Below are 52,357 nucleotides of genomic sequence, written 5' to 3'. Positions count from 1 at the left end.
GAGTAGTCTGTTGGCCCGGGATCCTGGCCCCGAACTCGACGTCGGCGGCCAGGGCGGGAATATCGCCTCCAATTTGGCTCGGCCGCGTCCCAGACAGAGCCCATAGAATAGAACTTCGTTTTAATATTCGTACATCTGAAGGAACTGAGTTCTCTCGATACCGTTAATCAGCAGGTCGTTTATTCCAATGACCTCCACAGAGAGGAATCCCCCAGATGAACTTCAAGATGCTCACGATGGGCGCGATGGCGCTTGCGATGATGACTGGCTCGGCGCTTGCCGCTGGCAATACATCCGCGCTCGACGATCCGGCGAAGATGTCGCCCTTCTTCACCGATGCCGACATGAAGACCATGAAGTCAGAGGCGGAATTCAAGACCGTTTGGATGGCCATGAAGGAAGAAGACCGCGCCGGCATGACGAAGGAATGTGGCGACGAGGCCATTGCCAAGTTGCATGACAACTTCTGCAAGATGACCAAGCAGCTCGGCGGCGCGAACTGACACACCGCGATTTGGGCGCATGCCCGGATAGAACAGCTTGATAAAGGCGGGCCAAATGCCCGCCTTTTTTCAGCGGCGATGTGAGACATCACATCACCGTGCCCGCGGATTCACTTCGCGACAATGGCCGAGCGAATGTGTAATGTCCTTGTTTGGGGTGGCAGAACGCCGCTCATTTGGCTTTGTGCCCATGTTTCAACCCATTGCGAATATCGAGGACGCGCAGACGCTGGCGCAGGCGATCGTCAACACGATCACCGAGCCGTTTCTCGTCCTCGACGAGCAGTTTCGCGTTCTGGCGGCCAGCCGCTCCTTCTACAAGACATTTGAAGTCGACCCCGCGCAGACCCAGGGCTCGCTGCTCTACGCGCTCGGCGACGGTCAGTGGGATATTCCAGCACTTCGCTTGCTGCTGGAAGACGATCATTCCCGAGAAGACCGCCATGGACGGCTTCGAGGTCGAGCATGATTTCCCGCGCATCGGCCGCCGCACCATGCTGCTCAACGCCCGCAAGGTGCTTTACGACCACAGTCCGGCCATCACCATCCTTCTCGCCTTCAACGATATAACCGCCCGTCGGGTCATCGAGCGGGAAAAGGAAGAATTGCTCAGCCGCACCGAGGATCTGCTTCGGCAGAAGGACGTCCTGCTGCGCGAGATGGAGCATCGGGTCGCCAACAGCCTGCAGATCATCGCCAGCATCCTGTTGCTGAAGGCACGCTCGGTCACATCGGAAGAGACGCGCCAGCACCTCAAGGACGCCCATCAACGCGTTCTGTCGGTGGCGGAGGTGCAACGCCATCTCCACACCTCGGCCGGTGTCGACGAGATCGATGTCGGCTCCTACCTGCCGAAACTGTGCAGTAGCCTCGCCTCGTCGATGGTCGGCGAAGCTCAGCCGATCACGGTCACCGTGACGGCCGAAGGCGGCAGGATGGATTCGCAAAGGGCAGTCAGCTTGGGACTGATCGTCACCGAACTCGTCCTCAATGCCATCAAATATGCCTTCCCAAAGGAGAAGGCCGACGCTCGCATCCAGGTCAGCTACGAGACCGCGGGCAGCGACTGGAAACTGACGGTTTCGGATAATGGCGTCGGCAAGATCGCCAACGACGTACCGGCTACCGGGCTTGGAACGGCCATCGTCGAGGCGCTCGTCAAACAGCTGGAGGCCAAGGTGGACATCATCAGCGACGCTGACGGCACCAGCGTGTCGGTGACCCGGGCGACATTCACCTCGCGGGTGCCGCGAGCGGCGTAAAAGCCGCTACCACGATGCCTGCCTTCCGGATATCGCCTCGATCCTGATCTGATAGAAGAGATGGCTGCCCGAAACCGCTGGCGCAGCGCTTGGCTTCAGGGCTCCCGGTTCCCACCAGTTCGGATGCTTTGCAAGAAGCGACCAGGCAAATTTGCGCTCGCTGTCGATCGTGGCAGTCATCCTTTCGGCTCCGGCAGCGCTATCATCCAGGTCCGGCCCTTTCGGCAATTCCTCGAAGAGGCCGTCCACGACGACGCTCCTCCAGCCGTGCGGACCACCGACATCATCGACCTGCAGGCAGACGCGGGGGTTGGCCTGCATCCACTCGACCTTCCTGCCGGGAAGCGAGAAACTGAAAATGGCGTTGTCGCCGAAGGCAAAATGGATCGGCACCACATAGGGTCTGAGGTCGCGCACACAGGCCAGGCGGCCAAGGCGTTGGGTCTTCAGCAGGGCGACGCAGTCCAGCCGCGTCATCTCCTTGACGTTCATCGCGGTCCTTCTTTCTGTTTCAGGCAGCGCGATCGATGCGGCGGATGACCTTGACGGCCTCTGCTTCAGCCACACCAATCAGCGCATCGATTCCCTGGATGGTCTCGATATGGCCGCGAGCCGCCACCATCCGCCGCAGGACGTGAAGATCATCGCGAATTTCGCAGAGTGTCGTCCGGAGCGTCACGGGCATTGGGCAGCCTTCCGTAACTCAACTGTCTCGACGCAAGGCGGTTCCCTCGACCACAACGCAAAAGCCCGCCACGGGCGAAACCGGAGCGGGCCTTGGAGGAGGACAAGGGGTGGGACCCTTTCCTCTTGTTTCCACGGGGGGTGTGGACCGCGGCCATCTTACAAAAGTTTCGAAACAAGCCGCATCACAAGCCAGCTTGCAAACATCACAATCCGGTGCAGGCCGGCATCGGCACGGTCACGAGATTGCGATTGCCCGGCGACGATCGAGCGGCACGGCTAAATGCGCCCGAGCACGACAAGCACGATGATGATGAGCAGCACGAGCCCCAGGCCGCCGCCGCCATAGTAGCCGGTTCCGTAGAACGGACCACCGCCGAAGCCGCTGAAACCTCCAAGCAGCGCAATGACAAGAAGAATGATGAGTATGGTTCCAAGGCTCATGGTTTTCCCGCTCCTGTAGACGCTGACGCGCCGATTTGAACATCGTCGTACGCGATGTTTCGATGACGTGAACGTTCGAGCGGCCTTACCGTTCCGCGAGATTGCCGCGCCGGCGCATGCATGAAGAAGATTCGCCGACAAAATGAAAAAGGCCCACCACCTTGCGACGGCAGGCCCCTGGCGTTTTCCAGCCTTAGCGGCGCCTTGTTGTCAGACGATCCCGTAGAACAGCCTGTAATGGACGCGCTGCATATAGTCCCGGTATTCCGGCGTGGCGGCAAGCAGCGCCTCTTCGCGCAGGATGCGATGCACCTGGAAGAACGTGATGACGGCGTAGACGGCGAGATTGTAGAAGGAAAAGGCCGACAGTAGATACAGGACATGGCCGATCAGATAACCGGCATAGATCGGGTGTCGTACAAGGCGGTAGGCACCGCCGGTCATCACGCCGCGATTGCCCGGCAAGATGGCGAACGAACGCCCCAGCGATATCTTTCCCCAGATCACGAAACTCAACGCCAGGGCTTGCAGCGGCGCCGCGACATAGACCGGGATGATGGCAGCGCCTGGCTCCAGGGTGATGAAGCCGACACCGAAGCTGGCGATGATGGAGACAATCACCGTGAGCGGGTTCCAGTCGCGAACCTGCGGCCGCCGCGACAGAAGCAGCCAGGTGAAGGTAAGAATCTCGGAAGTCGCCACCAGCGCCACATTGAGACGGGTCGGGTCGAGGATAAGGTGATATAGGCCGCGATAGACAAACAGCCCCGCGAAAGCCAGCGCGCAGGCGCGAAAGAAGCCTTCCCGCAAGTCGACCAGGATTTCGCGCTTTCGGGCTGCGGACAAAATTCCATCGTCGTTGACGTGCGAAAGGGCTTCACTTTTTGATATGAGCAACGCAAGCATCCCAATGATCCCTCAGGGCGACCATTGCATGCAACCATTGCCGGGCAGTTAACCGGCAAGGTCGAAACCTCGCTAAATCGCCTCTGCGTCGAGCATGCGATCGGGTTTAGTCACTTTGGGGGCAGGTCTACAATTTATGCTTGCATTTTGGAACAAATAAGGAACAATACGAGGATTACCGCCAAGGCGGACAAGGGTTTCGGGGGGAGGACCAGCGATATATGGCGAGCTGGAAAGGTGTGGGGCTGGCTGCCGCCGCGATTGGATTGAGTGCGCTGATGAAAACTTCGCCCGGCTGGCCGCTGTCGGCTGGGCTTGCCGTCTTTCTCGCTCTGAACGCACCAGCTCTCGCGGCAGAGAAGGACTATGCCGGCTGCATCGGCAAAGACATCGAGCCGGACCAGCGCATCGCGGCCTGCACGCCGATCGCGGAGGACAAGGGGGAATTCTACGACAACCGCATGATCGCCTATTTCAACCGCGGCATCGCGTGGAATGACAAGCGCGACTATGACCGCGCAATCGCCGACTACGACCAGGCCGTCAGCCTCGACCCTAACGAGCCGGCGGCCTACTACAACAGAGGTACAGCGTGGTTCAACAAGGGCGATAGCGACCGCGCCATCATCGACTTCGATCAGGCAATCAACATCAATCCGCAATATACCAAAAGCTATCTCAATCGCGGAACGGCATGGTTCAAGAAGGGTGACGATAAACGCGCCATCGCCGATTTCGACAAGGCGATCAGCCTCGACCCGAGCGCCGCCGACGCCTTTTACAAGCGTGGCCTGGCACTGTTCCGCACAGACAAGGGCGACCGCGCCGTGCTCGATTTCAACCAGGCAATCGTACTCGATCCGAAATTTGCCAAGGCTTACACGGCTCGCGGCTATGCCTGGGCGCAAAAAGGCGACGATCAGCGCGCCATGACCGACTACAACACGGCGCTCGGCCTCGATCCGAAAAACAGCGAGGCCTACCTCGATCGGGGCCTTGTCTGGATGAACCGCGGCGACAATGAACGGGCCATCGACGATTTCCAGCAAGCCATCATCGCCAACCCGAACAACGGCAAGGCACACAACAACCTCGGTTTTATCTGGTCTCGAAAAGGCGACCTGGAGAGGAGCACGGCAGAATATGACGAGGCGATCCGCCTCGATCCGAAGGACGCCGCGCCTCACCTCAACCGCGGTATCAACCTGGCGGCCAAAGGCGACAGTGATGGCGCCATTGCCGATTTCGACCGGGCGATCGAAATCGACCCACGTTTCGCCAACGCCTATTTTGCCCGCGGCACGGTGTGGGCCGACAGAAACGACCATGGCCGGGCAATCGCCGACTATGACAAGGCGATCAGCCTTGATCCCAAAAGCGGCGCTTACTTCAATCGGGCCTTGGCCAAGACGATCGAAGGAGACCTCGTCGGCGCAGCCGCTGATTGCCGAAAAGCCATCGAGCTTGATCCGAAAAAAACCGGCGCATGCAGCACGCAGGCGACGGGCGCAGAATCCCCGGCTGCGCCCAAGGCGGCCAAGCCGGCCGAACCTGTCGTCTTTCCCGAACAGGATAATTCCGGCGTCGTAGCTTCGAGCATCCAGCGCGGGCTGGATCTGCAGATTCGAGGCAACGTCGGCGACGCCATCAGCGAATTCAGCCGGGCAATCGAGCGGGATCCCTACAACGCCGAAGCTTATTATGACCGCGCACTCGCCAAGGCGTCGCAGGGAAACTATGAGAGCGCCGCCGACGACTGCCGGCGCGCGATCGAACTTGATCCAAAACGCGCCGGCACCTGCCGTGAACAGGCACCCGGCGAGGACTTGTAACAGGTTTGGGGAGGGTTGCCTTGTCGCTGCAGGGCGAGCCGGGGCGAACATGTCAAAACCGCCCTGCTCTATTGGATCGCCAGCAACTGGGCTACCACCCGAGTTCCTGGTCTTCCCCTCAGGGGCAGATTGGTCACCTACCCCAGATAGGTATTGCTGAAATACCCCCCGAAATCCGGGCGTGATTTGGTCGGATTGCCGTCGGCATCGCGCAGAATGCCGGACGCGAAGAGGTAGTCGCCGATCGCGTCCATTCGCGCCGGATCCATGGTGCCGATGGCGCCGTTTTGGCTGCGCAGGTAATGGCCGTCGATCAGTGCCTTCAGCGAAGCCTCGATCAGTGCCGGATTGGTCAGCGCGTCCTTGTTGGCGGCGATCAGAATTGCGGCAGCCGCATCGGGATGGTCGACGGCGAACTGGTAGCCGCGCCGCGTCGCCTGGACGAAGGCGGCCGCAGGTTTGGGGTTTGCCTGGAGATAGGCTTCGCTCGAAGAGATCAGTGTCGTGTGCTCGTCAGGCACGCCATGGTCGGCATAGATGAAGCTGCGCTGCCTGACGCCCTTCAACTCGGCTTCGACACCTTCCCAGGTCGAGACCTCCAGCGTGAAATCGACCGAACCGTTGGCCAGCGCCTCATAGGCCGAAGTGCCGAGCGTCACCGTCTCGAATTTGCCCTTGCCACCATCGTGGCGGATGATGGTGCCGATCAGCGCGTTTTCCCAGGCACTGCCGAAGCCGCCATAGGTCAGGCCGTCAAGGTCTCTCGGGCTTTTGATCTCGCTGCGCGACGCGTTGAACACCAGCCGGCCGGTTTCGGATTGCACCACGGCATAGACCCCCTTCAGGTCAGCTCCGGCGGCTTTCTGGGTGAACAGGCTGATGGTGCCGTTGATGCCGAAATCGGCGACGCGGTTGGCAACGAGCGTGCCGGCCCCAGTATCGCTGTAGGGCAGGATGTCGACCTCGAGTCCGGCTTCGGAATAGAAGCCTTTGTCGCGGGCGACGAACAGCCCGATGTGGTTGGTGTTGACCGTCCAGTCTAGTGCGACGGTGACCTTTTGTACCGCCGATTGCGTTTGAGCCCGGCCCGCTCCGGCAATGAGTGGAACACCCGTGGCAAGGGTCAGCAACAAGGCTTGCCGGCGCGTCAAGTCAGTCATGATCGTATCCTTTGGATGGGTGTGGGTTGGGTCCGGGATTGAGGATGATGTCGAGAATCTCGGCTTCAAGCGTGCTTGCCTGCAGCGCGGCCACTCCGGTGGGATCGCGCGGCCGCGGCAGCGGCACCTTGATTTCGCGGACGATGCGGGCCGGGCGTGCCGACAACACATAGATTCGGTCGGACAGGAACACGGCTTCGCGCACATCGTGGGTGATCAGCAGCGCCGTCCAGCGGTGATGCCGCCACATCTGTTCCAGCCAGCGCTGCATGGCGGTGCGGGTCAGTGCGTCGAGCGCGCCGAACGGTTCGTCGAGCAACAGCATGTCGCGCTCCTGCACCACGGTGCGCAAAAGCGCCGCGCGCTGGCGCATGCCGCCCGACAGCTGCGCCGGAAAATGCCGCTCGAAGCCGGCAAGCCCGAATTCGGCAAACAGCGGCGCGACGCGCGCCCGCGCCGCCTTGCGCCTGACGCCTTGCACTTCGAGCCCGAGCGTCGTGTTGTCGAGGATGCGTCGCCACGGCATCAGCGCGTCACGCTGCGGCATGAATGCGAAATGCCTGCCGTAGTCGTCGAGCGGCGCGCCGTCGAAGAACATCTCGCCCTCGCCGTGCTGCGCGCCGGTCAGAAGCTGGAACAGCGTCGATTTGCCGGCGCCCGATGGACCAAGGATGGAGACGAATTCACCGGCGCCGACGCAGAGCGAAATGCCGGCAAGCACGTCGAGCCCGCCGAAGGCCTTGCGCACATGCCGCAGCTCGAGCCTGCTCATGGCCGCGGCCCCATGCCGGCGGGTTGCTTGCCGGCGGCCCGTTCCCAGGGCATGACAAGCCGCTGCAGCAGCACCGTCAACGCGAACAGGACAAGTGTCAGCGCAGCGCTGACACCGACGGCGGCCAGCACCAGATCGGGGCGGAAATTGTTCTTGGCGTTGAGCATGTAGATGCCCAGCCCCTTCGCCGCACCGGCATATTCAGCGAAGATGGCGCCGACCACGGCATAGGTGATGGATATCCTCAGGCCGGCGAAGAAATAGGGCAGCGCCGACGGCAGCCGCGCCAGCACGAAGACGCGCCAGCGCCCTGCCCCCATCGCGCGCAGCATCTGGCCGATCTCGGACTCCGTCGCCTCGTAGCCCTCGACCAGTGCCACTAGCATCGGAAAGAAGGTGACCAGCGCCACCAGCATGATCTTGGGCGTCAGCCCGAAGCCGAACCACAGCACCACCAGCGGCGCGATCGCCACCAGCGGCAAGGTTTGGCTGACGATGAAAACGGGAAACAGCGCACGCCGCAGCGGCTGGAAGAAATCGACCAGCATCGACAGCGCAAAAGCAGCGCCGAGTGAAAAGGCAAAGCCGATCAGCGTGGCGCGAATGGTGGGAATGGCATTGTCGACCAGCACCTCGCGATTGAGCACCGCCTGCTCGAACACGCGCGACGGCGCCGGCAGCGTCGTCGGCTTGATGCCGGAACACGTGGCGTAGAGCTGCCACGCCAGAAGCAGCAGCCCGACCGAGATCACGGCTGGTGCTGTCTTGACAACAAGGCTCGCGATCGGGCGCGAAGCGACTGATGGTGAGGCCACGGACATAACCTTTGACGAGGTCGCGCGAAAGCGCGGCTGGCTCAGACGGCCGACGGGCTGTTGGCCGAGACCGTGACGTCGAGGGTTACGTGGCCGGCGCCGGGCCCGAAGCGGCAAAAGGCCTCGTCGAGCGCCGAAAAGATCGCGCCGGCATCCCCGCGCAATTTCGTGCAGAAATGCTTCGAGCGCTCATAGACGCCGGACTGCTTGAGAAAATCGATGCAGCCGTAGATCTCGTCCATGTGGTCGTCGGTGCCCATCACATAGAGCGAGAACTGCGCTGCCGCCGGCTGGCCGGTGGCGGCCGCGCCGCGCACCGCCGCGATTGCCGCGTCCTTGCGCGGGCCGAGTGGCCTGGCAGGTCCGCCAAGCGCATCGGAGCTGCAGATCGGATCATCCGGCTCGCCGGGGCAGCCGCGCGAGATGGTGGCCGACAGCACGCAATGTTTGCCGCTGCGTGCCGCCGCCACGAACAGGTCCCGGATCGCCGGAAACAGCACTTCGGGCGGCCCGACCAACAAGGTCGAGATGTCGTCGGTCTCGATCCTGAGCCGGTCGCGGTAGGGATCGAGCGCGCCCAGCGCGCCAAGGATGACACCGACGAAATCGTCGGCCATGGGATATAGGGAAATCTGTGCGCCTGAAAACATCGCCCGCCTCGCTCCGCTGGTATTACCCAGATCAGCTTCTAGGGTCTGTGGGCTTGCCGCCCCCGTCTCAGCCCCGACCGTACGGAGCACCCCTGTGGATGCGCGGGTTAAAGCACCATTCGAGCTGAAGCGAAAGCCGTTTTTTCGGTGCTCTGCGCCAAAAGCATTGCGCCAGGCCCAGGCCCTGAGCGCAAACCGTCGGTGCTGCCGGACCGGAGTTTGTCGGCAACCTTCGCTGCCGCAACCGAAACCCGGGCCGTTCGAGCGACAAACGCTCAACCAGCTGGCAGCGTCTGGCGGCCGGCATGCGCATGGCGCATGAAATCGACGAAGGCGCGCACGGCCGGTGGTGTATGACGCTGCTTCTGATAGCAGAGGAACCAGCCGGGAAAGGTCGCGCACCAATCATCCAGCAGCGACACCAGTTGGCCGGCATCGATCAGCGGGCGCACGAGGTCTTCCGCCCAGAAGGCGATGCCGACACCCTGCACAGCGGCGGCAATCGCCATGTCGCGGCTGGAGACGACAAGCGGGCCGTTGACCGCGACCGAGAACCACTGGCCATCCCTGGCGAATTCCCAGGGATAGAGGCCAGCACTGCCCGGCCGGCGCCAATTGATGCAGCGGTGCTGGAGCAGATCGACCGGTGCCGACGGCGATCCGCAACGGGCGATGTAGTCCGGCGAGGCCACGGCGAGCTGGCGCAGCGTGCCGCCAAGCGCCACGGCGACCATGTCGGCTTCGAGAAATTCGCCTAGCCTGGCGCCGACGTCATAGCCGGCCTCGACAATATCGATGGCCGCATCGTCGATCGTCACATCGAGCACGATGTCCGGCCATGCCTGGTGAAAACGGCCGAGCACCGGCTCCAGATAGGTGGCGGCGGCAACGCTTGGCATATGGACGCGCAAGATGCCGGCCGGCGTGTCGCGCAAGGCGGTCGCATCGCCGACCGCCGCCTCCATCTCGGCCATGGCCGGCGCGAAGCGCGCATGCAGGCGCGCGCCGGCTTCAGTCAGCGAGAGGCTGCGGGTCGTGCGGTTGAGCAGGCGCAGGCCAAGCCGCGCTTCGAGCTGACGGATCGTCTGGCTGAGCGTCGACGCCGACATCCGGAGATCTTCAGCCGCACGGGCGAAGCTGCCATGCGCGACGACAGCGGCAAAGGCCTTCAGTTCCGCATACTCGCTACCGCGCATTATACCGGATTCTCCAATGAGTATGATGATATTCTATCATATTCTCCGTAGGGCGTCTGCAGTCCAGATTGAGGATATGGCTCCAACGTGCCGAGCAGGATCGGCACCGAATGCCTTTGAATCTCCTTCTGAGCAGGAGCAACGAACATGCGGAAACTCAATGGAAAAATCGTCCTGGTAACCGGCGCCTCCTCGGGCATTGGCGCGGCAACCGCGCTGGCGCTGGCGGCGCAAGGCGCGATCGTCGCCATCGCGGCGCGGCGCCGGCAGCGGCTCGACGATCTGGCCACACGCATCCGCGACAACGGCGGCGAAGCCTTGGCCATCGAGGCCGACATCACCGATGAATCCCAGGCAGCCGCCATGGTCCGGCGCGTGTTGGAAGACTATGGCCGGCTGGACATGCTGTTCAATGTTGCCGGTGTCGGCGTCGCCGCCCCGTTCCAGAACACCACCACCGGCGAATACCGGGAAATGGTCGATATCAACATTCTGGGTCTGCTCTACGCGATCAACGCGGCGCTGCCGGCGATGAAACGGCAGGGATCGGGGCACATCGTCATCGTCTCGTCCGGCACCGGCCGCTACATCCATCCATCGGTGGTCTATTCCGGCACCAAGCATGCGGCCAGCGCCATGGCGGAATCGCTGCGCCGCGAAATCGGCAAGGACGGTATCCGCGTCACAGTGATCGAACCCGGCGCGGTCAGAACCGAATTCACCGCCAACATGCGCGACGATGTGCGGATGGCGGTCGAGCAAAGATTGGGCGACATGGAGCAGTTGGAGAGCGAGGACATCGCCGCCGCCATGCTCTACGCGGTCTCGCAGCCGCCAAGGGTCAACGTCAACATCCTGACGCTCTATCCGACGCAGCAGGCTTGATCTGCGGCAATCGGCAAGGCGTGGATCGGGGCCTGGCCCCGATCCTGTGAACCCTACGAAACCGCCTTCTCGCGAACCGGCAGCTTCCAGCCCGGCCGGACGAAGTGGCAGGTGTAGCCGCTGGGATATTTCTCCAGATAGTCCTGATGCTCGGGCTCGGCTTCCCAGAAGTCGCCGACCGGTGCGACCTCGGTGACGACCTTGCCCGGCCACAGGCCGGAGGCGTCGACATCGGCGATGGTGTCTCCGGCAACGCGCTTCTGCTCATCGCTGGTGTAGTAGATCGCCGATCGATAGCTCATCCCGACATCGTTGCCCTGGCGGTTGCGGGTCGTCGGATCATGGATCTGGAAAAAGCGCTCCAGTAGCGTGCGATAGCTGATGATGGCAGGATCGAAATTGATCTCGATGGCCTCGGCATGGGAGCCATGGTTGCGGTAGGTGGCGTTTGGTACGTCGCCGCCACTGTAGCCGACACGGGTGGAGATGACGCCGGGATAGCGCCGTATCAAATCCTGCATGCCCCAGAAACAGCCGCCGGCAAGCACTGCACGTTCGGTCGAAGTCGCCATATCACGTCTCCTCAAAAGCAATTCCAGGAAAAGTGTAGCGGTTTTTCCGTCTGGAATTGCGCAAAAGCAAGTTTGGATCTCCCCATAAATGGGCATTGTCGCTTGCTTCGTCCAGCGGACCGGCCGACCTGCTTCAGTTGCTCGTTTGGGCGAGGCTGTCGATCGCACTCGGCAACTGCGGCGCGCCGGGCGGAACGGCGGCAAAACTGATCGCCACCGGCGGCGCCTTGAGCGACCAGTCGAAAAGAACAGTCTTGACCGGGACGTTGCCCACCCACGCCTGCAGCTGAGCTGGCACGTCGCGCCCAGGCCAGACCAGGAGTATGCCGTGGTCGCGCAGCCGCTCCTTGGTGATCCAGGGGGCGTACTGCATGCTCAGGTCGGTGAAGATAGACGGCTTGTCATAGGCATTAAGGCCCGCCAGCGGCGCAAGAAGGCCATGGCCGCCAACGATGTCGAGCCGATCGGGCGTCGCCGCGTGCCAGACGGCCTCGGCCTCATCCGAGATCTTCTGCGCCGGCCAGCAGACGGCGTCCATGCGCCCGCGCAGATTGCATTTCGTCCAGCGGATGCCCGCATAGGCACCGGAGATGCCGACAATGAAGATGAGCGCGCAGATCGCCAGCTTTCGCATCTCGACGTCGCCGAGACGGTGGCCCAGCAGAGCCAGCGCCACAACGCCAGCAAGATTGTACATCGGCGCGCCCCAGGCCTCGCCTACGCCGGCGAACAGGGACGCCACCATGACGAGGATCGCCGGGCCAACCCCCATCCACAGGAGATAGACCAGCGTACCGCGCCCGACGGGCTCTTGCGGCGGGGGCGAGCGCCGCAGCAGCCCTGATATCGCCAGCACCAGGACAAAGCCGCAGAGCCCGGCCATCTGGACGCCGATGTAATAGAAGCGGGAGCGATGGGCCAGCACCCATTGATCGCGCCAGGCGGCATATGTCAGCGGCAGGAAATCGATGCGGTAGAGCTCGACGGCCAGCGGCGCTGCGACAGCGACGAAAACGGCGAGCCCAAGCCATGGCCAAGGCGTGGCAAGCCGGCTGCGTGCCCGTGCGTCGCACAACAGCCAGATGGCGCCGAACAGCAACAGCAGGCCGGTCGAGAACTTGGCGTAGAGCCCGACGCCCGACACCAGTCCGAGTGCCAGCCACCAGCCCGGCCCGCCGCCACGGCCCGCACGCCACAGCAGCCAGCAGATGGCTGCCCAGAAGGGCATCTGCGCGTAGTCATGATTGAACTGCGGGGTCGGCCAACCGAAGAAATAGAGCGACGGCATCAAAAGCACGGCGGCCAGCGCGCGCCTCTGCCCAAGCAGGTCACGGGCCAGCAGATAGACCAGGACGAAAGTCGCCGAGATCGTCAGCTGGGCCACGAGATATTGCGGCCAGCGGAACGATCCGGTCAGAAGATGGCTGGTCTCGAGCAGCCATGCGGGAAGTTGTGGGTGCTTGTAGGTCAACAGCACCCATTCGCGTCCCCACATGAAGCCTTCGACGACATCGTTCGGCGGCGAGACGTTGATAAGTGCGGGCATCGCTGTCCAGCAGACTATCTGCGTCAGGCACAAAATCGCCAGCAGATACCCGGGGCGACCGATCAGACTGGACAAAACCGATGCGGAATCGACACCGGCGGCAGGCAATCCCGCCGGCCCCCATTTGTCCATGGATCCATCTATCCCCGCCATGCGGCGCTTAAATCACATAGTCCGGTTTAACGAACAGCCCCAAACATCGAAGCTTACGAAAAAGTATAGCTGTGTGCCATTGCAGCACCAAGATCGAGCAGGAACATCGGCGCTCCTCTCTCCAGGCAGGACAGCGCTGCACGCCTGGCCCTGTTCGAAAATCCGGATTCCAATGCGCCACCAGCATGCCGTCATACACTACCGCGCGCTCGATTTCTGGATGGCGCGTGCGGCCGTCCTCGTCATCATCTGCCTGCAGCTTCTGGTCATCAACAACCTCTCATTCGGGCCGCGCTGGCTGGCGCCGGGGCTGGAGGCCGCCCTGCTGCTGCCCTTGTCGGTGGCCACGGCCTGGACACAGGCCGCCACCCGAAAGGCGGTCGAGGATCACGAGTGGCATGCGATCGGCCAGTTTCGCGTCATGATCCGCAGAACCGCCCTGACCATGACCGCCATCATCAGCGTCATGAATTGCGGCTCGCTGGTCCTGCTGGTGCGAGCCTTGCTGGAGGGCCATGCCGGCAACAGCGGCACGACGCTGCTGATCGACGCGCTCAACATCTGGGTGACCAACGTAATCGTCTTTGCCCTATGGTTCTGGAGCACCGACCGGGGCGGGCCGCCGACCTGCGGCCTCGTCAAGCTTGCACAGGCCGATTTCCTGTTCGCGCAGATGACGCTGAACGACCGTGAGCTTCGCAACTGGTTACCCGGCTTCGTCGACTATTTCTTCCTCGCCTTCACCAATGCGACGGCCTTCTCTCCGACGGACACGCTGCCACTCAGTCAACGCGCCAAGCTGCTGATGATGGCGGAGGCCATGATCTCGCTGCTGACCATCGCGCTGGTCGCGGCACGCGCCGTCAACATCCTGGCTTGATCGGGCTGGAAACGCAAAAACGCCCGCCACCTTGCGGCAGCGGGCTCGCTCTGCAGTGTCAACCCGTCACAGGGTCCACAAGGGGTTGGTTGCGGCGGATATCGTCGGGCGCACACCTGGACATCGTACCAGTTGCCCGCGAACACACTACGAACTGCCGGCTGCCCGGCATTCAGTACCGGGGCCTCTTGTCGGAGACCACGACCAGCCTCCCCCCAACATTCTGGCACCGTTTGCATACCAGCTTCGACGCCAGCCGCCTTTCGCTGATGAAATCGTAGTGGGTGCCGTAGATCTCGATCAGGCTATCGAGATCCAGCGAACGCAAATGACCGCAGCGCGCATTGCCGCAATAGGCGCTGAGGCCCATGCCTTGTTCGCGAAGCTCGCCAAGCTTTGTCGGCAGGGCGACCGGGAAAACGATTGCTTCGGGCATCGCCGGGTTCGCCACCGCTTCGAGAATGGGTTTTCGAAACTCGGCCCGGTCAATGTTGCCGATCGCGTGGACTGCCTTGTCTTCCGCGACGCCTATGAGGGAATCGATCTCTCCCATTGCTTCGATATGCCCTCGGACAAATAGAGCCCTTCGAAGCACATGCAACGCATCTCTCGTTTCGCAAAGGGTCGTCCGCAGGGTGAGAGGCATTTGGTCGCTCACTTCCTCATGTAGCTGTCGGGAAGACAATCGGCTTCGACAGCCGCGGCAATGAAGGCTCGGTGGACGTCCCTTGTGCTGCAACATCCCACCCTTTCCCCGACCAGGGCAGCAAGTGCTGCTAAAAACAGTGGGCCATCGGAAGGCCAGTCGTTTGCCAGAGCGTCCGCCATCTGGGGAAGTGTACTGAGAATCGAGATGGTGCCGTCACGTCTCTCGATGGGAATTCCGGAAAACATATTAGGTCGATTGACTGTCACCACATAGCTCCCGCTGGGGCGGGAGAATGTTATGCGCTCTCAAGCACCAGCGCCCGCGCAATAGCTGATGACAATTTTATTGAAGCACTTAAACAAATCTCAGTCCATTAACTATGACGTATCGCGCAAATAATATGCAACTTTAGGATGATATTCACAATTTACTTAATCGGATGAACTGTACGCTTCCGACATTTGCTTTGACGCAGGTCCTGGCACGAAACCGACAAACAACAAGCCCGCCACCATGGGCAGCGGCAGTTCTGGGTGCCGCCGGGGCTCAACCCGGCGCAAGGTCAACGAGCGGCGGAAGGATTGGTTGCTGCTGGCGTTTTCACTCCTCCGGCGCAGGCGTGAACCTGCGCACGACAAACTCGAACAGGATATCCGAAATCCACATGGCGCAGACGCCGATCAGGAAGGCGGCGGCAAGCGTGGTAGTGTCGTCGGCCGGATCCGGCATCGGCAGGCCGGTGATCCTGGCGTAGGACACCACCGGCAGCGTCAGGTAGGCCGCGGCGAGCGCGCCGCAGATCGGCGAGGCCAGCATTTCGCGCAGCTTGTAGCGATGCCGCGACAGCGCCCGCAGAACACCGCCGGCAAGGCCGGCGGCGACGACCGGTCCCTTGATGCCGAGCAGGTCGAAAAGATCGTGCATCACGGCCTCCATCCACAAATCGTCTGGCCCTTTTCGTTGTGCGCCAGGATCGCCGCCACCGACGCGTCGGAAAGGGTTTCCACCTCCGACTTTGTCGGCCGGATGGGATGCTCGACCGCGCAGAACGACCCGCCGGCGGTGGTGCAGCCAGCCAGCATCAGCGAAAGGGCTATGATCTTGACCATTTGGCCAGCCTCCCCCTGTTTTTATCAGGCGCCCGGTCCGCGACAGCGTCGTCGATCTTGCGGGCTTCGCTGCGCGCGGCGGCGTCGGCGGCATCCTGCCTGGCCTTCTGGCCAGCCTTGCCCTTGGCATAGGCCGTCCACAGACCGGCGAGCGCGGCACCCGTTGCAAGCAGATACGGCCAGAACTGGCCAAGCAGGGCGAGCGCTCCCATCTCATTTCTCCTCGGCCGGCGGCGGCGCGACCATGCCGCGCGGACCGTCGCGCACCGCGTTGATGATGATCTTGGCAAGGGCGATGGTGCCGCTGATCTGAAGCGCGGTGCGATCGGTGACGCCGAACATCGTCCAGTCGAAACCGGCCAGGGCGCCGCCGCAGATGATCGCGATCAGCGTGTTGAGGAGATTGTGCAGTGCGTTGGTGTTGACCCATTTCATCAGAAGAGGCTCCCGAAAAGATCGCTGACGTGATGCCTGAAGGCCGTGAGCGCTCCAGCGATGAGGACGAGGATGCCGGCCACGGCGGCAGTCTTGCCGGCCGACGGTACAGGCCGGGCCGCAGGCACATCGCCAGCGGCCGTTTCGTCACCGGACGGTTGCAGAGCCGGCACAGGCGCCGGCGCGGCCGCCGGCGCCGCTGGTTGCGCCGACATCAGCAAGGCTTGAGTCCGCACCGATTTGACACGATCGGACCAGCCGCGCCCGAATGTTGACCATGTCGGCAGCCGTTTGAGAAAGGCCAGCCGCGCATCGCAAAGCGCGTCGATGGTGACGCCGACCGGCTTTGCCCTGGCGGCGGCAAGGGTCGCCGGCCCGATCCGGCCGTCCTGGGCAACGCCCAGGGCCGCCTGCAGGGTCTTCGCCGCCCGGCCAGGCCCGCTGTTCACGGCGAAGTCGAACACCGCATGGTCGACACCATCGGGCAATTCGGCGCCGAGCACCGCGTCCCAATAGAAACGGCGGTAGACGGCGGCGACCTGCGCGTCGCTGATCTGCTTGAGGTCCGCCTTGGTGGCGCCGGCCTTCACGTAGCGGCGGAAGTTGGCGAGCGTCACGCCCTTCATGGTGGCGCCACCGGGATCGGCAGCGTTGTCGCTCCAGCCACCTTCGGATTTCAGGACGAGCGCAAGCGCCCGCGCGAAGTTGCGGTCCATGGCAGTTCCTTCCCGCCCTCGCGGGCAAGTTGTTGAGTGTCGGATTCTTGGCTATGTAGTCGGCCTGGGACGAGGGATTCGACTTGCAGAACAACAATGAGCGGATATTTGCGCTCGATGGGCTGCGCGGCATCGCCGCGCTGTCAGTGTTCCTTCAGCATTTCGCGACCGATGCGCCGTGGCATCCCCACACATTTGCCTGGGCCGGTCTGGTCGGCGTGCAATTGTTCTTCGTGCTGTCCGGCTTTCTGATGGGCCGGAACTACTCGACCACCCCGATTTCCGGCGCGGCCGTGCTCGACTTCTGGGTCAAGCGTGTCGCCCGCGTGGTGCCGCTGTTCTACATCTGCATCACTGCGGCCTATGCCTGGCTCTGGCTGACCGGTCAGATCCGCCCCTTCTACGCGCTCGAGTGGAAGATGTGGTGGCAGCATTACCTCTTCTGGAACGGTCAATCGGTGTTCTGGACTATCCCCCCGGAGATGCAGTTCTATCTGGTTTTCCCGCTGATCTGGCTGCTTTGCCAGCGCCTCGGCACTGCCGCCAATTTCCTGTTGATCCTGGCCGTCGCCATTTGCCAGATGGCCGCGATCAGCACGCCTCTTTTCATGGCGTATGCTTCGCTGTTCGTTGCCGGCGTCGTCGCCGGACGCATCACCCTTGCGCCCGAGAAATCATACGATGTTCCGTTCGTGGTGCTGATCGTTTTCTACGTCATCTCATGGCCGGGCATGATCGATGTTCTTGGCCTGCCAGCATCCCTGTACAGCGGCCTTTCGCAAGGACCGCTGTACCTGATTTATCTGCCCGCCCTGGTGCTGGTTGCAACGGCCTCACCACTGGCGCGGCGCCTGTTGGGGCGAGGCGTGCTGCGGCGGTACGGCGACATGTCCTATTCCGTCTATCTGCTGCACGGACCAATTTATTTTGGGCTCAAAATGTGGACGCCGATTGCGCTTCTGCCGGGACCCATCTGGTTCGGGCTGACGCTGGCGGTCGTTACCGTCGTCAGCCACTATTCATTCCGCTACGTCGAGACGCCGCTGCGCAGACGGATTTCGCGCCTGGCACCCAAGCCACTAGCGAATGCACCCCTCCAACCGGTTGCCAACGGTGGTGACGATGTTCGATCCGGCCGGCCAGCAGCGGAGGAAGCCTTGGAGGCGCCGGCCCTCACGTAGCGGCGGAAGTTGGCGAGCGTCACGCCCTTCATGGTGGCGCCACCGGGATCGGCCGGATTTGTCCGACCACCCGCCTTCCGATTTCAAGACGCGCAAGCGCCTGCGCGAAGTTGCGGTCCAAGGCAGTTCCTTTCCGCCCTCTCTGGGCAGTTGTTAAGTCTGGGATTCTGGCTATAGTCGGCCTGGACGGGGGAATTTAGCTTGCAGGATAATAATGCGCGAATGTTCGCGCTCGATGGGCTGCGCGGCATTGCCGCGCTGTCAGTGTTCCTTCAGCATTTCGCGACCGATGCGCCGTGGCATCCCCTCACATTTGCCTGGTGCGGCATCATCGGTGTCGAACTGTTTTTCGTGCTGTCCGGATTTCTGATGGGCAGGAAGTATTCGACTGCCCCGATTTCTGGCTCGGCGGTGATTGACTTCTGGGTCAAACGCGCGGCACGCGTCCTGCCACTGTTTTTCATCTGCGTGACGGCAGCCTATGCCTGGCTGTTGCTGACAGGTGATGGCCAGCCTTTTTACGGACTGCAGTGGGATGGATGGTGGCACCATTACGCTTTCTGGGCCGGCCAATCCGTGTTCTGGACGATCCCGAGAGAGATCCAATTCTATCTGGTTTTCCCCCTGATCTGGTGGATTTGCCAGCGCCTGGGCAATGCTGCCAACTTCTTGCTGCTCGCGGCGGTGGCCATTCTCCAAAGCGCCGCCATCAGCACTCCTGTACTCATGCAGGCCGCCCCTCTGTTTCTCGCCGGCGCCGTCGCCGGGCGCGTCAACCTTGAGCCGGACAAGTCGTACGATGTCCCCTTCGTTGCGCTTCTGATCCTCTACGTCTTGTCGTGGCCAGGAATGATTTACGTCCTTGAATTGCCAAAATCTCTGTTCAGCAGCACGCTCTACCTTGTCTATCTGCCTTCTCTCGTACTGGTTTCGACAGCCTCCCCGGTTGCCCAGCGCCTGTTGGGGCGGGGCGTGCTGAGGTGGTATGGCGACATGTCCTATTCCGTCTATCTGCTCCACTTGCCCATCTATGTTGCGCTCAAGATGTGGACGCCAATTTCGCTTTTGCCGAGACCTATCTGGTTCGGGCTGACGTTGATCGTCGTGACGATCGTCAGCCACTATTCATTCCGCTACGTCGAGACGCCGCTGCGCAGACGCATATCGCGCCTGGCGCCCAAGCCACCAGCGAATGCACCCCTCCAACCGGTTGCCAATGGTGGTGACGGTGTTCGATCCGGCCGGCCAGCACCGGAGGAAGCCTTGGTGGCGCCGGCCCTCACGTAGCGGCGGAAGTTGGCGAGCGTCACGCCCTTCATGGTGGCGCCACCGGGATCGGCCGGATTTGTCCGACTACCCGCCTTCCCTTTTCTCGCCACCCCTTGAGTTTTACGGGGTTGCGACGCCAACCAAATTGCCAACGCCGGAATTGGATACGTTCGTCCTCACTTGGTTGTAAGAGTTGGACGCAACCGTCCAATGACGGGAGCCGGCCTGAAGACCGACACCGAAACCAAGGTTGAAAAATCCATTGCCGATGATCGTTCCGACGTTGGCGGCGCCGTTGGCATTCACCTGAATTCCATCGCCGCCCGTCCTCTTGGTGTTTTCGAAGACATTGCCGAGAATGGTGAACCAGTTTGTGGTAGCGTTGCTGATGTAAATACCATTCCAGGGCGACGCAGGAACCGTAAAAACACTGTTCATGATTTGGCAGCCGAGCAAATCTCCCTTGATCAATATCTGATTGTTGGCGGTGTTGAACTGGCTATCTGACACCGCAAGTTGTGCGGTGCCAATTGAGCCGATAGGGACATTGATGCCTGTTAGACCATTGGTGAAGTTCGACTGCGAAATTGTGACGCCTTGCGCGGCGGTGCCGTACAGAAAGCCGATTTTGTCGTTGATGAAATTCGCATGGGTTACGCTCAACGCGATAGCAACGCAGGTCGGATTGCTTGATTGATACGTCAAACCGGTTGTGTGATTGCCCCTGTTGCCGAAGAAATCAACCTCGGTTGCACTGACGTCCGACAGACCGTTGATAAGCAGATCATTCGTCCAATAAGCGGACGGCAAATAATTTCCCTGCCCGCGAAACGACAGGTCGTTGAAATGCGACGAATATTTTGAACCGGTGCAATCCGAACTGTTGACCGCGAGCGCCGTATTCGTGTTGAAGCTGCCGGTTTCGAAATCCAGCCCGTCAACTTCAACCGTCATTTGTTTGCCGGTGGTCAGGATCATGCCGGCGACGTTGGCATTCCACAAAAGATGCGTGACGCTTTTCCCCATGCCGAAAATTCGGATATGCGCTGTACCGGACGGGGTGGCGGAGGCGGTGTTGCTGAAGACGTAGGTGCCGACTCCAAACTTGATGCAGATGTCCTTGGTGCGGAATGACGACACCGCGGCATTCCAGGCCGCAAGAGTGTCGGTCGAGCCGTTGCCGACGCCACCGAACGCTTCAATCGCAACGCAACCGGACGCGAAATGCTGCCCGTTGGCGTTCATCACGTCGTCGCCAGCGGTGTTGGTGAAGCCAGGAATCGTGCGTGCCGTTGCGGCGCTCGCAAGATCGGCAGGATTGTTTGCCTTGAGTGCGGCGAGCGGATAATCGGCGGCAACCAAGGCCCGCATGGTCGCCGCGCCTCGGCTGCCATCAGGGGCTGCTGCAAGAACAGTGTTGGCGACAGCCGAATTTGCGCCGGCACCGCCGACGGTCGCGATATCGCCGACAACTGGCGAGCCGACAACGGACTGCGCAAGGGCCACGGACGCATGGCAAATGAATGCCAGCGCGGTCATGAAGCGTCGCAACACGATGTACTCCTGTTCAAGGGAATGGCTGGAAGGCCGTTGCCGTTGCGCGCATCCGGATATCATGATCATGGCGCCAACACGGGCGAACACATCAACAATCGGTGACATCCAAACGTACGATGTCTCATGCGACGGCCAATGTGATGAAGAGCGGTGATCGCAACAATGCCGATGTAATTTTCAATGCGCTGCGGGAGGCGAATTAGGCTGTCGGATTAAGTTCAAACAGCGAATGTGATATCAAGCGGCCATGAAACAGATACTTGCCGCCCTGCGAGCTTTAGCCCTTTAGTTTAGCGAAAAAGACGGAGCATGGCACGTTGGCAAAGATCTATGGAGCGGCTACTTCTCACGCCGCTGGTCAAACGGCGCACGGGAGTATCGGACGCCGAGTGACGAAGAACGCGACGATCAGGAATTCGGCATGACGTGGTGAGCCAGGGAAATCGCAGGCGCTGCCCGTTCCCTTTTCTCCGCACCAGCCAGCAAGGCAACCCATTTGGACTTGTTGATGGGACGTTCGATCAAACGGTAACTCGCTACTCCTATGGCAATTGCTATCGGGATTGATACGAGCCTCAAGGGCAGGCCGCCATGAACCCCCAATTTAACCCACATTGCAGCCATCAAGGCGAACAGCATCTGGTGCCATAGGTACAGGGAATAAGAGGCGTCCCCCAGCTTGACCAGCGCCTTGGGAAACGTCCATCTCTCCCGGATTTCCAGAGCAACAAGCCCGTAGGCAATGAAGGCACCCGGCAGCCCTATGCACGTCGCACGCCACATGGGTGGCTGGCCGTATCCTCCATTGCGGCTTAAGACATATGCTCCGACGAGAAGCCAGACCACTCCGACCACTACTGATGAAAGTGCATAGCCAGAAATCTTCCGCTCAGCCAACAAGGCCACGACGATCCCGAAAAAGAACTCCAAAACGATCGGGATAAAAAAGTAGATTGCCGGAACATAGTAGGTCGAATGCCAGCTTAATCCAGCGGCCCACAAGGCGAAAACGGTGGCAAACCAAACACCCAGCACGAGCAGGATGCGACGGGGCAACAGCAAGATAGCCAGAGCGCAGACGCTGTAGAAAACCATCTCGTATTGCAGTGTCCAAGCCGCCAGGATTCGGTTGTTCGGTTGGGCGACGAGCAGCAGCAGTTTCCATGCAGGCTGTTGCGTAATATCAGCCGGAGCGAGTGAAACCGTCGTTGTGGCGAGCACTATCGAGGCCACCGCAAACACGAACCAGTAGATTGGATAGATCCGAAATACCCGCCTCACAGCGAAATTCCGAAAGGCGCGCCACCGGCCCACGTCCTTCTTGCCGAGACTGTCGGCTGACAGGTACATCACGAAGCCCGAGATCACAAAGAACACATCAACCCCACCGGGACCGACCGCATTGATGGCAGGCTGCACCCAAGGCGACACATAGAAGTGGGCACAGAGCACCATCAGAGCCGCGACGGCGCGGAGACCTTGGATGTTTTGATAGAGCATCGCCGCTGGATATCAGCGAATGGCTGAAGCGGCAACGCCCTAGGACGCGCCGATCTCCACGGTGCACTGGTGCGTGGCAACCGCACCTGTTGCTGAGTTCACCACCCGCACGGACAGGCTATCACCCTTCGCCACCGCCACCGAATTGACCACATCGGAGGACAGCAGGACTGCCGCCGTGGTGGTGCTGGTGAGTATCGTCGCCACACCGTTGATGAACAGCGTGTAGGTGTAGGTCTGCGAAGCCCCAGGAACGGCGCTCGCCAGCGTCCGAAGGTTCTTTGCCACGCCCGCATATGGGACGGTAATCGCGGCCACGAGAGCGCTGGCGCCGGCATAGGAGCCGAGATAGGCAGTCGCCGCCGCTGCCACCGTGCCGCTGCCCGAGGTCATCGCGAGCATGGTCTTGATGCCGCTGGTCCGCTTTGGTGTTGACAGGCCATATGAGGCCCTTGCGCACGCATGCGCGATCTTGGTGCGTGCGCTGCGGGTTTCGTGGATGTTGTCTAGGACGTTGGTGTCCACGCGGTTCTGATCGGCGTTCCAGTTCAGGTATCGCGCAATGGTCGGGCCCAGGATCTTGCCGGCATCCACAAGTGCGACCGGGCTTCCCGCATCCCGGTATGTAGCAACGACGCGGCGAATGACTTCCCGGTAAATGGGCACGGACGAACCGCTGCCGGAGTTCTGGCCAAGGCCGCCGTAGAGTGCCGATTCCGTCCTGGTATAGAACGCCGGGGTAAGCAGCACCGTCACCTTTGCCCCGGAGCTGAGGGCCCGATCGAGCATCAGCGCAAGGTTGGTGGCGAATGTGGCCGTTGACGTTCCCGCCTGGGTGTCGTTCGTGCCGAGCCCAATGAACACATCCGTATATCCTGTCATGGTTTCGGCCAGGATAGCCGTGAGCTGCTCGGCAAGCACTGCGCCAGCCAGCGCAATGTTCTTGCTGCTCTCCCATTGCGTGCCCATGGAACCCTGCATGACGCGCGCGATATCACGCGGCCAGCCGATCATGATATCGTCCATCTTGCTATCGCCGACGAACAAGGCGCGGATCGGGCGGGGGGCCAGACGGGTGGGGTTCTTGGTCTTGATGATGTTCTGGAAGTTGCTCACTTCGGCTGCCGCTGCCGGCCTGTAAACGCCAGGGCCGACATACGTTACCGGCTTGGCAAGCTCGCCGTCGGCGATTACCACACCGTTGAGGCCAACCTGATATTTGGTCGGCGTGAGCATATCGACCGTGATGCTCGACTTGGTGAGCGTATAGCCCGGATCGGCGTTCGCGGCTGGCCCGTCGCCAAAGTGGAAGACCGAGACTTCGGTAAAGGTGCTGGCAGCGGTCAGTTTCTTGTGCGTCATGTTGCCATTAACAGCCGCATAGACAGCGTGGTAGCCGCCGTCGTAGGCGATGACAACATAGCCGGTATCGGTGGCATTGTACCCGCACACCCAGGAATACTGACACCCGGCTTCCGGCACGATGCCTGCGAAAATCAATGTGGTCAGGTCCGCCGTAGCCCAATTGATGTTGATCAGGTTGGTGGCCTTGGAAATACCGGTCGAAGTCGCCGATGTGGTGTTGCCGTTCGGCCAGGCAAATTTCGACATCGTGGCCGTGTTCATATCCACCACGGTCGGTTCGTCGTAGGTCACGTCACCATCGGTCAGGAAATCGAACTTATCGACCGGTTCGGCGTGATGCTGAAAGGTGGAGAGAAGGGCTGTGCTGGTGAACAGCAGTTCGCCTGTCCCGACGACGGTCACGGCTGGGGCATTGGCGACTTTCTGGGCCTGCGTCCTGTCATTGTAGACGTTCGGACCTTTGAAGGTAGGATTGCTGGACGCATCGATCTTGTGGCCGGTGAAATCGCCCGTCGTGGCGAAGTAGAAAACGCCCAGCGCCTTCCTGAGCATGACGAGTGTTTCGACGCTGCCCAACGTCGCCTTGGCCAACGCCCATGCGTCGTCGTTGTTCGTCACCCCATCGTCAATGAAACCGAATTCCGTCGAGTAGCGCTCCGTCCCGATATGCCCCAGCGATGCCAGGGAAAAGGTCATGTCGCTAGTCCCAATGACTGGCTCGAAGGCATCGAAGGCGTAGACGAAGCTTTCAGAAGTGGCACCCTGTTGCACACGTACAGTTGTCCCCTTCTGCATGGTCCGTGCAGTGCGTGCGTCAGCCGCCCGGTACCATTGGCCTTCGCTGGCCGTGTAGATACCGTTTTGCGTCGCATCGGCCTGGTTCTTCACCAGCACGCGATCGCCGACTTCCGTCAGCACGCCGTCGATGGTCTTCAGACCTGACAGCGTGATGTTGCCCGTAGTCGCCAGGCGCACGGGTTCTCGCTCGCCGGTCAACAGGCGAACGGCGGCAGTTGCAGGTCGGGCCATAAGGCTTGCTCCATGAAAAAAGCCCCGCGAAAGCGAGGCTGTGAACGTTACGGATTGTGTGGCCGGTTCAGTTGCAGGCTGGCCCTGCCCTGCCGGCCACTCCCAGATAGAATAACATCAGGACGATGACCCCGCGGTGGGCAGCATTGCAAGCTTGGCAACGCGGCCGATGCGGTCGCATTTCGGCGCCACACTGCCTTGCAGCGCTTGCCTGTAGGTCCGCCTCGGCGGTGTCGATCGGTCCGGCCGCAAGCCTGCACCGCACCCAGCATCCCGCAAGGCCGCTCCGGATTCTGGGCTTCGCCGAGCCAGCGCCTTGGCTGCGCCGGGGCACTTCCGCTGCTTGCCGGACGATCTCATTGCCGATCTCGGCAATGAGATCGGGGCCACTCTGCCTGATCGCGTCGAAGTTTACAGTTTCGTTCTCGTCGCTCAATGCCATGGAAATGGCGGAGACCTTGCTCCATTCGGCCTGCTCATCGTCGTCACGGCCCGCCAGCTGCCGCGCAGTCATGCGCGCCGCGCCGGCGGCGGCAGTTTTGATGGCAACCATCCAAGATTAATTTTTGAGGTTTATCGAAGTCCCCGGCGGCAGTCCCTTAACCTTGGCTATGACCTGGCCCATGATGTGCCAATAAACCTCGAGATCCGACAACTCCTGGTTTGAGACGTCATCCTCTCCCCCGAGGAAAAGCGGCTTCTTGTAGCCGATGCACTGGTCGTAAGCCGGCTGCGCCCCGCCGGCCGCCAGCCAGTCTCCATACAGGCTGGCAGCCAGCGCGGCATCCTCGTTTTCGATGATCAGGTCGTCGTGAAAGGTTTCGAGATTGGCAGGTATCTCGAGTGCCTCGCCCGTACCCGGCTCAAACAGGAGCACGCCAGGCTGTCCGTCCTCGAGCCTCTGGCTGTCAACGGCAAACACCGAGCCTTGCCACTCATAGCCAAAGCAAGTGATCCTGCCATTGGCTTCGGGGAACGCTAGGTTAACCCGCGCATTCCAGGCCGGCATGTCCTGCGCCCGGATGATCCGGTAGAGGCCCTGCTTGAAAGACGCGCCGCCGAAACTGGCGACCAGCTCATTCAGGCCGGGAATTCCGGTATCCACGACGGTGCTGCCGGCATCCGCCGCAACCCTGCTCTCTATGGGGAAGTTTTGTCGGAATGCTTCGAACACTACCGCTCTCCAATCGTGACTTCAAATTGGCAATTGGTGAAGGCCACCCAACTGCAAGTCAACTATAAAGCACTGTCCGCGCCCACCGCGTCGCACAGCGTTTCATCCGACAGCCAGCAGGACAGCACAATAGAATCGGCGCCGATCACCGGATCGACTGTTTCGAAGGCATAGACGAGATGGGATGAGGCCGCGCCTTGACGCACGTACACCGTGGTGCCCTTCTGCAAGGTTGGCGCGCTGCGCGCGTCGGCTGGACGATGCCAATGGCCTTCGCTCGCCGTATAGATGCCGTTCTGTGTCGCATTCGTCTGGTTCTTGACAAGCACCCGGTCACCGACCTGGACCTCCACGGCATCGATGGTCTGCAGGCCGTAGAGGGCAACGTTGGCCGTGGTTGCCAGGCGCACGGGTTCCCGTTCGCTGGCCAACGGGCGAACGACGGCAGTTGCAAGTCGGGCCATAAGGCTTGCTCCATGAAAAAGCCCCGCGAAAGCGAGGCTTGAATTTTGGAACTTTTGGAGGTTGTCGCGGATATGCGACAGAGCGGCGAGCGCCAGTAAAATGTATTCATTCAACGGACCTATGCCCGTCAAGAAATCGAAACGTCGTCCACAAAGCGATGGGCAATGATAGCACTGCCTTCTGCACGAACAACTTGCCGTCCTGTTCGGCAGGTGCTTTTATATCCAGACGTGCGGAATAGCCGGGGCGCCATCTGTACGCTTGGAGTTACTGATGGCCGAGATTACGGACCCATCTACTGAACTTTATCGACTCTGCAAAAAACTTTCGGGCGTTGATGCCAAGGATCAGACACGCAAGGCTCTAGCAAGGCAATTTGACTTGCCAGTGGATAGCCCTGAGTTCTTCGCGGTCCTCGCTGCGCTCTCGGGGAGAATCATGCGGCTACGCACCTTGGTTGCGTCGTTGACCGCAACCCCAGAGCCCTTCCGCACAACGTTTGACGATGCCTGCAAACAAGTGTCGACGTTTGTGTCCACGGCCAGTTTACAGAACCCTTGGTCGGGGGTGCGCGACAGCGCCTTTACTTTAGTCGCACTTAATACCCTTTTGATGGCAGGACATACTGTTCAGGGCGCCGCGCCCCTGAGCGTGCCGACGGATGCCGAAAGGGCAGACCTGATTCTGAAGATTGATGAAGCGATCGATGCCATGGATAGCAGGCAGGACGTGTTTGTCACACTACTCGTCACTTCGTTCAGAGCCCTTCGGCTTATGATCGATAAAATGGAGTTTTATGGAGTAGACGGCGTTTTCGAACACCTTCTTAGCACACATGCCATACTTCGGAATGCGGAGTCATCGCAATCGGACCATCCAAATCGACGAAGATTCTCTAAGGCGTGGAGTGTACTAGCAAGTATATACGTTGCGTTCACCATTCCTGATGCCGGCATAACTGCAGTGGAGAATTATTACACGTATGCTCAGGCGGCGTTGCAATATTATTATCAGGAAGTACCAGAACCTGACCTTAAGCTGATAACAGGTCCGACCGACGATGCCAAAGGAGAAGCCCCGGCCGAAGAAGGTGTTGGTATCAGCACACCTGGGGATCATCCCAAAATAGGGTCAACGAGCGGCGGCGGAAAATTATAGTTGGACTGCCGCAATTTCAGCGGAGAACGCCACATAGCTCGTGCAATTTGGGGCAACCCAAGGCGTCTTCGCGACTGCTGATACTTTATCCGAATAATACTTTTGCAATTTAAGCTTTTTATAATCATATGTTTTTCGGAACTCAGCCTTTGCGTCAATCGTAGCTGGTGCAGCGTGTGAATTCTCAGCAGCTAACACCCATGCCTCCGTATGCTGGACTGGCACGGCAAAAGCTATCCTCTGCCTCCGGCCTGCTGGCGAAAGGACACTCTCCAGTGCATCAACCACAAGATTAACGCGATCTGCAATTGCAATAACTCCCGGCGGAACGACAATAGTTGTATGAGGCGCCACGACCTCCAATGCATCACCGTCCAAGTGGACAATGATGACGTCGCAAGGGACATCACCGGCGAAAATTGGTTGGAAGAAGGTGTCAAGTTTTGAACCTGTGTATTTCTTGCACCATCCGAGTACTTTACCCCAACCGCCATCTGTCATGCGCCCAGTTGCATCAGGCGCGGGCTGAAGAGTTCGAACCACAATAGCGTCACCTGTGCGTTTGGCTAGCTCCCCACGTATAAATGGATCTAGCATTATGAAGTCGTGCGTCCCCTCAGCAACCAAACCCACGACTGTCATCTAAAGCGCACCCGAAATACGGTCTTCTAGCAACAGCTCTGACAAATTCTGTCCTTGATGAGCGACGTTCCACTGATCCTTTGTCATACCCGGAGCGGGTTCAAGCGGCCGGAATTCAGTCTTTCCGAGGGGGTTCGATTCCTTTGTGTGCGCTCGTCGGCAAACAAATATCTTCTGCGATGGGTCAAAAATATCGAAGCTGTCCAACGATGACGGATGATGGGAAGTCATGAACGCCTGACGTTTGTTCGAACTCGCCGAGTCCAAAAGCGCTTCAATAACATGATTAGAAAGCTTTCTCACGAGGCGTGGATTCAAAGTTCCATCCACGTTGTCTAATGCGAAAATATTTGGTGTCATTTGATGAGCCAGTAGCACAGCTACAAATATCAAATAGAGGGTGCCTTCGCTAGCATCAAATGCACTGAGCATGTTTCGTTTCGAGTGCATAAATTTGTCGCGAATGTACATAAGTTGGCCCTCGGAACGGACTTGCGAAGGCACCACGTTCGCGTCGAAGCTACCGGCTTTTACTTGATCTGCCCAACCGGGCTCCCAGATCACTTGCATCAACTTCTGAAACTTCGTCCGATCCGTCCTCTCAATGGTGTTGAAGGCGGCAGCCAAGCCTGATCCTGTTAGGCCGAGCGGCTCGACAACACGCTGATCGATAGCCAAGCCCCTCATCACCGCTGTCTGGGGGGCATAGATCGCAAATTTTGAGAATTCGTCGAGTTCCTGGCGCAGGCCTGCGGAAATCTTGACCATCGGTTCAATGACGCTCCAGACGCTTCGCGTTGACGGAACGAGGCCTTTCGAAAATCCTGGAAGGTCCTTTGCGACCGAGTGCAGTTTTGTGCCGTGTCCGCTACGCCCAAAAACCTGGTGTTCACCGTCGTAAAGTGCCTCTGCCGAGAACTCCAGAAAGGGACTGTTGGCACTGGACCTTATGTTGCAGTCGTATCGGCCATGTTCAAAATGGGCCTCCAACCTGAAGCTCTTGGGAAGCTCGTGATTTTTAAAGGCGGATTTGAAAAGGTGGGGGAGCGAAAGGCGAACACCCTTCAGATCAAGTACCGTAGGGTCAAGGCCGCTAGAAAGGGCTGCTGCCAGAACGCCAAGGGCTTCTAGCATGTTAGATTTTCCGGACCCATTGGGACCAATAAGCAGGTTTACTTTGCCGAAGCTAACTTCTTGTTCGTAAATCGATTTGAAGCGTTCGATCTTTAATTTTGTCAGCACGGCAAATCCCTTCGTCAGCGCTGGCACGCATAGTCGCATGATGAGGTCGTGTCGATGCGGTTTGACGTAACATACGGCTCTAAAACGTAACTTATTTGACGGAGAGTCAACTCTGTGTCGCACATCCCGTTCCGCTCCACAAATCCGGCACCCCGAAATACGCGTCAAGCCGGTTAACGGCGGACCCGGACAAACGCTTTTTCCGTATTGCTGCGCCAGGCAGTTTCGGCTGCTTGCCTGGCCACCGGGTTGCCCATTTTGGCGATCAGGTCAAAGCCGCTCTGCCGGATCGCTTCGAACGTTCCCGTGTCGGCAGGGTCGCCCTCGGCGATAGCGCCAAGTGAAGCGTCCTGCACTGCTGTCCACTCGGCCTGCTCATAGTCATCGCGGCGCGCCTGCTGCCGCGCGGCCATGCGCTCCGAGCCTGCCGCGCGCATCGCCTCCTTCTGCCTGGCGAAATCGGCGCGCTGGCTCTCGGGCATGTTCGGCAAGGCATCGTCGAACAGTGTGTCGAACAGGCCTGATTTGACCACCCGGCCGGTGCGCGGATCGACCTGGCCATACATGGCGTCATGCAGGCCGGCACCATCGGCCGGCGCATTCGCCACCACCTCGTCTTCCGCCTGCGCGATCCGGCCGTTGAACCGGCGGCGCGCGATATCGGCGTCGAACGCCTCCTGCCGCTCTTTCATCTGCCGGTAGCGCTCGGCGACGGCGGAAAGCTCGTCGCCAAAACCCTGCATCGCCCGGCCAACCGGCGATCCCTCGGGATAGGAGACGACGTTGCTGGTTTCGAGCCGGCGCCGGGCAAGCTGGAGAGGAATGGTCGCCATCAGTAGAGACCTCCAGTGAAGAGCCCACGCGGCGCCGGCGGGAAGGCGCCTTTGCCGAAGGTCACCGCCTTGGCCGGGTCGTAGAGGCCGGCGAGGCCCGAGCCGAGGCTGCTGCCGGCCTGGAAGAGGCTCGCCGTCGCCGCCTGCCGGCCGGAAAAGCGCGAGATGGCGGCCTGCGGGCCAAGATTGTTCTGGCGCAGCTGCGAGCTGTACTGGATCGCCTTGATGTCGAGCTGGCCCTGCCTGGCGTTTGCCGCCAGCACCTCGGCCGGCGAGCCGGCCATGCCGACGCCCGAGGCGCCGGCCTGGGCGCGCGCCTGCGCCTGCAGGAGGTCCTGCTTGTGGCGCTCCTGGCCCTGCTCGAAGGCCGCACTTTGCGCGTCGGCCCGCGCCTGCTGCTCATAGGCCCTGGCCTGGGCGTCGGCCATCTGCTTCGACTGCTGGCCCTCGGCCAGCGCGCCGCCGACCGAAAGAGCCGTACCGAGAAGAGCGAGTGTGCACATGGTTCAGCCTCGTTCGCCCAAGGGTTTGCTTGCTGTTGCGGGAAGGAATTTGCTTTTGCCCTCGGGGCGCCTGACGTCGGGGCGCCTGGCGTCGGAGCGCTTGACCGGCGCGCCGAGCGCCGGGCGCGGGTCGAGCGCGCCGCCCGGGCTGAGGAAGGACAGCAAAAGCCTGTCGGCCTGGATCGCCGGGCGGCTGAGACGGGCGGGCGCGGCGGCACGCGGCCCGGCCATTGCCGCGCGGCGCGTGGTGGTCAGGTTGACCTTCAGGTCGGCGACCCCTGCGGCGTCGAACAGGCCGTTGGCGGTAGCGATGGCGCGGGCCAGCGCATCGGCCTCGAACAGTTCCTGGCGCAACAGCTCGACCAGCCGCTGCACGCTGCGCCAGCGTTCGCCGAGCAAAGCCGCCCTCGCCTTGATCTCGTCGCCAAGCGCGGCGATGTCGGCCCGGGCTTCGCCGGCGGCGGCCTCTGCGCGGCGCTTGCCGGCGGCGTCGATGGTCCTTTCCAGCAGCGCGACCCTGTCGTTGCAGTCGTCGAGTGCTGCGCGCGCCGCGGCCAGGTCGCCATCGCCGAAGACCGCCCGGTCCTCCGCTTCAGCCAGCTCGCCCCTGCGGGCAATCGCGTCATTGAGGTCGGTGTCGAGCAAGGCGATGACGGCCGCGTATTCGGCAGCCGTCCGTGCCCTGCCGAGTTGCTCGGCATGGGGGGATGTCATGGGTGGGGTCCTTTTTGGGAGAAGGCGAATGATTTGCGCGGGGAAGCGCGGCGCCGGAGCTGCCTAAGGCTCCGCGTCGAACACCGGCGTGAACGCGCGGATGGTGCAGGGCGTCGGGTTGAGGTGGCGTATCCTCACCCTTCCCTGCCCTTCCCAGCTGTCGTCGATCGGCACTTCGACATTGCCGGTGAACAGCGTTGCCCGCCCATCGGGCGCGACGATCGAGGGCATGCGCACCGGCTCCCAGCGGCCGCGCATGAAGGACTGCACTTCGAGCCCCGTCGTGTCGGTCTCGAGCAGCGACAGCATCACTTTCGCCACCTTCTTGCGCCGGCCGATGATGGAGCCGTCGCGGCCGCCGACATCGAGCTCCAGCGTGTCGGCGCCCGCCGCATAGGGCAGGCCGAGCTGCCATTTGGCGGATGCTGCCGACCCCGCCGGCAACGTCACGGTGCCGCTGCCGCTGACGGCGAGGCCGCGATAGACCTTGCTGTCGGCCAGCACATCGACGGATTGGCCGGCGAGATGTGTGGCGCCGCCCACCGTGGTCACGGCAGCACCCGAGTAGGTCAGGCCGCAGTCGACTTCGAAGGCGTCCGCGATCGCGCCATACTCGAACGGCGCCGTCTTGATCTCGATGGTGCGCCTGGTCACGCCGCCCATGGTGCGCTTGACGACCAGCCAGAGATCGTCGTTGCCGTTCTGGCCGGGGGTCGCCGTGGCGCTCTCGACGACCGCCCAGCCGGAGCCGCCGAAGGCGCCGCCCAGCCGATGCCGGTGCATGCCCCTGACCTCCTGGGATGGCTGATGCGTGTAGCCGCCAAGCTCGCCATTTTCGAGCGGGAACCACAGCAACGGGTCGGGGTCGGTCTGGAAGGCGAGTTCGACCACGCCAAGCTTCGGGATATGCTCGGAAATCTGGCCGACATCATCGGAGGTGAAGCGGCTCTGCGCCGTCTGCGTCAGCTCGGCGATCGATTTGCGCGAGCGCGTGACATAGAGGAACGACTGGCCGGCATCGACCGGGCGGATGCGGGCGCAGCCGAAGGTGCGCGAACGCCGGTTCTTGAACGAGGTCGGCGTCAGCGCCTCGTCGATGCCCGAGCCCGACAACGCGCGCACGCCGCCCGACGTGCCGATCAGCAGAGCACCGTCGGACTCGGCGATCCAGACGATGTCGTTGGCCTGGCCGCCGCCGGCCTGGATGAATTCCAGCGCATCGTCGTCCTTCTCGCCCAGCGCGAAATTGTCGAAGTCGCCGGTGGCCGAGGCATAGACGGAGAATTTCCGGCTGAAGGCCAGGCGCTCTTCGTACAGCGAGCCGCCTTCCATGTATTTGCCGGGAACCAGCGTGCCCAGCCGCCAGCGGGATACCGGGTTGAGGTCCGGCAGGGCATGGCCGTACAGGCGGACCGTGACGATGGTCGTGCTGGTGCGCGACACGATCTTGGCCCAGCGCCAGCGGCCGTCGGAGGCGAACAGCCTGACGGCGCGGCCGACGTCGCTGGTCTGGAAGCCGGTGCCGCCATTGATGCCGACGGTCGAGGACGCCGTCAGGTTGAACGGCGTCATCAGGTCGCCGTCCTCGTTCGGCGCCCATTCGGCCAAGCTCATGTTGGTGGAGTCTGGACCGCCGCCGCCTTCCGCGTCCCAGCGCAGGTATTCGAAGGCTGTCTTGTTGAAGAACTCGTAGTACCGGCGCTCTGAAGCAGCCCAGCCGGTCTGACCCTGCCGCGAGTCGATCGTCACCCAAGTGGAACCGTCATTCGATCCCTGCACCTCCCACTGGGTCGGCATGTCCTGCGACTCGGCAGCGGCGCCGTTGGCCTGCACCCAATAGGCGTTGCACACCTTCCGCGCACTGGACGCCAGCCGATACTGAACCCACGCGCCGGTGCCCGATGAAATGACCGATCCGGTCTTGCTGCTCTTGTCGAACAGTTCCCATGCATCGGCGGTCGCGTTTTGGCTGGAAACCGTGCCGCTTGGCGCGGTCAGGCTGGTCATCCTGGGAACGAAGGAACCGTAAGCCGCCGGTGTCAGCGTGGTCGCGGTGTTGTTGATGTCGTCATAGGGGCCGTCGTCGATCGCATGATCATCCAGCGTCCATGCCGTGTGCGCCGTACGCGTCAGCACCTTGGGCGGATAGTCCCGGTGGGTGATCCACATCTGGTCGGCCGACTGCACATAGGCGAGATCGAACAGGTCCGCCTCGAGATAGGGCGAGACGACTTCCACGCTGCCGACGCGGGCGCCATAGGCGTAGACGCGGATGTAGAGGTCGCCGAATTCGAGCGCGTAGGCCTGATCCGCCGAAAAGATGAACGGGATCAGCCGCGTCCTCTTCGCCGAAATCTTTACCTCACCGGCAAAATAGGTGCCGCCGCGCTTGCGGATGCCGCCATGCGGCAGCGTGACGAAGTTCTCGCATCTGGCGAGTGCCGCCCGATAGAAATCGAGCGAGGCGCGTGCGTGCAGGCGTGGCGAGATCTCGCCGCGGGTGAAGACGTCCTGGACCGGATAGAGCGTCGTCATCAGCGCATAATCCTGTTGTCGCCGCGCTGGCTCGACCAGGACGCGGTGTAGGACCTGCCACCGCGCTGGATGGCGTTGGCGTTGAGCGCGGCGTCCAGCGCCCGGTCATAGGCGGCGCGGGCAATGTCGATCATGCCCGACTTGTGGGTCAGCGGATGCGCCACCTTGATGGCAAGTGCGGCCACCAGCACTTCGGTGAACAGCGCGTCCCAGTCGTTCGGATCGGTGAGGTTGGCGACGTAGCGGATCGCCAGAGGCCCGGGCTGATCGCTGTAGATCAGGCCGGCCTCCTGGCGCCACGACACCGGCACGCCGTCCGGTTCGCCATTGCGGCTCAGTGGCAGCGGCCGCAGGCAGTCGGCCGGCAATTCATAGGCGAAGTTCAGGCTGCAATCGCCGCTGCCGGTATCCGAGCCCGCCAGCGTGGCGCGCAGGATCGCGAACACCCAGGCGTATTTGGTCAGCTCCGCCTCCCGCGTCAGGTCGAAATGCAGGTTGAGGAGCCGCGCCGCCTTGATGTCCTGGTCGAGGCTGTCGATCGGCGCCTCGTCGAGCACGGCGAGCGCCATGTTGGCGATATCGAGCGGGGTGATGGCCATGGCTCAGCGCCTCGTCCATGCGGGTCGGGTCATGATTTTCTCCGGACATGAAAAAAGCCGCTGCGAAGCGGCTTGGGATTTGGTGTCGATAGTGAGAGATCGCGCTTCTACCGCGCCCCCTCCGGCCTGCCGGCCATCTCCCCCACGGGTGGGAGATTGGCTGTCTTCGTATTGCCTCAGCTGAGTTCTTGGGCGAGGCCGATGAGAAGCCCTTCAGGCCCACGGATGTAGCAGAGCCGATACGCGTCCTTGTACTGGACCACTTCGCCGACGAGTTGCGCGCCGCGAGTGCGGAGCCTTGCAAGCGTCTCGTCGATGTCGTCCACGGTGAACATGACGCGGAGGTAGCCCAGGGCGTTGACCGGGGCGTTCCGGTGATCTGCGACGACAGGCGGCGCGAGGAAGCGGGAGAGCTCGAGCCGGCTGTGGCCGTCCGGTGTGCGCATCATGGCAATCTCGACATGCTGATCGCCCAGTCCGGTGACGCGTCCGGCCCATTCTCCTTCGATCGTGGCCCGCCCTTCGAGCTCGAGGCCGAGTTCGCGAAAGAAATCAATCGTGGCTCCGAGATCTTCGACGACGATTCCGACGTTGTCCATCCGCTTGAGCGCCATGTTTCCAACCTCCAACGTGTCGTTGCAATCTACAAGGCGTCGCCTGGTCTAACAACGGACGCTGGGCCCCCAAAACCGATAGAGGATGACATGTGGACGTACGGTCGTGTCCACATGTCTACAATTCTGCGAGCCGTGAAGGCGGGGGCAACGCCCCCGCTGCTCGCCTGGCCCGATCAGGCCTCGGTCGTCTTCAGCGCGATGAACGTCATGGCCTTGACGCTCGATGCGGTGCGGTCCCAGTTCGCGGCGAGTGCCAGCTCCGCATCGGTGGCGAATTCGCCGGCCGAGGCGGCGTCGAGGAAGCGTGTGCCGGGAACGTGCGGCACGAAATGCCGGCGGCCGACCATTTCGGTGACGCCGCCGCCATGGCCCTGGCGCGGCTTGCGGTCGAACTCCAGCGGACCGCCTTCGGTGTTGACCGGCAGCTCGTTCCACAGGATCGCCTTGTCCTTGAACATGAAGGCCGTGTAGACGCCCGCCGCCACCGGAATGTCGTCGTCGACGACGGCCCGCAGCCCCATGTAATAGGGGATCAGCGGCCCGCCCTGCTGCGAGGACGGCACATAGTCGATGAGGTCGGCGAGCTTCAGCGCCTTCATCTGCTTGGAGTGCATCCAGATCGTCTTGAACTTGTCGGCGCGGTCGCCCATCAGATAGGCGGCCTCGATGATGTCGGTGTCGACGATGGAGGCGCCGGTGGTGCGCACCAGGTCGGCACCGTCATTGGCGATGTTGTCGGCGACGACGCCCTTCAGCATGCCGAGCAGGGTCAGCTTGTTGGCACGCTGCCAGTACTCGGTCTGCCGCTTGACGATCAGCTTCTGCGGATCGTCACCGGCCAGGATCGAGGTCAGGTCCGGAACGCCCCAGGCCTGGGCGCGGACATTACGGGCGGCGACCTCGCGGCGCGAGCCGATCTTCTTCATCTCGATGGAATCGGCCGGATCGTCATTGACCGGCTCGGACGGGTCGTTGCCGAGATCCTTCCAGCCTGGCATGTCGACCGAGCGGCCGCCCATAGACAGCTTCGAGGCGATGGCCGGGTCGGAAAACAGGATTCCGGCCTGGTAGATCTCGAGCGACTGGACGTGCTCCTCGAACGCATATTGCGCATAGACGGACGGAACGATCGCGTCCGCGATACGGGTGTAGGCATCTGCCATTTTTCTCTTCCTTCTGGTTTGGGTTTGGCGGAGTGTGCTGAGATTCAGGTCAGGCCGAGGAGGCCGGCATCACCTGAATATCGACACAGCTTTAGAGGGGGTTGTTGGGCATCCACTGATCCGGGTTCTCACCGGCCTCGCGTGCCAGCCGGCGGGCACGGGCGGGGTCGCTTTTGACGAGGGCTGAAATCGCCGAAATGTTGCGTTCGCCGGCGGCGTTGCGCTTGAACGGATTGCCTCCGCTCAAGACGGCACCGCCATCGATCGTGTCTTCCGTGAACATCGCCTCGCCGATGGCGTGGAACGCCCTGGCGATCTGCGGATCGGTCAGCGCCCCGTCCGGCAGAAGGATGCCCTTCGCCTTGTAGGCGTCGACTAGGCCGAGCTTCTTCATCGCCCGGTTGGCGACCTCGATCTTCCGGCGAAAGCCGTCGCTGTCGGTCGGCCCCCAGTCGCGGACAAGGTCGTCATGGGTGGCCTCGACCGAACGGGCCAGCGCGATCTCCTGGCGCACGGCCTGCTCGGCCATGTAGCCGACGAACTTGTCGTGATAGGCCTGCGCGGTCCTTGGCGAAGCACCCGCTTCGACCGCCCAGGCCTTGGAAGCATTGGCGAGCTCGTCCGAATAGGCGAAGTTTTCCGGCAACCCTTCCGGGCGCCGGTACTCGACCTTTTCGGAGGAGGTGACCGGACGCATCGCCTCGGGCAGCCGGGCATGAAACCGCTCCCAGTCTTCGCGTGATGCGTCCGCGGCGGGAACGCGCAGGCTCTCACCCTGCTGCCGCTCCAGCTCCGCATAGGATGTGAAAACCCGATCGAGGCTTTCAGCCCTGGTCCAGCCCTTGGTTTCAGCGAGCTTGCGGTTGCCTTCGGAAAGACCGTCAAACCAACTTTGGGCGGCAGGCGCGGCGGACCGGTTGTCCGCACCAGCCGGTGACCGTACCGGGTTGCCCGCCGGCTGCGCACGCGCCGCCACGGACCCGGCGTCTGCCAGATCTGTCATGTGAGATTTCCTTATGTGGGTTTCAGGGAAGTAGCCCGACTTTCAAGTCAGGGCTGTAGAGCTGTCACCCCAGTGGCTTCGGGCGAAAAGGTGACGTGACCGACAAGAACGAACCCACAGATTTCACGTTCGACCGCTCGAACATGTTCGAGCGGCTCCTGCAGGTCGATCCGTCGTTTCACGGCGCATGGGAAAAATTCCGAGAGGGTTGGCGCGATGGCGGGGAGCAACCGCTGTACCTTGCCTTGTCAGAGCTGGCGCTCCACCTCATCCGCAACCTCGAGGCTGGTGAGACAGACCGGTTCGGCGGGATTTTCGGGGTCGTCGAACGCTGGATCATCGAAGGCAATCCCTATGTGCGGGATGCGGCGATCGTCGGATTGCTCGAGGATCTGCAGAACAAGAGCCTGCATCACACTACGAACCCCGACGACTTCAAGCGATGGCTGCAACCACAGTCGAGTATCTGGTGGACGAAAGTCGACGCATTCTGGGCTGACGGAAGGCCGCTGGCCTAAGGCCGGTCAGCTCAAATATTATCCCCCCAGTTCTCCCAGAGCAGCGTGATCGTGCCGGTCATTGCCAGCGTCCCGTCGGCGTCGATGTCGGTGCCGGTGGCGAAGGCAAGGTTGAGATAGAGATCGATCGGCGTCGCGGTGCCGTCCAGCGTCGCTGCCGCCGCGATATCGGCGGTCGAGGCGGTGGAGAGTGCCGCACCGGCGCCGTCCAGCGTGCGGGCGGTGGAGGCGAGCACATTGACCATGGTCGTGGCCAGCGTCGCGCTCGATGCCGGCGCCGAGCCGAGCGACCAGGTCAGTGCGGCATTGTCGTTGATGGTCGAAGCGCGGGGGCTGAGCACAGCGAACTGCAGCCGCGCCGTGCCGCCCTTAATGCGCACCTTGCCGTCGGTGAAGTCGAAGATCTTCTGGCTGGCATAGGCCTGTGCATCGGTGACCGGCACCATCATGGCATTGAACGAAAAGACGGTGCGGAAGGCGCCGCCCTGCCCTGATGTGACGGCCTTCAGGCCGGCTTTCGGTGGGGCAAGGCCGGCCTCGCGGGCGGCGGCGCGGACAAGTGTGCGGGGAAGACCTCGGGTCATTGGCATGTCTCCATTGTTTGAGTGGTGCGCGCAGCGCATGGGAAGCCAATTGCTTGGCTTTCCAAACGACGAACGGTGAAAGTCCGGTCGGCCTTCGGGCGGATTGAAAGGTCCAATGGACCTTTCAAAGGACTTGAACGCCCGAAGGGCTGGGAGCGATAGCGGAAGGCCCGGCGCAGCCAGGCCGAACCGTCAAAGGCTGAATCATTTTGACAAGGAGCCGAGCTAGCGCCTTGTTCGCATGAGGTGTTTTCGGCGCTCGGCCCATCAACGCCCGAGAAACCCTGTCTTATATCGTGAGGCCTGGTGCCCCTGTTCCGCCGCATTGCGGCGGCACGTGGCGAGCCATAGGGATTTCAGGCATTCAAGGGAGACCGCATATGAACTTTCACAAAGCCATTGCCGCCGTGCTGATGACCGCAGCACTTGCAGGCTGCGCACAGACCGAAGGCCAGCAGAGAGCCGGAACCGGCGCGCTTATCGGCGGCGCCGGCGGCGCCCTCGTCGGCCAGGCCATTGGCGGCAACACCAAGAGCACGGTCATCGGCGCGGCCAGCGGCGCCCTGCTCGGCGCGGTTGTCGGCTCGGCCACCACCCCGCAACCGCAACGCCGCGGCGAACAGATGTGCCGCTACCAGGACCGCGACGGCCGCATCTACACCGCGCCCTGCGACGACCGGTATTACAACGGCGATTATTGAGCGTTAGCCCCCTTCTCCCCGTTCAACGGGAGAAGGTCCCGGCAGGGGGATGAGGGGCAACGCAACGTTCTGGAATGCTGTCACCGCCCCTCACCTGCCTGCCGGCATCCTCTCCCCCTAGAACGGGGAGAGGGACGCAGTTCGAACGCCCCTACCTACTCCTCCGCCCGCGCGGCCTTCTCCAGCGCCAGCAGCTGCGCCTCGTCCAGCGTCAGAAACCCCATGATGTGCTGCACCACCTCGGCGCGTGCATTGCTGAGCGCACTGTGCAGTTCGAAGCCGCTGGGCGTGCGGGTCCGCGCCATCCACTCGCCATAGGACGGGCGGCGGTAGTAGCCTGTCGTCGCCGCGAGGTCGGCCAGCACCATCTCGCCGTCCTCGCCTGAAAACACCCTGAGATACGCCCTGGCCAGCGCCTCTCGCGCCTTGGCCGGGCCGCCGGCCTGGCCGGAATGGGCAAAGCGTTTCCGGCTCATGCGCCGCCACCCGCTGGATCCTGACCGGTTGGCAACCCTTGCCCGCCTTGGCCCGGCGCGGCCTGCCCCTGCAGCATGCCTTGCAGCCCGTCGAGCAGGCCGCTGTCGCGCGCCTGCACGGCCGCCGGCACGGCATCCCTGGCCGCCTTGCCGGCGGTGGCGATCGCCGCCATGCCGGCCTGGGCCTGGCTTGCCTTGGCGCGGGCATCGCGCAGGCCGTCGACCTCCGCCTTGCGGCGGAAGATGCGCTGCGGGCTGCGGCCGGCGCCCTGCACGATCTTGATCGCCTCGTCGCCGTCGATATTGTCCATCACGCCGGGGTCGAACTGCGCCATCTGCATGGCCGTCGTCACCACCTGGATGGTGTCGCGCGCTTCGGCCGCGCGGCGCAGCACGTCGAGCGGGCCGGTGAAGGTCGGCCGCACCGCCTTGCCGGCCAGGCTCGCCGGCGGCAGGAAGCGGCTATCCTCGTCATACAGCCCCTTGTCCTCCAAAATGCCGAGTTCGCGGTCGAGATTGGTGGCAAAGCCCGCCTGGATGATCGAGCCCGACGGCCCGAGCAGCGCGCCCTTTTCCTCCTGCCTTATCAGCGCTTCTGTCGCCGTCATCTGCGGGTTCTGCACCAGCGTCTGGAACAGATTGACGAACATCATGTCGCGGATCTCGTCGGCGCGGCTCTGCGCGTAGTTGAAGGCATAGGTCGGGTTCTGCCCTGTCGAGATCGGCGCGATCAGCGGCCTGCCATTGTCGTCGATCAGACCGGGATAGTTCTCGCCCGGGTTGAGCACCGGCACATAGTCGAGCCGGGCCTTCGAGGCGGTGGCCGGATCGGTGATCTGCTGCAGCGCGCGCAGGCCGGAGCGGCGCACGGCATTCTCCTCGCGCACCGTCGTTAGAGCTTCTATGGTCGGCGAGATGCCGTAGGGGTCGCCCTCGTAGCGGCGCCAGTTGAAGGTCGACACCGGGAAGGTGCGAAAGCCGCTCTCCCTGACGATCTCCTCCTCGTCCTCGATGACATGGTAGGAGGCGAACGCCGTGTCGAGATACCGGGTGTGGCCGCCCTGCCGATACATCTTGCGCTCGTCGCGCGGCTGGATGCACTGGACCAGCGAGATCTTGGTCTCGCATTTGGCCGGATCGTCGACCAGCAGCTTGATGCGCGCCGGCAGCTTTTCATAGCCGAGCAGCTGCGCCGCCTGCCGCGCCGTGCGCTCGTAGCGGCGGTGAAAGATGTCGACCTGGCCCCAGCGGTTGCGCGAGAGATAGCCTTCGACCACGGGGATCGAGGCATAGCGGATCAGCGTCGAGCCGAACCCTTCCTCGGCATAGAGATAGGCCGGCCCATAGCGCACGACATTGCGCAGGCAGGCCTGCGTCGCCGGCACAAAGTTCGAATTGGCGGAATAGCGCAGCGCAAACAGGAAATCGCGCAAGCCTTCCGCCCACTCCTTTTCCTCGTCGGTCTCCTCGTCATTCATCTCGGCGGTCGACAGCCCATGCCATTTTTCCGACTGCGGGATGATCAGGCTTTCCAGCCCGGCAGCGAGCCGGTTGGCGGCCGAGTTGATGGTGTTGGCGTAGACGCGGGCACCCCGCCGCTCCTGCCGCTCGGCCTGCGAGTCCTGGCCACCACTGCGGCGGCCACTCCAGATGTCGGGCGCATCGGGGTCGCAGAACTCCGCCACCTGCTCCCACACCGCCTCATACTGGCTGCGCTCGCTCTCGAGCTCGGACTGGCGGGACAGGATATCGCGGGCACGGGAATCGGTCATGTCAGATCTCACTGGTTTGGCGCGACGGCATCGCGACCATTGTCATTCTTTTGCGCGGTTCTCGGTCTAGGAAGGTCTGGCGGCGGGTTTTGGAGGAGGTCGATGTGACGACGACAAGCCTTGCCGGCACCCTGAAAAACCGCGGCAAACAGGTGGCGAAGCGGCTGCTTGGCTATGATTCGCGCAACTGGCTGCGCATCCGCCAGATCGAGGCGTTCACCGTGTTCCTTGAAGCGGGAAATCGCAAAGCCGCCGACGTGATCGAGATCTCGCCCGGCTGGAACCGCTACTGGCGGGCGATGTGCCCGAACTACCGGTCGGTCGATTTCCCCGCCTTCGACATCTGCAACGACCGCACCGACGAGCAATATTCCATCGTCATCGCCGACCAGGTGCTGGAACATGTGCGGCGGCCGCAGGCCGCGGTGCAGAACATCCATGCCATGACCCGGTCCGGCGGCTGGGCGATGGTGGCGACACCCTTCCTGTTTCGGGTCCACGCCAGGCCGCACGACTACAACAGGTGGACCCCCGCCGGCCTCAAGCAATTGATGGTCGAGGGCGGCTTCGCCGAAGCCAACGTCAAGGTCCATGGCTGGGGCAACAAGGCCTGCGCCAAGGCCCACATCGGCGGGCCGGTGCGTGCCTATGGCCTGTGGCGGGATCTCAGCAACGACGAGGAATACCCGCTGATGGTCTGGGCGTTCGCGAAGAAGGCGTGAGAGGTGGAAGCTGCCAATCACCGCCGCTTCGCCAGCCTTGCATGCCTTCGCCAATACCACCATACCAGCACCCGCTTGCGAAAACTGCGCTTCATCGCGGTCATGGTCTAAAGCCCCAGCAGCACGCGGCGCCGGCCGGTGATATCGCCGGGCGCGAGGTCGGTCTTGATGGTGCTCAGCGTTCCCTGCCGCTGCTCGAGCTCAGCCCGCAGCGCTGCTTCCCGCGCCTGCACGTCCTTGTCCTCGGCCGTCGGCGTCGGCGGCAGCGGCTTTAGTTCCGGTGGTTTTTGAAACAGGCACATGGGTCCAGCCTTCTCTTGTCCAGTCGTAGAGGAAAAAATCTTCGCCGTTTTTGCCGTAGCCCGGCAGCAGGCAGCGCTGTGTGGCGCCGAGCCGGACGAGCCAGCGCAGCGCCATTTCATTGGCGGCGAGCGCGCGGGCCTCGACCCGCCAGGCGCCGCGCGCCGCGACCTCGCGGGCGAGCACCGCGTGAAAGAATTCCGTGATCCCAGGCACGCAGCGCTTCATCCGGCGCGTGCCCCAGCTCCAGGCGATCCACAACCCGCTACGCTGTTCGGCAGCACCAAAGCCGGCCTCCGGGTTGCCGTCGAGCTCTGCGACATAGGCAAATCCCTGCAGCGCCGTCAGCGCCAGCACTGCCGGCGACCACTGGTCGAGCTGGCAGTCGATCTCGGCGCGGTCTTCCCCGCGCAGATTGGCGGCGATGTAGGAGAGATCGCGCAAGGTGGCGGGGATGATGCGGACGGTCATGAGCAGGCCAGAGCGATGGGGTGCGCTTGCCGTTTTCGGGCGGAGTCTCGAAGGCCCGCGCACTTGACCGGCCGCCTCGCCAGTGACCTACTTCGGACATCGCGGCCTATCGGTTATCCCTGGAGGAGACGGGCGAATGGACATTCGAGCGACACTGACGGAGCTAAGCGACGCCTTCAACGCCCATGATCTCGATCGCATCATGGCGTTGTTTGCCGACGATTGCGTCCTGGAGATGCCGAGGGGGAGCAAGCCCTGGGGAACGCGTTGCGAGGGCAAGCGCAGCGTACGCGAGGCGCTGGCGACACGTTTTGAAGGCTTGCCCGATGTCCACTACGGCCACGCCGAGCATTTTGTGGATGCGGCTGCCAGTACCGGCATCTCGAAATGGACCCTCACCGGCACCACCCCCGAGGGTGTGAAAAAGGAAGTCCAGGGTTGCGACTTCTACACGTTTCGCGACGGCAAGGTAATCCGCAAGGATTCCTATTGGAAGATCGTGGAGTAACCCACGGCGTCAATTCGAGACATCGCAGCACTTCGGTCTCGACGCGGATACCTGCGAGCTGCGTCAGCACCGGCGAACCACGCGTCGAACTGGCAGTCGATCTCGGCCTGGTCTTCAGGGCGGAGGTTGGCGGAGATGGAGTTGAGGTCGCGCAAGGTGGCGGGGACGATACGGATGGTCATCAGGCGGCCGAGCCATGGCATTGGCCTTCCTTGAGGCATGGAGCAAGGCTGCGCTCGGCTTACATGCGCAGTATCAAGACTCGGCAGCCGCTGCGGATTGTATCGCGAGAGCCGCGTCGATCAGTTGTTTGAACTCACCCAGTTCCATCGGGTAATATTCATAGTTTACGCCAGCTATCGCGGCCAGCACAACGTACTGGCGGCCCTTGCCGTCCCGTTTCAGGCGCAGCGACATCGTGCAAGAGTTGAAAAGATCATTACGCCCCCCGATCCACGAACATTTATAACCCTTTTCGGTTTTGCGGGGATCGATCTTCAACTTATTTCACCTGAACGCCCCCAGCGGATCGCTCTGCCCCGCCGGCCTTCTCGCCGCCCTGAACTCAGCCGGATCGACCACCGCCTCCCGCAGCATCATCACGCCGTAGCGTGTCGCCGCCATCAGATCGTCGCGCAGTTTCACCACCTGGCCATCCCTGCGGTGATAGAGCCGAAACTCCTCGAACCAGGGGGCAAGCGTCGAGAACACCTTGAAGCGGCCGGATTGCATGCGGTCGAGCATCTCCATCAGCCCGGCCTCGACCGAGACCGAACCGTCCGGGAATTGCGCGTGGCGGGCCAGCATGTTCAGCCCGTGTGCCGCATACTGCCTGGCGAGCGCCACGCCCGCCCCTTCCAGCGTTTCGCGGCGGCCGTCGCGCGGCCACGCCCAGGGCAGCCATTCACCCCACGGTTTCAGGGTCAGCGTCTGCATCGCCGGCGTCTGCTGCGAAGCGCGGCAGGCCTTTGCGACATAGACGACATCGGCCTCCGTATCCCAGGCGACCTCGACCGCGGCCGACGGATGGTCCCAGCCGAAATCCAGCGCGCCGATGCGCGGCCAGTAGCGCGGCAGCCGGAACGGCTCGCAGGCAATCAGTTCCTCCGCCACCGGAAAAATGCGCCCGGACCCCAGCACCGGAATGCCGCGCGCACGCGCCTCGCGCTCGTGCGCCGGATAGGCGGCAACGATCGCAGCGCGCTCTTGGCGGGTATAGTGCTCGGCATCGTCGATGGTCATGAAGGTGACGTGACGGCTCATGGCGTGCCTCGGAAAGCGTGGGTTCCTCGCCCCCGTGAAGCGGGGGAGAGGCGGCGCGGCGAAGCCGCGACGGAGAGGGGGATGCGCCGGCTGAACGGAAGATGGGAACTCTATGTCGTAAAACCAGAATGGAAGATCAGAAGGATCAACCAAAGCTGGCCCACTCATCTTTTCCTTCACACTTTTATGCGGTAAGCCTTCCCTGCATCGGCGACATCGATGCGTCTCGGGCTGGTGCATTCTGCGCGGCCTGTACTCTACGCGGGTGGGAAAGCCACTCTTTGCCATGACAGATATATTCGACGCGATGCGCTTGTCCGCCGAGGACAGCGAGGTTGCTCATCTTTTTTTCAGCGAAGGTGGCAAGATCCTGCTGCCGCTCGGCAAATCGACAAATGCCATGCCAGGTCAGGAGATGCTGGAGCGGTTGCTATCGCCCTCCTATGACCACGATGACGGACTTGCCAACGACTTTCTTGGTGAACTTGGCAAGACGGTTCCGCTGGAAAGCCTGCGTCTCCTGCTCACATCCGCCAATGCTCAGACGCGAGCGGCGGGCGCGTTTCTTGCCACGTTCCAAAACCAGAACATCAGTTCGATGGTGGGCGAACTGGCTGCGTTGCTGGTGGATAGCAACCCGCGCACGCGCTTCGATGCCGTAGAGTGCATCTTGCGGTGCAGCACACGCAACGATGGCGACTCCCTGGCGCGAGCGTTGCTTGCTCTCGATGACGAGCATCACGGTGTGCGCACAGGAGCCGTCATGTTCGTGCGCTTTGCAAAGGACTGGCAGTTGAAGCTTGCGCGCCAGCACGCGGCATTGCTCAGGCCGCAAACGCCGTTTTCTGCGATAGCCGATATTTCCGGGCAACGGCGAGACGATGCATCAGGCATGATCCGTGCGATGCTCGACCATTCCGAGCCGGTGGTGCGGCGTTACGGCATTGGGCTGGCCAGCCGGGCCAGGTTGGTGGTCGTTGATGCCTTCGTCAAATGGGCTCAGGCGTCCGCCGATCCTGAAATCAGCAAACTGGCAACGGACTGCATCGAGCACAACCAGATATCGCGCCATGCTGTCTGGCATTCATCACTACCGGCAATCGCCTGAGCTACCGCTGACCGGGCGATAAGTGCGAATGTGACGCCCCATCCCAATGGCTGCGGGATGGGGCGAGGAGCTTCTCACCCCTTCGCCAGTCCCTCCACCTCTTCCGCCGACAAAAACAACAGCACCACATCCGACATGCCGAGTAGCGGTGTAAACGTGACGATGGTGATGCCGGCTGTCGCATTGGTGCGGGTCAGGCCTTCGGAATAGATGTCGAGCGGCGGCTCCTCGTCGAACCAGACGCCGTGCAGCGTCTCGCCCTGCCATTTCTCGCGGCCCTTCTCGAAACTCTTGAACGACAGCACCGATTCATCGGCCTGCACGTCGCCGCCGCCACCCCAGCGCACCACGACGCTGTCGAGCGCGCCCGGCGCGCCGCGCCCCATCGTGGTCTGCAAAATAGCGTCGGCCGGGATCATGCCGGTGCCCCAGGCCGCCTGCTGCTGCGGCGGACCGACCAGCACGCGCTGCGGGTTGTCGCGCGTGCCTTCGCCGGTCACACCTGCCGCCCACAGCCGAACCGCGCTGTCGAAAACCTTGCCTTGCCACCAGGAGGGATAGCGGCCGGTCAGGTGCATGGCCCATTCCGCCCCGCCGGCCCGGGTCTTGCCGAGCTGGTTACCGGCCATGAACAGCCGTTCGCGGTTTTGCGCGCCGGCGGCATGGAATTCCGCTTGCCTGGCATAGGGCCGGTAGGCGGCGAGCAGGTTAGTCCTGCGCCGTCGGTCCAGTTCCGCCAGCAGCGCCAGATATTCGGTCTTCGCTGCCGAGGTCTTCGAGGAACGGCTTGAGGACGGCTTCGAGGCTGCGGATACGGCTGCGGATCTCGTCATCGCTCAAGCCGTCCAGTTGGTTGATCGAAACATGCAAATCCTTGGGCAGCACCGAAAGCACGATCTTCAGATACTGGTCCGGCTTGTCGGCACGCACCTCGGCGATGACGCCGGCGCCATGGGTGCGGAAATCGGCGCGCACCGCAGCCAGGAAATCATCGCCCAGCGTTTTTTTGGTCCGCTTCGGGCGCGGCTTCCGCACGGCGACCGCGCTGGCGGCGGGCTTGGCGGCGGGCGTCGCCGTCCGGCTTTTCCGCGATGGCTGGACCGGCCTGGCCGGCGGCTTCTCAGCCATGCCCGGCCTCCGCTGGCTTCGCTGCGGATTTCACGGTCCTGGATTTCGAGCGGGCGGATTTTTTCGTCCTGGATTTCGCCGCCCTGGATTTCAATTGGGTGGCGCGCTTGCGCGGCTTGCTGGCCGCCCGTGCCGACTTTGCCTCAGCCTTGGCCTCTGTCGCGCCGGCCGGTCTTGCCGCTTCGGAGCGCCCCGCGCCGGAACCCGCCGCACCGGATTGGCCGGCAAGGCGCAGCATCAGCCGTGCCGCCCCTATCCCCCTGTCGCTGCTACCCAGCGATCCCTGGGCAAAACCAAAACCGCCAACCGCATCGACCGGACCGCCACACAGCATGCCGATCAGCACGCCGGGCGCCACCTGCTCGACCCGGCCCAGACGGGCCGGCGGCGCGGCGCCCTCGAATTCGCCAATGGCGCTGACGACCTCGCGGCCGTCATCGTCGGTGATGATGGTGGCGTAGCGGACCATGGGAATTCTCGCGGATTTCGGGGATGGGTCGTCAGGCCGAAAGACAGCGTTCCGTCACGCCGGCATTTCAATGTCGGCACAAGGCCGCTTCGCTTGATGGATCATCAGAAACACAAAACCCGCCTCGGCGGCGGGTCGTTGGCGCAAATCAGCACCATGGACAAATATGTAGCATAGCTGCCCTCACCCAGTCAACGATTTTCTGAGAAAAAATTCCTATCCGTCTTTTTCGGTCACCGCGCCGACGGGGTAAGCGGCATCGCCCAAGGGCTGCGGCAAAAACAAAAAAACCCGCCTGCGCGGCGGGCCTGGAGGTCATTGGCACAAATCAGCACCATGGCCAAATCAATAGCACAGTTGCCCTCACCGGACAACTTAATCGGCACGGATCGGCGGGCTTTTCGGGCCGGCTGGCCATTGGCCGGCATCTGTGAGACCGTTAGCTGAAGCTCATGGAATGATTCCCGTCACGGCCTTTGTGGGAGAGGACGATGGACAGACCAGCCATGGCATCCGTGTTCAGGATGCGGCATGCTCCTGCCTCGGTTTCCGGTGTGCGCAGCACCGGCCAGGGCCAGGCCGATCCGATCATCCGCGTGCGCTCGCTGGGCGAAGCGATCCGCTTCGTCGCCCACGCTTTCCCGCAATACGACATCAGTGCCGTCGCCATCGCCTGCGGCGACCCTTCGATCCCGCGCCTCGGCGGCCTGGAGGTGAAAGCGCTGTGGCGCGAGTATGGCGAGCGCTGGGGCGAGGAGTAGGCCATTTGCCCGTGGCCCAGGCACGGTCCGGCCATCCCGGCCGAAACCGATTCCGGGCCGCCCGCCGGAGCGGAAACGCCGCTCGCGCGTTTCGACAATAGCCACGGGAGCAAATCGCCATGAATGTCGCCAACCTGCAACTCGAAGGCCTGCTGATGGCCGTCGCATCGATCAACCACCTGCTGGTTCAAAAGGGGGTGCTGACGGCAGAGGAAATAGACCTGGCCTTGCGCAAGGCCGAGGCCGGCGAAACCAGCCAGGAGCGATCCGAAGGCATGTCCGCGTCAAGCCGTGACGCCGTCAGCTTTCCAATACGGCTGCTGGAACTCGCCAATCAGTGCCAGCCGGAGGCCGACATGCCCTCCTTTTCGAAGCTCGCCCGCATGGTCGGCCAGATTAAGGAACCCTACAACGACCAGATGTGAGGGTGCCAAAGGGGGCCTTCACATCACATGGATCATCTCAAGCGCCAGCACGAGCATGTCTCCGTCGCGATCGAGATTGAACGTGGCGGTTACATCGCTCCAGTAGCCATCGAGCGGCATGTCGAACCAGACCGAGATGAATGGTTCGCCATCGGGCAGCGTATCGCGGTCGACCTCGTGCCTGGGCCATGGATTGTTGAGCGGTTCAGTGCCGGGATGATAACTGGCCGAAGCCAGTGGCGTCACCCTGTGAACCCGCTCAGCGGGTTCGGGGTGGCCATATCCCGCATCGTCCTTTGCAACAAATCGGCAGTCCAGCCCGGCGCACGGATCATGGTCAGCGCGCCCTCATAGTCCTCGGCGGCCAGCGTGTCGCTCCACCTGCGAACAACCGTGAGGATATCCTCGTCGGAGGCGTCCTGGGCAAAACGCACCATCGCCGTGTTCGTGTCGGACATGGCATCCCCTCCGGTCGGAGCGCAGCGTGCCAGCTTATCTGCCGAATGCAAGGCGGCGAATCTTTCTGACACTATGTCAAAGGTTATAGACGCAAGACTTTAGCTTGCCCTAATGTAGCTTGGTGCTGTCCTGGGGGGTAGTGGGCAGGCAAGCATGGGGCCGTCGTTTGTGGGAAAACGACGGCCTACCTGCGACCGGCCAGCTGGCGTGCTTCCACAGGCCCCTCGCTTACGCCCTGCCCGGCCATCCCAAATTCAGCGAAAGCACCCGGCCCGACCCATGCACCGCCGCGAACAGCAGTCCGGCCATGAACGAAAGATGGTCGACGAAGAAGCCGAACTCGGCCTGGTTGCCGGCCCAGTGGCTGGGCCGTGGAAGGAGAAGCCGAGGAACAGCACATAGGCGGCAGCGATCAGGGCTGCCGGCCTGAAGAAGGCGCCGGTCAGGAAGCACAACACCAGGGCGGCCTCCAACCGCGCCGCGCACCAGGCCAGGAACAGCGGATGGACCAACCATTTTACCTGCATGACCTCTCCAGCATCTTGCCTGTGTCACATAGTTTTGCTTGGCTCCAATGCAGTTGATTTCGGGGGGACACATGAGATTTGAATCGCGCTTTGGCGCCTTGTTGCTTGGCGCCGTAATGCTCGCCGGCTGCACAACCGTCAGCGAGGGCGAGTTCAACAACGCCCAGGCCGTCGTCAGCGGCAGCCCGGCGATCAAGGCCAAAGTCATCAGGGAGTGCATTGCGAGCCAGGCTTCACTGCCGCTGGCCGAGAGAAAAACCGTCGCCGAAGTTGCCAATGTCAGCCTGGAACGCTTGCCGGCAACGTTTTGCAATCGCCTTTGGAATGCCGTCGCCAGAGGACGCATAACCTATGCCGACTACCGCAATCTCTCGTCGTCATCGGCCGACAGCAGCAAGGTGATCAAAATCCTGCAGGGCCGCTAGCCGACCTTCGGCCCGGCCAGAGTGCACTAGCCGCCTGGCTCGGGCCGCATGCCCTTGCCTACGCCCTGCCCGGCCATCCCAAATTCAGCGAAAGCACCTTGCCCGGGCCGTGCACCGCCGCGAACAGCAGTCCGGCCATGAACGAAAAATGGTCGACGAAGAAGCCGAACTCGGCCTGGTTGCCGGCCCAGTGGCTGGGGCCGTGGAAGGAGAAGCCGAGGAACAGCACATAGGCGGCGGCGATCAGGGCTGCCGGCGTGAAGAAGGCTCCGGTCAGGAAGCACAGCACCAGGGCGGCCTCCAGCAGCGCCGCGCACCAGGCCAGGAACAGCGGAAACGGAAAGCCGGCGGCGGCGATGTAGCCGGCGGTGGCGCCCATGCCCATGAACTTGAAACTCACGGCCATCAGGAAGACGCCAGCGAAGATCAGGCGGGCAATGAGAAGGGCCGCGGTCTGCCACGGCGCCTGAATGGTCTGCGACTGAGTGATTTGCGACGACATGTCGTTCTCCAGGGTTGCAATGGGCTCCGACCCAAGGACGCGCGACCCCGGGCAAGTCCGACATCGGGCCCGAAAGTTTTTGCCCGGTTCGCGGCACGCCTCGCAACAGCCGGTTTTCCAAAGCAGGCGCCCGAACCTTGCCGCGGCCCGTCCCGGCGGCTATTTCTCGCAGGCGGGGCTTGATGGAGGAGCCTGCGGATGGCGACATTCCGGTATCTCGTCAGCGACGTCGATCTGTCGATCGCGTTTTATACGAAGCATCTGGGCTTCGCCTTGCAGCAGCAATTCGGCCCGGCGATGGCAATCCTGACGCGCGGCGACCTCACACTCTGGCTCGCCGGTCCAATGGCTTCGGCTGCGAGACCAATGCCGGATGGCCGGACCCCGGAGCCGGGCGGGTGGAACCGCATTGTGCTGGAAGTCAGGGATCTTCCCGCACTGGCTGCAGCCATGCGCGAGGGCGGCGCATCGTTTCGCAACGAGATCGTAGACGGCCCGGGCGGGCAGCAGATTCTTTGCGAAGACCCGTCCGGTAACGTCGTTGAACTCTTTGAACCGCGCGCCTGACCCCGAAACGGCATCGATTTTCAGGATCGATGAGGCGCCGGCGCGGCCGGCGCGGCGTTATTCTCGTGCCGGTGGAACCCGCAGCGCCGATCTGTGTTATGTCCTGTTGATCGTGGACTCGGGCGCCGACGGCTGCGCGTTTCCCCGGCAACAGAAAGCGAGGCCTGAAATGGCTGACGACAAGTCGAAGACAAAGCTGGACCGCAAGCTGGTTTCGAGCGAGGAGCCCTACGAGGTCGCTGCCTTTGCCCGGAAATATGGGCTACCGCCAAGCGAGGCGCAGACCATCATCAAGCGCTATGGACCATCGCGCAAGAAGCTCGATGCCTATATGGCGGCCCGCGGCTAGGGCATCCCGACGGGATCGGGATGGGCTCTGTCCTGGACGAGCCGATGCGGCTCTGTCCTGGACGAGCATCCGTCCCGCCCGGCCCCCAGCGCCAAGGCTGTGCCACAGGCTGACAAGACGGAGGTCGCATCATGTCCGACACCATACGCAGGACCGGCAGCTGCCTGTGCGGCGGCGTGCAGTTCACGGTCAACGGAGCACCGCTCAGAATCGGCCTGTGCCACTGCAAGGACTGCCGCAAGGCCGGCGGCTCGGTCTATTCGGCCTATGCCATCTGGCCGCGCGAGGCGTTCGAGGCGACCGGCATCGTCAGCACCTATGGCACGCGCAGCTTTTGCCCGACCTGCGGCGGCCGCGTCGCCTTCCTCAGTGACGACGAGGCCGAGGTGACGATCGGCAGCCTCGATGTCGCACCAACCGATGATCTCGTACCCGAATATGAGTTGTGGACCAGCAGGCGCGAGACGTGGCTGCATGCCTTGCCCGGCGCCGAGCAGTTCGAGCATGACCGGCCAACGGCGCACAACGCTGAATTGGCCGAACCGAGGCCGTTGTCGGATGCCGTCGCAGGCAGCTGAAATTTGATCGTTCAGGCAGGGAACCC

The 52,357-nt window shown here is 62.3% G+C and carries 67 protein-coding genes, 2 pseudogenes and 1 riboswitch (1 of these 70 cut by a window edge); of the genes and pseudogenes, 20 read left to right on the top strand and 49 right to left on the bottom strand.

Annotation, left to right across the window (positions count from 1 at the left end):
- The 3 genes and pseudogenes from AC1RZR_RS16745 to AC1RZR_RS16735 all read left to right on the top strand — a co-directional run.
- Positions 1-6, top strand: the 3' portion of a protein-coding gene (locus AC1RZR_RS16745) for a hypothetical protein (protein ID WP_477274286.1). The gene continues 252 nt to the left of window position 1, outside the view; only the last 6 of its 258 coding nucleotides appear in the window; its start codon lies off the left edge, out of view; the stop codon is at positions 4-6.
- Positions 7-215: 209 nt separating this feature from the next.
- Entirely contained in the window at positions 216-503 is a 288-nt protein-coding gene (locus AC1RZR_RS16740) for a hypothetical protein (protein ID WP_477274284.1), read from the top strand.
- A gap of 190 nt (positions 504-693) precedes the next feature.
- Positions 694-1,765: pseudogene (locus AC1RZR_RS16735) on the top strand (sensor histidine kinase).
- A gap of 6 nt (positions 1,766-1,771) precedes the next feature.
- Here AC1RZR_RS16735 and AC1RZR_RS16730 read toward each other — a convergent pair.
- From AC1RZR_RS16730 to AC1RZR_RS16715, 4 genes are all read right to left on the bottom strand, one after another.
- Positions 1,772-2,257, bottom strand: coding sequence for a pyridoxamine 5'-phosphate oxidase family protein (locus AC1RZR_RS16730; RefSeq protein ID WP_477274280.1), 486 nt, complete (start codon positions 2,255-2,257; stop codon positions 1,772-1,774).
- A 19-nt stretch (positions 2,258-2,276) separates the two neighbouring features.
- On the bottom strand, positions 2,277-2,450 hold the full coding sequence (locus AC1RZR_RS16725; protein WP_477274278.1) for a hypothetical protein: 174 nt from the start codon (positions 2,448-2,450) through the stop codon (positions 2,277-2,279).
- Between the two features lie 278 nt (positions 2,451-2,728).
- Positions 2,729-2,893, bottom strand: a complete 165-nt coding sequence (locus AC1RZR_RS16720; protein ID WP_379103714.1) for a DUF3309 family protein — start codon at positions 2,891-2,893, stop codon at positions 2,729-2,731.
- Between the two features lie 210 nt (positions 2,894-3,103).
- Positions 3,104-3,739, bottom strand: coding sequence for a methyltransferase family protein (locus AC1RZR_RS16715; protein ID WP_477274276.1), 636 nt, complete (start codon positions 3,737-3,739; stop codon positions 3,104-3,106).
- Between the two features lie 281 nt (positions 3,740-4,020).
- On the opposite strand from AC1RZR_RS16715, the gene AC1RZR_RS16710 reads away from it, so the two are divergent.
- Complete coding sequence (locus AC1RZR_RS16710) at positions 4,021-5,631, top strand: tetratricopeptide repeat protein (protein ID WP_477274274.1); 1,611 nt, start codon at positions 4,021-4,023, stop codon at positions 5,629-5,631.
- Positions 5,632-5,768: 137 nt separating this feature from the next.
- On the opposite strand, the gene AC1RZR_RS16705 is transcribed toward AC1RZR_RS16710, so the two are convergent.
- The 5 genes from AC1RZR_RS16705 to AC1RZR_RS16685 all read right to left on the bottom strand — a co-directional run bounded on the left by AC1RZR_RS16705 (position 5,769) and on the right by AC1RZR_RS16685 (position 10,224).
- On the bottom strand, positions 5,769-6,791 hold the full coding sequence (locus tag AC1RZR_RS16705; RefSeq protein ID WP_477274272.1) for an ABC transporter substrate-binding protein: 1,023 nt from the start codon (positions 6,789-6,791) through the stop codon (positions 5,769-5,771).
- Positions 6,784-7,563 carry an ABC transporter ATP-binding protein gene (locus tag AC1RZR_RS16700; RefSeq protein ID WP_477274270.1) on the bottom strand — a complete coding sequence of 260 codons (780 nt, stop codon included), beginning with the start codon at positions 7,561-7,563 and terminating at the stop codon, positions 6,784-6,786. The genes AC1RZR_RS16705 and AC1RZR_RS16700 overlap by 8 nt, the downstream gene beginning before the upstream one ends.
- Positions 7,560-8,384: an ABC transporter permease gene (locus tag AC1RZR_RS16695; protein ID WP_481828994.1), complete on the bottom strand. Its 825-nt coding sequence runs from the start codon at positions 8,382-8,384 to the stop codon at positions 7,560-7,562. The genes AC1RZR_RS16700 and AC1RZR_RS16695 overlap by 4 nt, the downstream gene beginning before the upstream one ends.
- Positions 8,385-8,419: 35 nt before the next feature.
- A complete protein-coding gene (locus tag AC1RZR_RS16690; protein WP_477274266.1) occupies positions 8,420-9,028 on the bottom strand; it encodes a YkoF family thiamine/hydroxymethylpyrimidine-binding protein in 609 nt (202 codons plus the stop codon).
- Positions 9,019-9,132, bottom strand: a riboswitch (TPP riboswitch). (Overlaps the previous gene by 10 nt.)
- 171 nt (positions 9,133-9,303) lie before the next feature.
- Positions 9,304-10,224 (bottom strand): LysR family transcriptional regulator, encoded by a 921-nt coding sequence (locus AC1RZR_RS16685; RefSeq protein WP_481828993.1) that lies wholly within the window; start codon positions 10,222-10,224, stop codon positions 9,304-9,306.
- A 147-nt stretch (positions 10,225-10,371) separates the two neighbouring features.
- Here AC1RZR_RS16685 and AC1RZR_RS16680 point away from each other — a divergent pair, with 147 nt between their 5' ends.
- On the top strand, positions 10,372-11,109 hold the full coding sequence (locus AC1RZR_RS16680) for an SDR family oxidoreductase (protein WP_481828992.1): 738 nt from the start codon (positions 10,372-10,374) through the stop codon (positions 11,107-11,109).
- A gap of 53 nt (positions 11,110-11,162) precedes the next feature.
- Here AC1RZR_RS16680 and msrA read toward each other — a convergent pair whose 3' ends face one another.
- Positions 11,163-11,681, bottom strand: a complete 519-nt coding sequence (msrA, locus tag AC1RZR_RS16675) for a peptide-methionine (S)-S-oxide reductase MsrA (RefSeq protein WP_481828991.1) — start codon at positions 11,679-11,681, stop codon at positions 11,163-11,165.
- A gap of 133 nt (positions 11,682-11,814) precedes the next feature.
- Entirely contained in the window at positions 11,815-13,227 is a 1,413-nt protein-coding gene (locus AC1RZR_RS16670; protein ID WP_481828990.1) for a glycosyltransferase family 39 protein, read from the bottom strand.
- Positions 13,228-13,552: 325 nt separating this feature from the next.
- On the opposite strand from AC1RZR_RS16670, the gene AC1RZR_RS16665 reads away from it, so the two are divergent.
- Complete coding sequence (locus AC1RZR_RS16665; protein ID WP_477274256.1) at positions 13,553-14,260, top strand: hypothetical protein; 708 nt, start codon at positions 13,553-13,555, stop codon at positions 14,258-14,260.
- A gap of 172 nt (positions 14,261-14,432) precedes the next feature.
- Here the strand turns inward: AC1RZR_RS16665 and AC1RZR_RS16660 are convergent, their stop codons facing one another.
- From AC1RZR_RS16660 to AC1RZR_RS16630, 7 genes are all read right to left on the bottom strand, one after another.
- Positions 14,433-14,906 (bottom strand): hypothetical protein, encoded by a 474-nt coding sequence (locus AC1RZR_RS16660; RefSeq protein ID WP_481828989.1) that lies wholly within the window; start codon positions 14,904-14,906, stop codon positions 14,433-14,435.
- Positions 14,907-14,914: 8 nt separating this feature from the next.
- Positions 14,915-15,154 (bottom strand): DUF982 domain-containing protein, encoded by a 240-nt coding sequence (locus AC1RZR_RS16655; protein WP_477274995.1) that lies wholly within the window; start codon positions 15,152-15,154, stop codon positions 14,915-14,917.
- 355 nt (positions 15,155-15,509) lie between these two features.
- The gene (locus AC1RZR_RS16650) at positions 15,510-15,833 is read right to left on the bottom strand and encodes a hypothetical protein (protein WP_481828988.1); all 324 of its coding nucleotides are present in this window, start codon (positions 15,831-15,833) and stop codon (positions 15,510-15,512) included.
- The gene (locus tag AC1RZR_RS16645) at positions 15,833-16,018 is read right to left on the bottom strand and encodes a hypothetical protein (RefSeq protein WP_481828987.1); all 186 of its coding nucleotides are present in this window, start codon (positions 16,016-16,018) and stop codon (positions 15,833-15,835) included. The genes AC1RZR_RS16650 and AC1RZR_RS16645 overlap by 1 nt, the downstream gene beginning before the upstream one ends.
- Positions 16,003-16,230 carry a hypothetical protein gene (locus AC1RZR_RS16640; protein WP_481828986.1) on the bottom strand — a complete coding sequence of 76 codons (228 nt, stop codon included), beginning with the start codon at positions 16,228-16,230 and terminating at the stop codon, positions 16,003-16,005. The genes AC1RZR_RS16645 and AC1RZR_RS16640 overlap by 16 nt, the downstream gene beginning before the upstream one ends.
- Position 16,231: 1 nt before the next feature.
- Positions 16,232-16,453 carry a hypothetical protein gene (locus AC1RZR_RS16635; RefSeq protein WP_477274246.1) on the bottom strand — a complete coding sequence of 74 codons (222 nt, stop codon included), beginning with the start codon at positions 16,451-16,453 and terminating at the stop codon, positions 16,232-16,234.
- Positions 16,453-17,169 (bottom strand): glycoside hydrolase family 108 protein, encoded by a 717-nt coding sequence (locus tag AC1RZR_RS16630; RefSeq protein WP_481828985.1) that lies wholly within the window; start codon positions 17,167-17,169, stop codon positions 16,453-16,455. Before AC1RZR_RS16630 ends, AC1RZR_RS16635 begins: the two co-directional genes overlap by 1 nt.
- Positions 17,170-17,252: 83 nt before the next feature.
- Between AC1RZR_RS16630 and AC1RZR_RS16625 the strand changes: the two genes are divergently transcribed.
- Both AC1RZR_RS16625 and AC1RZR_RS16620 read left to right on the top strand, forming a co-directional pair.
- On the top strand, positions 17,253-18,350 hold the full coding sequence (locus tag AC1RZR_RS16625) for an acyltransferase family protein (RefSeq protein ID WP_481828984.1): 1,098 nt from the start codon (positions 17,253-17,255) through the stop codon (positions 18,348-18,350).
- A 222-nt stretch (positions 18,351-18,572) separates the two neighbouring features.
- A complete protein-coding gene (locus AC1RZR_RS16620; RefSeq protein ID WP_481828983.1) occupies positions 18,573-19,637 on the top strand; it encodes an acyltransferase family protein in 1,065 nt (354 codons plus the stop codon).
- Positions 19,638-19,739: 102 nt separating this feature from the next.
- On the opposite strand, the gene AC1RZR_RS16615 is transcribed toward AC1RZR_RS16620, so the two are convergent.
- The 6 genes from AC1RZR_RS16615 to AC1RZR_RS16590 form a co-directional block, all read right to left on the bottom strand.
- Positions 19,740-21,281 (bottom strand): hypothetical protein, encoded by a 1,542-nt coding sequence (locus AC1RZR_RS16615; RefSeq protein WP_481828982.1) that lies wholly within the window; start codon positions 21,279-21,281, stop codon positions 19,740-19,742.
- 303 nt (positions 21,282-21,584) lie between these two features.
- Positions 21,585-22,676 carry an acyltransferase family protein gene (locus AC1RZR_RS16610; RefSeq protein ID WP_481828981.1) on the bottom strand — a complete coding sequence of 364 codons (1,092 nt, stop codon included), beginning with the start codon at positions 22,674-22,676 and terminating at the stop codon, positions 21,585-21,587.
- A 39-nt stretch (positions 22,677-22,715) separates the two neighbouring features.
- Positions 22,716-25,070 (bottom strand): SGNH/GDSL hydrolase family protein, encoded by a 2,355-nt coding sequence (locus AC1RZR_RS16605; protein ID WP_481828980.1) that lies wholly within the window; start codon positions 25,068-25,070, stop codon positions 22,716-22,718.
- 67 nt (positions 25,071-25,137) lie between these two features.
- Positions 25,138-25,623: a hypothetical protein gene (locus tag AC1RZR_RS16600; RefSeq protein WP_481828979.1), complete on the bottom strand. Its 486-nt coding sequence runs from the start codon at positions 25,621-25,623 to the stop codon at positions 25,138-25,140.
- 6 nt (positions 25,624-25,629) lie between these two features.
- Positions 25,630-26,244, bottom strand: a complete 615-nt coding sequence (locus AC1RZR_RS16595; protein WP_481828978.1) for a T6SS immunity protein Tdi1 domain-containing protein — start codon at positions 26,242-26,244, stop codon at positions 25,630-25,632.
- 62 nt (positions 26,245-26,306) lie between these two features.
- Entirely contained in the window at positions 26,307-26,822 is a 516-nt protein-coding gene (locus AC1RZR_RS16590; protein WP_481828977.1) for a hypothetical protein, read from the bottom strand.
- A 160-nt stretch (positions 26,823-26,982) separates the two neighbouring features.
- Here AC1RZR_RS16590 and AC1RZR_RS16585 point away from each other — a divergent pair, with 160 nt between their 5' ends.
- Positions 26,983-27,867, top strand: coding sequence for a hypothetical protein (locus tag AC1RZR_RS16585; RefSeq protein WP_481828976.1), 885 nt, complete (start codon positions 26,983-26,985; stop codon positions 27,865-27,867).
- Here AC1RZR_RS16585 and AC1RZR_RS16580 read toward each other — a convergent pair.
- The 10 genes from AC1RZR_RS16580 to AC1RZR_RS16535 all read right to left on the bottom strand — a co-directional run bounded on the left by AC1RZR_RS16580 (position 27,862) and on the right by AC1RZR_RS16535 (position 37,718).
- On the bottom strand, positions 27,862-28,509 hold the full coding sequence (locus AC1RZR_RS16580) for a hypothetical protein (RefSeq protein WP_481828975.1): 648 nt from the start codon (positions 28,507-28,509) through the stop codon (positions 27,862-27,864). The genes AC1RZR_RS16585 and AC1RZR_RS16580 overlap by 6 nt on opposite strands.
- Positions 28,510-29,778 (bottom strand): AAA family ATPase, encoded by a 1,269-nt coding sequence (locus tag AC1RZR_RS16575; protein WP_481828974.1) that lies wholly within the window; start codon positions 29,776-29,778, stop codon positions 28,510-28,512. It lies immediately after the preceding gene.
- Positions 29,779-29,924: 146 nt separating this feature from the next.
- A complete protein-coding gene (locus tag AC1RZR_RS16570) occupies positions 29,925-30,584 on the bottom strand; it encodes a hypothetical protein (protein WP_481828973.1) in 660 nt (219 codons plus the stop codon).
- Positions 30,584-31,087: a hypothetical protein gene (locus AC1RZR_RS16565; RefSeq protein ID WP_481828972.1), complete on the bottom strand. Its 504-nt coding sequence runs from the start codon at positions 31,085-31,087 to the stop codon at positions 30,584-30,586. The genes AC1RZR_RS16570 and AC1RZR_RS16565 overlap by 1 nt, the downstream gene beginning before the upstream one ends.
- A 3-nt stretch (positions 31,088-31,090) precedes the next feature.
- Positions 31,091-31,801: a hypothetical protein gene (locus tag AC1RZR_RS16560; protein WP_481828971.1), complete on the bottom strand. Its 711-nt coding sequence runs from the start codon at positions 31,799-31,801 to the stop codon at positions 31,091-31,093.
- Between the two features lie 63 nt (positions 31,802-31,864).
- On the bottom strand, positions 31,865-34,336 hold the full coding sequence (locus AC1RZR_RS16555; RefSeq protein ID WP_481828970.1) for a phage tail protein: 2,472 nt from the start codon (positions 34,334-34,336) through the stop codon (positions 31,865-31,867).
- On the bottom strand, positions 34,336-34,935 hold the full coding sequence (locus AC1RZR_RS16550; RefSeq protein WP_481828969.1) for a phage connector family protein: 600 nt from the start codon (positions 34,933-34,935) through the stop codon (positions 34,336-34,338). Before AC1RZR_RS16550 ends, AC1RZR_RS16555 begins: the two co-directional genes overlap by 1 nt.
- Before the next feature lie 176 nt (positions 34,936-35,111).
- The gene (locus tag AC1RZR_RS16545) at positions 35,112-35,549 is read right to left on the bottom strand and encodes a VOC family protein (protein ID WP_481828968.1); all 438 of its coding nucleotides are present in this window, start codon (positions 35,547-35,549) and stop codon (positions 35,112-35,114) included.
- A gap of 176 nt (positions 35,550-35,725) precedes the next feature.
- Positions 35,726-36,715 carry a Coat protein gene (locus tag AC1RZR_RS16540; protein WP_481828967.1) on the bottom strand — a complete coding sequence of 330 codons (990 nt, stop codon included), beginning with the start codon at positions 36,713-36,715 and terminating at the stop codon, positions 35,726-35,728.
- Between the two features lie 91 nt (positions 36,716-36,806).
- Complete coding sequence (locus AC1RZR_RS16535; protein ID WP_481828966.1) at positions 36,807-37,718, bottom strand: hypothetical protein; 912 nt, start codon at positions 37,716-37,718, stop codon at positions 36,807-36,809.
- 95 nt (positions 37,719-37,813) lie between these two features.
- Here AC1RZR_RS16535 and AC1RZR_RS16530 point away from each other — a divergent pair, with 95 nt between their 5' ends.
- Entirely contained in the window at positions 37,814-38,236 is a 423-nt protein-coding gene (locus AC1RZR_RS16530; RefSeq protein ID WP_477274212.1) for a DUF7674 family protein, read from the top strand.
- A gap of 11 nt (positions 38,237-38,247) precedes the next feature.
- Here the strand turns inward: AC1RZR_RS16530 and AC1RZR_RS16525 are convergent, their stop codons facing one another.
- Entirely contained in the window at positions 38,248-38,820 is a 573-nt protein-coding gene (locus AC1RZR_RS16525) for a hypothetical protein (RefSeq protein WP_477274210.1), read from the bottom strand.
- Between the two features lie 380 nt (positions 38,821-39,200).
- Here AC1RZR_RS16525 and AC1RZR_RS16520 point away from each other — a divergent pair, with 380 nt between their 5' ends.
- On the top strand, positions 39,201-39,521 hold the full coding sequence (locus tag AC1RZR_RS16520; RefSeq protein WP_095091384.1) for a YMGG-like glycine zipper-containing protein: 321 nt from the start codon (positions 39,201-39,203) through the stop codon (positions 39,519-39,521).
- A gap of 155 nt (positions 39,522-39,676) precedes the next feature.
- Here AC1RZR_RS16520 and AC1RZR_RS16515 read toward each other — a convergent pair whose 3' ends face one another.
- On the bottom strand, positions 39,677-39,997 hold the full coding sequence (locus tag AC1RZR_RS16515; RefSeq protein ID WP_481828965.1) for a Bbp19 family protein: 321 nt from the start codon (positions 39,995-39,997) through the stop codon (positions 39,677-39,679).
- A complete protein-coding gene (locus AC1RZR_RS16510) occupies positions 39,994-41,769 on the bottom strand; it encodes a portal protein (RefSeq protein ID WP_481828964.1) in 1,776 nt (591 codons plus the stop codon). Before AC1RZR_RS16510 ends, AC1RZR_RS16515 begins: the two co-directional genes overlap by 4 nt.
- Positions 41,770-41,873: 104 nt before the next feature.
- On the opposite strand from AC1RZR_RS16510, the gene AC1RZR_RS16505 reads away from it, so the two are divergent.
- Positions 41,874-42,491: a class I SAM-dependent methyltransferase gene (locus AC1RZR_RS16505; RefSeq protein WP_481828963.1), complete on the top strand. Its 618-nt coding sequence runs from the start codon at positions 41,874-41,876 to the stop codon at positions 42,489-42,491.
- Positions 42,492-42,598: 107 nt separating this feature from the next.
- Here AC1RZR_RS16505 and AC1RZR_RS16500 read toward each other — a convergent pair whose 3' ends face one another.
- Both AC1RZR_RS16500 and AC1RZR_RS16495 read right to left on the bottom strand, forming a co-directional pair.
- Positions 42,599-42,724 (bottom strand): hypothetical protein, encoded by a 126-nt coding sequence (locus AC1RZR_RS16500; RefSeq protein WP_481828962.1) that lies wholly within the window; start codon positions 42,722-42,724, stop codon positions 42,599-42,601.
- Entirely contained in the window at positions 42,693-43,262 is a 570-nt protein-coding gene (locus AC1RZR_RS16495; protein WP_481828961.1) for a hypothetical protein, read from the bottom strand. The genes AC1RZR_RS16500 and AC1RZR_RS16495 overlap by 32 nt, the downstream gene beginning before the upstream one ends.
- A 136-nt stretch (positions 43,263-43,398) precedes the next feature.
- On the opposite strand from AC1RZR_RS16495, the gene AC1RZR_RS16490 reads away from it, so the two are divergent.
- A complete protein-coding gene (locus AC1RZR_RS16490) occupies positions 43,399-43,770 on the top strand; it encodes a nuclear transport factor 2 family protein (RefSeq protein ID WP_481828960.1) in 372 nt (123 codons plus the stop codon).
- Here AC1RZR_RS16490 and AC1RZR_RS16485 read toward each other — a convergent pair.
- Genes AC1RZR_RS16485 through AC1RZR_RS16475 form a run of 3 tightly spaced genes read right to left on the bottom strand, consistent with a single transcriptional unit; the run spans position 43,749 to position 45,033 of the window.
- Entirely contained in the window at positions 43,749-43,973 is a 225-nt protein-coding gene (locus AC1RZR_RS16485) for a hypothetical protein (RefSeq protein WP_477274198.1), read from the bottom strand. The genes AC1RZR_RS16490 and AC1RZR_RS16485 overlap by 22 nt on opposite strands.
- A 52-nt stretch (positions 43,974-44,025) precedes the next feature.
- The gene (locus AC1RZR_RS16480) at positions 44,026-44,271 is read right to left on the bottom strand and encodes a hypothetical protein (protein ID WP_477274196.1); all 246 of its coding nucleotides are present in this window, start codon (positions 44,269-44,271) and stop codon (positions 44,026-44,028) included.
- Between the two features lie 6 nt (positions 44,272-44,277).
- On the bottom strand, positions 44,278-45,033 hold the full coding sequence (locus AC1RZR_RS16475) for a phage terminase large subunit family protein (protein WP_481828959.1): 756 nt from the start codon (positions 45,031-45,033) through the stop codon (positions 44,278-44,280).
- Between the two features lie 286 nt (positions 45,034-45,319).
- On the opposite strand from AC1RZR_RS16475, the gene AC1RZR_RS16470 reads away from it, so the two are divergent.
- Positions 45,320-46,141, top strand: coding sequence for a HEAT repeat domain-containing protein (locus tag AC1RZR_RS16470; RefSeq protein ID WP_481828958.1), 822 nt, complete (start codon positions 45,320-45,322; stop codon positions 46,139-46,141).
- 74 nt (positions 46,142-46,215) lie between these two features.
- Here the strand turns inward: AC1RZR_RS16470 and AC1RZR_RS16465 are convergent, their stop codons facing one another.
- Genes AC1RZR_RS16465 through AC1RZR_RS16455 form a run of 3 tightly spaced genes read right to left on the bottom strand, consistent with a single transcriptional unit; the run spans position 46,216 to position 47,738 of the window.
- On the bottom strand, positions 46,216-46,872 hold the full coding sequence (locus AC1RZR_RS16465; RefSeq protein ID WP_481829073.1) for a terminase large subunit domain-containing protein: 657 nt from the start codon (positions 46,870-46,872) through the stop codon (positions 46,216-46,218).
- On the bottom strand, positions 46,850-47,269 hold the full coding sequence (locus tag AC1RZR_RS16460) for a hypothetical protein (RefSeq protein ID WP_481828957.1): 420 nt from the start codon (positions 47,267-47,269) through the stop codon (positions 46,850-46,852). The genes AC1RZR_RS16465 and AC1RZR_RS16460 overlap by 23 nt, the downstream gene beginning before the upstream one ends.
- Positions 47,262-47,738 (bottom strand): hypothetical protein, encoded by a 477-nt coding sequence (locus AC1RZR_RS16455; protein ID WP_481828956.1) that lies wholly within the window; start codon positions 47,736-47,738, stop codon positions 47,262-47,264. The genes AC1RZR_RS16460 and AC1RZR_RS16455 overlap by 8 nt, the downstream gene beginning before the upstream one ends.
- Before the next feature lie 491 nt (positions 47,739-48,229).
- Between AC1RZR_RS16455 and AC1RZR_RS16450 the strand changes: the two genes are divergently transcribed.
- Both AC1RZR_RS16450 and AC1RZR_RS16445 read left to right on the top strand, forming a co-directional pair.
- Positions 48,230-48,499, top strand: coding sequence for a hypothetical protein (locus AC1RZR_RS16450; protein WP_481828955.1), 270 nt, complete (start codon positions 48,230-48,232; stop codon positions 48,497-48,499).
- A gap of 119 nt (positions 48,500-48,618) precedes the next feature.
- The gene (locus AC1RZR_RS16445; protein WP_481828954.1) at positions 48,619-48,924 is read left to right on the top strand and encodes a hypothetical protein; all 306 of its coding nucleotides are present in this window, start codon (positions 48,619-48,621) and stop codon (positions 48,922-48,924) included.
- An 18-nt stretch (positions 48,925-48,942) separates the two neighbouring features.
- Here AC1RZR_RS16445 and AC1RZR_RS16440 read toward each other — a convergent pair whose 3' ends face one another.
- The 3 genes and pseudogenes from AC1RZR_RS16440 to AC1RZR_RS16430 form a co-directional block, all read right to left on the bottom strand.
- Positions 48,943-49,170: a hypothetical protein gene (locus tag AC1RZR_RS16440; protein WP_481828953.1), complete on the bottom strand. Its 228-nt coding sequence runs from the start codon at positions 49,168-49,170 to the stop codon at positions 48,943-48,945.
- Complete coding sequence (locus AC1RZR_RS16435) at positions 49,167-49,382, bottom strand: hypothetical protein (RefSeq protein WP_481828952.1); 216 nt, start codon at positions 49,380-49,382, stop codon at positions 49,167-49,169. The genes AC1RZR_RS16440 and AC1RZR_RS16435 overlap by 4 nt, the downstream gene beginning before the upstream one ends.
- Before the next feature lie 229 nt (positions 49,383-49,611).
- Positions 49,612-49,886: pseudogene (locus AC1RZR_RS16430) on the bottom strand (DoxX family protein); the annotation flags it as partial.
- Positions 49,887-49,981: 95 nt separating this feature from the next.
- Between AC1RZR_RS16430 and AC1RZR_RS16425 the strand changes: the two are divergent.
- Entirely contained in the window at positions 49,982-50,335 is a 354-nt protein-coding gene (locus AC1RZR_RS16425; RefSeq protein WP_477274184.1) for a hypothetical protein, read from the top strand.
- 58 nt (positions 50,336-50,393) lie between these two features.
- Here the strand turns inward: AC1RZR_RS16425 and AC1RZR_RS16420 are convergent, their stop codons facing one another.
- Positions 50,394-50,837 (bottom strand): DoxX family protein, encoded by a 444-nt coding sequence (locus tag AC1RZR_RS16420; RefSeq protein WP_481828951.1) that lies wholly within the window; start codon positions 50,835-50,837, stop codon positions 50,394-50,396.
- 198 nt (positions 50,838-51,035) lie between these two features.
- Here AC1RZR_RS16420 and AC1RZR_RS16415 point away from each other — a divergent pair, with 198 nt between their 5' ends.
- The 3 genes from AC1RZR_RS16415 to AC1RZR_RS16405 all read left to right on the top strand — a co-directional run bounded on the left by AC1RZR_RS16415 (position 51,036) and on the right by AC1RZR_RS16405 (position 52,331).
- Positions 51,036-51,404 (top strand): VOC family protein, encoded by a 369-nt coding sequence (locus tag AC1RZR_RS16415; protein ID WP_481828950.1) that lies wholly within the window; start codon positions 51,036-51,038, stop codon positions 51,402-51,404.
- Between the two features lie 169 nt (positions 51,405-51,573).
- Complete coding sequence (locus AC1RZR_RS16410; protein ID WP_481828949.1) at positions 51,574-51,753, top strand: DUF3606 domain-containing protein; 180 nt, start codon at positions 51,574-51,576, stop codon at positions 51,751-51,753.
- A gap of 131 nt (positions 51,754-51,884) precedes the next feature.
- The gene (locus tag AC1RZR_RS16405; RefSeq protein ID WP_481828948.1) at positions 51,885-52,331 is read left to right on the top strand and encodes a GFA family protein; all 447 of its coding nucleotides are present in this window, start codon (positions 51,885-51,887) and stop codon (positions 52,329-52,331) included.
- Positions 52,332-52,357 lie beyond the last annotated feature (26 nt).

Source organism: Mesorhizobium bavaricum, from assembly GCF_056781655.1.
The sequence above is the reverse complement of the archived record's forward strand: the minus strand, read 5'-3'. Positions and strand labels throughout refer to the sequence as shown.

Bases quoted from the DNA above. Each gene is read 5' to 3' on its own strand.
- AC1RZR_RS16740 (WP_477274284.1), top strand. From the start codon at position 216: ATGAACTTCAAGATGCTCACGATGGGCGCGATGGCGCTTGCGATGATG.
- AC1RZR_RS16730 (WP_477274280.1), bottom strand. From the start codon at position 2,257: ATGAACGTCAAGGAGATGACGCGGCTGGACTGCGTCGCCCTGCTGAAG.
- AC1RZR_RS16725 (WP_477274278.1), bottom strand. From the start codon at position 2,450: ATGCCCGTGACGCTCCGGACGACACTCTGCGAAATTCGCGATGATCTT.
- AC1RZR_RS16720 (WP_379103714.1), bottom strand. From the start codon at position 2,893: ATGAGCCTTGGAACCATACTCATCATTCTTCTTGTCATTGCGCTGCTT.
- AC1RZR_RS16710 (WP_477274274.1), top strand. From the start codon at position 4,021: ATGGCGAGCTGGAAAGGTGTGGGGCTGGCTGCCGCCGCGATTGGATTG.
- AC1RZR_RS16705 (WP_477274272.1), bottom strand. From the start codon at position 6,791: ATGACTGACTTGACGCGCCGGCAAGCCTTGTTGCTGACCCTTGCCACG.
- AC1RZR_RS16700 (WP_477274270.1), bottom strand. From the start codon at position 7,563: ATGAGCAGGCTCGAGCTGCGGCATGTGCGCAAGGCCTTCGGCGGGCTC.
- AC1RZR_RS16695 (WP_481828994.1), bottom strand. From the start codon at position 8,384: ATGTCCGTGGCCTCACCATCAGTCGCTTCGCGCCCGATCGCGAGCCTT.
- AC1RZR_RS16690 (WP_477274266.1), bottom strand. From the start codon at position 9,028: ATGTTTTCAGGCGCACAGATTTCCCTATATCCCATGGCCGACGATTTC.
- AC1RZR_RS16685 (WP_481828993.1), bottom strand. From the start codon at position 10,224: ATGCGCGGTAGCGAGTATGCGGAACTGAAGGCCTTTGCCGCTGTCGTC.
- AC1RZR_RS16680 (WP_481828992.1), top strand. From the start codon at position 10,372: ATGCGGAAACTCAATGGAAAAATCGTCCTGGTAACCGGCGCCTCCTCG.
- msrA (WP_481828991.1), bottom strand. From the start codon at position 11,681: ATGGCGACTTCGACCGAACGTGCAGTGCTTGCCGGCGGCTGTTTCTGG.
- AC1RZR_RS16670 (WP_481828990.1), bottom strand. From the start codon at position 13,227: ATGCCCGCACTTATCAACGTCTCGCCGCCGAACGATGTCGTCGAAGGC.
- AC1RZR_RS16665 (WP_477274256.1), top strand. From the start codon at position 13,553: ATGCGCCACCAGCATGCCGTCATACACTACCGCGCGCTCGATTTCTGG.
- AC1RZR_RS16660 (WP_481828989.1), bottom strand. From the start codon at position 14,906: ATGCCTCTCACCCTGCGGACGACCCTTTGCGAAACGAGAGATGCGTTG.
- AC1RZR_RS16655 (WP_477274995.1), bottom strand. From the start codon at position 15,154: ATGTTTTCCGGAATTCCCATCGAGAGACGTGACGGCACCATCTCGATT.
- AC1RZR_RS16650 (WP_481828988.1), bottom strand. From the start codon at position 15,833: ATGCACGATCTTTTCGACCTGCTCGGCATCAAGGGACCGGTCGTCGCC.
- AC1RZR_RS16645 (WP_481828987.1), bottom strand. From the start codon at position 16,018: ATGGTCAAGATCATAGCCCTTTCGCTGATGCTGGCTGGCTGCACCACC.
- AC1RZR_RS16640 (WP_481828986.1), bottom strand. From the start codon at position 16,230: ATGGGAGCGCTCGCCCTGCTTGGCCAGTTCTGGCCGTATCTGCTTGCA.
- AC1RZR_RS16635 (WP_477274246.1), bottom strand. From the start codon at position 16,453: ATGAAATGGGTCAACACCAACGCACTGCACAATCTCCTCAACACGCTG.
- AC1RZR_RS16630 (WP_481828985.1), bottom strand. From the start codon at position 17,169: ATGGACCGCAACTTCGCGCGGGCGCTTGCGCTCGTCCTGAAATCCGAA.
- AC1RZR_RS16620 (WP_481828983.1), top strand. From the start codon at position 18,573: ATGTTCGCGCTCGATGGGCTGCGCGGCATTGCCGCGCTGTCAGTGTTC.
- AC1RZR_RS16615 (WP_481828982.1), bottom strand. From the start codon at position 21,281: ATGTCACCGATTGTTGATGTGTTCGCCCGTGTTGGCGCCATGATCATG.
- AC1RZR_RS16610 (WP_481828981.1), bottom strand. From the start codon at position 22,676: ATGCTCTATCAAAACATCCAAGGTCTCCGCGCCGTCGCGGCTCTGATG.
- AC1RZR_RS16605 (WP_481828980.1), bottom strand. From the start codon at position 25,070: ATGGCCCGACCTGCAACTGCCGCCGTTCGCCTGTTGACCGGCGAGCGA.
- AC1RZR_RS16600 (WP_481828979.1), bottom strand. From the start codon at position 25,623: ATGGTTGCCATCAAAACTGCCGCCGCCGGCGCGGCGCGCATGACTGCG.
- AC1RZR_RS16585 (WP_481828976.1), top strand. From the start codon at position 26,983: ATGGCCGAGATTACGGACCCATCTACTGAACTTTATCGACTCTGCAAA.
- AC1RZR_RS16580 (WP_481828975.1), bottom strand. From the start codon at position 28,509: ATGACAGTCGTGGGTTTGGTTGCTGAGGGGACGCACGACTTCATAATG.
- AC1RZR_RS16570 (WP_481828973.1), bottom strand. From the start codon at position 30,584: ATGGCGACCATTCCTCTCCAGCTTGCCCGGCGCCGGCTCGAAACCAGC.
- AC1RZR_RS16565 (WP_481828972.1), bottom strand. From the start codon at position 31,087: ATGTGCACACTCGCTCTTCTCGGTACGGCTCTTTCGGTCGGCGGCGCG.
- AC1RZR_RS16560 (WP_481828971.1), bottom strand. From the start codon at position 31,801: ATGACATCCCCCCATGCCGAGCAACTCGGCAGGGCACGGACGGCTGCC.
- AC1RZR_RS16555 (WP_481828970.1), bottom strand. From the start codon at position 34,336: ATGACGACGCTCTATCCGGTCCAGGACGTCTTCACCCGCGGCGAGATC.
- AC1RZR_RS16550 (WP_481828969.1), bottom strand. From the start codon at position 34,935: ATGGCCATCACCCCGCTCGATATCGCCAACATGGCGCTCGCCGTGCTC.
- AC1RZR_RS16545 (WP_481828968.1), bottom strand. From the start codon at position 35,549: ATGGCGCTCAAGCGGATGGACAACGTCGGAATCGTCGTCGAAGATCTC.
- AC1RZR_RS16540 (WP_481828967.1), bottom strand. From the start codon at position 36,715: ATGGCAGATGCCTACACCCGTATCGCGGACGCGATCGTTCCGTCCGTC.
- AC1RZR_RS16535 (WP_481828966.1), bottom strand. From the start codon at position 37,718: ATGACAGATCTGGCAGACGCCGGGTCCGTGGCGGCGCGTGCGCAGCCG.
- AC1RZR_RS16525 (WP_477274210.1), bottom strand. From the start codon at position 38,820: ATGACCCGAGGTCTTCCCCGCACACTTGTCCGCGCCGCCGCCCGCGAG.
- AC1RZR_RS16520 (WP_095091384.1), top strand. From the start codon at position 39,201: ATGAACTTTCACAAAGCCATTGCCGCCGTGCTGATGACCGCAGCACTT.
- AC1RZR_RS16515 (WP_481828965.1), bottom strand. From the start codon at position 39,997: ATGAGCCGGAAACGCTTTGCCCATTCCGGCCAGGCCGGCGGCCCGGCC.
- AC1RZR_RS16510 (WP_481828964.1), bottom strand. From the start codon at position 41,769: ATGACCGATTCCCGTGCCCGCGATATCCTGTCCCGCCAGTCCGAGCTC.
- AC1RZR_RS16495 (WP_481828961.1), bottom strand. From the start codon at position 43,262: ATGACCGTCCGCATCATCCCCGCCACCTTGCGCGATCTCTCCTACATC.
- AC1RZR_RS16490 (WP_481828960.1), top strand. From the start codon at position 43,399: ATGGACATTCGAGCGACACTGACGGAGCTAAGCGACGCCTTCAACGCC.
- AC1RZR_RS16485 (WP_477274198.1), bottom strand. From the start codon at position 43,973: ATGCCATGGCTCGGCCGCCTGATGACCATCCGTATCGTCCCCGCCACC.
- AC1RZR_RS16475 (WP_481828959.1), bottom strand. From the start codon at position 45,033: ATGAGCCGTCACGTCACCTTCATGACCATCGACGATGCCGAGCACTAT.
- AC1RZR_RS16470 (WP_481828958.1), top strand. From the start codon at position 45,320: ATGACAGATATATTCGACGCGATGCGCTTGTCCGCCGAGGACAGCGAG.
- AC1RZR_RS16460 (WP_481828957.1), bottom strand. From the start codon at position 47,269: ATGGCTGAGAAGCCGCCGGCCAGGCCGGTCCAGCCATCGCGGAAAAGC.
- AC1RZR_RS16455 (WP_481828956.1), bottom strand. From the start codon at position 47,738: ATGGTCCGCTACGCCACCATCATCACCGACGATGACGGCCGCGAGGTC.
- AC1RZR_RS16450 (WP_481828955.1), top strand. From the start codon at position 48,230: ATGGACAGACCAGCCATGGCATCCGTGTTCAGGATGCGGCATGCTCCT.
- AC1RZR_RS16445 (WP_481828954.1), top strand. From the start codon at position 48,619: ATGAATGTCGCCAACCTGCAACTCGAAGGCCTGCTGATGGCCGTCGCA.
- AC1RZR_RS16435 (WP_481828952.1), bottom strand. From the start codon at position 49,382: ATGTCCGACACGAACACGGCGATGGTGCGTTTTGCCCAGGACGCCTCC.
- AC1RZR_RS16425 (WP_477274184.1), top strand. From the start codon at position 49,982: ATGAGATTTGAATCGCGCTTTGGCGCCTTGTTGCTTGGCGCCGTAATG.
- AC1RZR_RS16420 (WP_481828951.1), bottom strand. From the start codon at position 50,837: ATGTCGTCGCAAATCACTCAGTCGCAGACCATTCAGGCGCCGTGGCAG.
- AC1RZR_RS16415 (WP_481828950.1), top strand. From the start codon at position 51,036: ATGGCGACATTCCGGTATCTCGTCAGCGACGTCGATCTGTCGATCGCG.
- AC1RZR_RS16410 (WP_481828949.1), top strand. From the start codon at position 51,574: ATGGCTGACGACAAGTCGAAGACAAAGCTGGACCGCAAGCTGGTTTCG.
- AC1RZR_RS16405 (WP_481828948.1), top strand. From the start codon at position 51,885: ATGTCCGACACCATACGCAGGACCGGCAGCTGCCTGTGCGGCGGCGTG.